This window comes from Streptomyces sp. NPDC046215 (genome assembly GCF_040646215.1).
GTDB classification, from domain to species: Bacteria; Actinomycetota; Actinomycetes; order Streptomycetales; family Streptomycetaceae; genus Streptomyces; species Streptomyces stramineus.
Window position 1 is genome coordinate 1 of the sequence record NZ_JBEYZW010000021.1, and the last position, 56675, is coordinate 56675.

Annotated in this window: 51 protein-coding genes; 23 read left to right on the forward strand and 28 right to left on the reverse strand. The window is 70.9% G+C overall.

Features of this window, described 5'->3' with window-relative positions; all coding sequences use genetic code 11:
* Positions 1-127 precede the first annotated feature (127 nt).
* Positions 128-1339 carry an NADP-dependent malic enzyme gene (locus ABZ951_RS12035; RefSeq protein ID WP_344091830.1) on the reverse strand — a complete coding sequence of 404 codons (1212 nt, stop codon included), beginning with the start codon at positions 1337-1339 and terminating at the stop codon, positions 128-130.
* Between the two features lie 480 nt (positions 1340-1819).
* Here ABZ951_RS12035 and ABZ951_RS12040 point away from each other — a divergent pair, with 480 nt between their 5' ends.
* From ABZ951_RS12040 to ABZ951_RS12055, 4 genes are all read left to right on the forward strand, one after another.
* Complete coding sequence (locus ABZ951_RS12040; protein WP_344091832.1) at positions 1820-2782, forward strand: ABC transporter substrate-binding protein; 963 nt, start codon at positions 1820-1822, stop codon at positions 2780-2782.
* 443 nt (positions 2783-3225) lie between these two features.
* Positions 3226-4101, forward strand: coding sequence for an amino acid ABC transporter permease (locus ABZ951_RS12045; protein WP_344091860.1), 876 nt, complete (start codon positions 3226-3228; stop codon positions 4099-4101).
* The gene (locus ABZ951_RS12050) at positions 4098-4859 is read left to right on the forward strand and encodes an amino acid ABC transporter ATP-binding protein (RefSeq protein ID WP_344091834.1); all 762 of its coding nucleotides are present in this window, start codon (positions 4098-4100) and stop codon (positions 4857-4859) included. The genes ABZ951_RS12045 and ABZ951_RS12050 overlap by 4 nt, the downstream gene beginning before the upstream one ends.
* 180 nt (positions 4860-5039) lie before the next feature.
* Positions 5040-5687 (forward strand): CGNR zinc finger domain-containing protein, encoded by a 648-nt coding sequence (locus tag ABZ951_RS12055; protein ID WP_344091836.1) that lies wholly within the window; start codon positions 5040-5042, stop codon positions 5685-5687.
* On the opposite strand, the gene sodX is transcribed toward ABZ951_RS12055, so the two are convergent.
* Positions 5573-5989: a nickel-type superoxide dismutase maturation protease gene (gene sodX, locus ABZ951_RS12060; RefSeq protein WP_344091862.1), complete on the reverse strand. Its 417-nt coding sequence runs from the start codon at positions 5987-5989 to the stop codon at positions 5573-5575. The two genes, ABZ951_RS12055 and sodX, sit on opposite strands and share 115 nt — an antisense overlap.
* A 197-nt stretch (positions 5990-6186) precedes the next feature.
* Here sodX and sodN point away from each other — a divergent pair, with 197 nt between their 5' ends.
* On the forward strand, positions 6187-6582 hold the full coding sequence (gene sodN / locus ABZ951_RS12065; RefSeq protein ID WP_344091838.1) for a superoxide dismutase, Ni: 396 nt from the start codon (positions 6187-6189) through the stop codon (positions 6580-6582).
* Positions 6583-6695: 113 nt separating this feature from the next.
* Here the strand turns inward: sodN and ABZ951_RS12070 are convergent, their stop codons facing one another.
* The 4 genes from ABZ951_RS12070 to ABZ951_RS12085 all read right to left on the reverse strand — a co-directional run bounded on the left by ABZ951_RS12070 (position 6696) and on the right by ABZ951_RS12085 (position 10232).
* A complete protein-coding gene (locus ABZ951_RS12070) occupies positions 6696-7940 on the reverse strand; it encodes a TerD family protein (protein WP_344091840.1) in 1245 nt (414 codons plus the stop codon).
* Positions 7941-7997: 57 nt separating this feature from the next.
* Entirely contained in the window at positions 7998-8261 is a 264-nt protein-coding gene (locus ABZ951_RS12075) for a lasso peptide biosynthesis PqqD family chaperone (protein ID WP_344091843.1), read from the reverse strand.
* A 136-nt stretch (positions 8262-8397) separates the two neighbouring features.
* Positions 8398-9363, reverse strand: coding sequence for a helix-turn-helix transcriptional regulator (locus ABZ951_RS12080; RefSeq protein ID WP_344091846.1), 966 nt, complete (start codon positions 9361-9363; stop codon positions 8398-8400).
* The gene (locus tag ABZ951_RS12085; protein ID WP_344091849.1) at positions 9363-10232 is read right to left on the reverse strand and encodes a DUF4097 family beta strand repeat-containing protein; all 870 of its coding nucleotides are present in this window, start codon (positions 10230-10232) and stop codon (positions 9363-9365) included. The genes ABZ951_RS12080 and ABZ951_RS12085 overlap by 1 nt, the downstream gene beginning before the upstream one ends.
* A 122-nt stretch (positions 10233-10354) precedes the next feature.
* On the opposite strand from ABZ951_RS12085, the gene ABZ951_RS12090 reads away from it, so the two are divergent.
* A complete protein-coding gene (locus tag ABZ951_RS12090) occupies positions 10355-11209 on the forward strand; it encodes a hypothetical protein (protein WP_361279752.1) in 855 nt (284 codons plus the stop codon).
* A 168-nt stretch (positions 11210-11377) separates the two neighbouring features.
* On the opposite strand, the gene ABZ951_RS12095 is transcribed toward ABZ951_RS12090, so the two are convergent.
* The 5 genes from ABZ951_RS12095 to ABZ951_RS12115 all read right to left on the reverse strand — a co-directional run bounded on the left by ABZ951_RS12095 (position 11378) and on the right by ABZ951_RS12115 (position 18868).
* Positions 11378-11563 carry a DUF6104 family protein gene (locus tag ABZ951_RS12095; RefSeq protein WP_344098152.1) on the reverse strand — a complete coding sequence of 62 codons (186 nt, stop codon included), beginning with the start codon at positions 11561-11563 and terminating at the stop codon, positions 11378-11380.
* Between the two features lie 525 nt (positions 11564-12088).
* Positions 12089-15952, reverse strand: a complete 3864-nt coding sequence (locus ABZ951_RS12100; RefSeq protein WP_361279754.1) for a multifunctional oxoglutarate decarboxylase/oxoglutarate dehydrogenase thiamine pyrophosphate-binding subunit/dihydrolipoyllysine-residue succinyltransferase subunit — start codon at positions 15950-15952, stop codon at positions 12089-12091.
* A gap of 239 nt (positions 15953-16191) precedes the next feature.
* Complete coding sequence (locus ABZ951_RS12105) at positions 16192-17340, reverse strand: HAMP domain-containing sensor histidine kinase (RefSeq protein ID WP_344098161.1); 1149 nt, start codon at positions 17338-17340, stop codon at positions 16192-16194.
* Positions 17337-18074, reverse strand: coding sequence for a response regulator transcription factor (locus ABZ951_RS12110; protein ID WP_344098162.1), 738 nt, complete (start codon positions 18072-18074; stop codon positions 17337-17339). The genes ABZ951_RS12105 and ABZ951_RS12110 overlap by 4 nt, the downstream gene beginning before the upstream one ends.
* Before the next feature lie 98 nt (positions 18075-18172).
* A complete protein-coding gene (locus tag ABZ951_RS12115; protein ID WP_344098163.1) occupies positions 18173-18868 on the reverse strand; it encodes a spermidine synthase in 696 nt (231 codons plus the stop codon).
* A 193-nt stretch (positions 18869-19061) separates the two neighbouring features.
* Between ABZ951_RS12115 and ABZ951_RS12120 the strand changes: the two genes are divergently transcribed.
* From ABZ951_RS12120 to ABZ951_RS12140, 5 genes are all read left to right on the forward strand, one after another.
* Positions 19062-19958, forward strand: a complete 897-nt coding sequence (locus ABZ951_RS12120; RefSeq protein ID WP_361279757.1) for a rhomboid-like protein — start codon at positions 19062-19064, stop codon at positions 19956-19958.
* 173 nt (positions 19959-20131) lie between these two features.
* Positions 20132-20965, forward strand: a complete 834-nt coding sequence (locus ABZ951_RS12125; protein WP_344089730.1) for a pentapeptide repeat-containing protein — start codon at positions 20132-20134, stop codon at positions 20963-20965.
* A 227-nt stretch (positions 20966-21192) separates the two neighbouring features.
* Positions 21193-23589, forward strand: coding sequence for an endopeptidase La (gene lon / locus ABZ951_RS12130; RefSeq protein ID WP_344089731.1), 2397 nt, complete (start codon positions 21193-21195; stop codon positions 23587-23589).
* Between the two features lie 186 nt (positions 23590-23775).
* The gene (locus tag ABZ951_RS12135) at positions 23776-24372 is read left to right on the forward strand and encodes a Uma2 family endonuclease (RefSeq protein ID WP_344089732.1); all 597 of its coding nucleotides are present in this window, start codon (positions 23776-23778) and stop codon (positions 24370-24372) included.
* A gap of 256 nt (positions 24373-24628) precedes the next feature.
* The gene (locus ABZ951_RS12140) at positions 24629-27373 is read left to right on the forward strand and encodes a M4 family metallopeptidase (protein ID WP_344089733.1); all 2745 of its coding nucleotides are present in this window, start codon (positions 24629-24631) and stop codon (positions 27371-27373) included.
* Positions 27374-27444: 71 nt separating this feature from the next.
* Here the strand turns inward: ABZ951_RS12140 and ABZ951_RS12145 are convergent, their stop codons facing one another.
* Positions 27445-28332 carry a lysozyme gene (locus ABZ951_RS12145; RefSeq protein ID WP_344089734.1) on the reverse strand — a complete coding sequence of 296 codons (888 nt, stop codon included), beginning with the start codon at positions 28330-28332 and terminating at the stop codon, positions 27445-27447.
* 266 nt (positions 28333-28598) lie between these two features.
* Between ABZ951_RS12145 and ABZ951_RS12150 the strand changes: the two genes are divergently transcribed.
* Positions 28599-29072, forward strand: coding sequence for a MarR family transcriptional regulator (locus ABZ951_RS12150; protein WP_344089736.1), 474 nt, complete (start codon positions 28599-28601; stop codon positions 29070-29072).
* Between the two features lie 166 nt (positions 29073-29238).
* Here the strand turns inward: ABZ951_RS12150 and ABZ951_RS12155 are convergent, their stop codons facing one another.
* Positions 29239-30012, reverse strand: coding sequence for a protein phosphatase 2C domain-containing protein (locus ABZ951_RS12155; protein ID WP_344089737.1), 774 nt, complete (start codon positions 30010-30012; stop codon positions 29239-29241).
* A 300-nt stretch (positions 30013-30312) separates the two neighbouring features.
* On the opposite strand from ABZ951_RS12155, the gene ABZ951_RS12160 reads away from it, so the two are divergent.
* The 5 genes from ABZ951_RS12160 to ABZ951_RS12180 are packed head-to-tail and all read left to right on the forward strand — an operon-like array spanning position 30313 to position 35692.
* Positions 30313-32838 (forward strand): nitrate- and nitrite sensing domain-containing protein, encoded by a 2526-nt coding sequence (locus ABZ951_RS12160; protein ID WP_361279760.1) that lies wholly within the window; start codon positions 30313-30315, stop codon positions 32836-32838.
* Positions 32835-33341 carry a roadblock/LC7 domain-containing protein gene (locus tag ABZ951_RS12165; protein ID WP_344089739.1) on the forward strand — a complete coding sequence of 169 codons (507 nt, stop codon included), beginning with the start codon at positions 32835-32837 and terminating at the stop codon, positions 33339-33341. Before ABZ951_RS12160 ends, ABZ951_RS12165 begins: the two co-directional genes overlap by 4 nt.
* Positions 33338-33742, forward strand: a complete 405-nt coding sequence (locus ABZ951_RS12170; protein ID WP_344089740.1) for a DUF742 domain-containing protein — start codon at positions 33338-33340, stop codon at positions 33740-33742. The genes ABZ951_RS12165 and ABZ951_RS12170 overlap by 4 nt, the downstream gene beginning before the upstream one ends.
* Before the next feature lie 16 nt (positions 33743-33758).
* Positions 33759-34370: an ATP/GTP-binding protein gene (locus ABZ951_RS12175; protein WP_344089803.1), complete on the forward strand. Its 612-nt coding sequence runs from the start codon at positions 33759-33761 to the stop codon at positions 34368-34370.
* 59 nt (positions 34371-34429) lie between these two features.
* Complete coding sequence (locus ABZ951_RS12180) at positions 34430-35692, forward strand: styrene monooxygenase/indole monooxygenase family protein (protein ID WP_344089741.1); 1263 nt, start codon at positions 34430-34432, stop codon at positions 35690-35692.
* Between the two features lie 55 nt (positions 35693-35747).
* On the opposite strand, the gene ABZ951_RS12185 is transcribed toward ABZ951_RS12180, so the two are convergent.
* From ABZ951_RS12185 to ABZ951_RS12205, 5 genes are all read right to left on the reverse strand, one after another.
* Entirely contained in the window at positions 35748-36902 is a 1155-nt protein-coding gene (locus ABZ951_RS12185) for an NlpC/P60 family protein (RefSeq protein WP_344089742.1), read from the reverse strand.
* 174 nt (positions 36903-37076) lie between these two features.
* The gene (locus tag ABZ951_RS12190; protein ID WP_344089743.1) at positions 37077-37346 is read right to left on the reverse strand and encodes a hypothetical protein; all 270 of its coding nucleotides are present in this window, start codon (positions 37344-37346) and stop codon (positions 37077-37079) included.
* A gap of 59 nt (positions 37347-37405) precedes the next feature.
* Positions 37406-38170, reverse strand: a complete 765-nt coding sequence (locus tag ABZ951_RS12195; RefSeq protein WP_344089744.1) for an AAA family ATPase — start codon at positions 38168-38170, stop codon at positions 37406-37408.
* A 75-nt stretch (positions 38171-38245) separates the two neighbouring features.
* Entirely contained in the window at positions 38246-38995 is a 750-nt protein-coding gene (locus tag ABZ951_RS12200; protein ID WP_344089745.1) for a helix-turn-helix domain-containing protein, read from the reverse strand.
* Positions 38996-39038: 43 nt separating this feature from the next.
* Positions 39039-39995 (reverse strand): diiron oxygenase, encoded by a 957-nt coding sequence (locus ABZ951_RS12205; RefSeq protein WP_344089746.1) that lies wholly within the window; start codon positions 39993-39995, stop codon positions 39039-39041.
* Positions 39996-40462: 467 nt separating this feature from the next.
* Between ABZ951_RS12205 and ABZ951_RS12210 the strand changes: the two genes are divergently transcribed.
* Positions 40463-41281 (forward strand): polysaccharide deacetylase family protein, encoded by an 819-nt coding sequence (locus ABZ951_RS12210; protein WP_344089747.1) that lies wholly within the window; start codon positions 40463-40465, stop codon positions 41279-41281.
* A 63-nt stretch (positions 41282-41344) separates the two neighbouring features.
* Here the strand turns inward: ABZ951_RS12210 and ABZ951_RS12215 are convergent, their stop codons facing one another.
* Together ABZ951_RS12215 and ABZ951_RS12220 are read right to left on the reverse strand one after the other, a co-directional pair.
* Positions 41345-42883: an amino acid permease gene (locus ABZ951_RS12215; RefSeq protein ID WP_344089748.1), complete on the reverse strand. Its 1539-nt coding sequence runs from the start codon at positions 42881-42883 to the stop codon at positions 41345-41347.
* 118 nt (positions 42884-43001) lie between these two features.
* Positions 43002-43949, reverse strand: coding sequence for a hypothetical protein (locus tag ABZ951_RS12220; RefSeq protein ID WP_344089749.1), 948 nt, complete (start codon positions 43947-43949; stop codon positions 43002-43004).
* Positions 43950-44256: 307 nt separating this feature from the next.
* On the opposite strand from ABZ951_RS12220, the gene ABZ951_RS12225 reads away from it, so the two are divergent.
* Complete coding sequence (locus tag ABZ951_RS12225) at positions 44257-44718, forward strand: hypothetical protein (RefSeq protein WP_344089750.1); 462 nt, start codon at positions 44257-44259, stop codon at positions 44716-44718.
* An 868-nt stretch (positions 44719-45586) separates the two neighbouring features.
* Positions 45587-46894 (forward strand): hypothetical protein, encoded by a 1308-nt coding sequence (locus tag ABZ951_RS12230; RefSeq protein WP_344089751.1) that lies wholly within the window; start codon positions 45587-45589, stop codon positions 46892-46894.
* Between the two features lie 477 nt (positions 46895-47371).
* Here ABZ951_RS12230 and ABZ951_RS12235 read toward each other — a convergent pair whose 3' ends face one another.
* Positions 47372-47926: a hypothetical protein gene (locus tag ABZ951_RS12235; protein ID WP_344089752.1), complete on the reverse strand. Its 555-nt coding sequence runs from the start codon at positions 47924-47926 to the stop codon at positions 47372-47374.
* A gap of 689 nt (positions 47927-48615) precedes the next feature.
* Between ABZ951_RS12235 and ABZ951_RS12240 the strand changes: the two genes are divergently transcribed.
* Entirely contained in the window at positions 48616-49842 is a 1227-nt protein-coding gene (locus tag ABZ951_RS12240; RefSeq protein WP_344089753.1) for an amidohydrolase family protein, read from the forward strand.
* A gap of 58 nt (positions 49843-49900) precedes the next feature.
* On the opposite strand, the gene ABZ951_RS12245 is transcribed toward ABZ951_RS12240, so the two are convergent.
* Positions 49901-50725 (reverse strand): SLATT domain-containing protein, encoded by an 825-nt coding sequence (locus ABZ951_RS12245; protein WP_344089754.1) that lies wholly within the window; start codon positions 50723-50725, stop codon positions 49901-49903.
* Between the two features lie 590 nt (positions 50726-51315).
* Between ABZ951_RS12245 and ABZ951_RS12250 the strand changes: the two genes are divergently transcribed.
* A complete protein-coding gene (locus ABZ951_RS12250) occupies positions 51316-52239 on the forward strand; it encodes an FkbM family methyltransferase (protein WP_344089755.1) in 924 nt (307 codons plus the stop codon).
* A gap of 471 nt (positions 52240-52710) precedes the next feature.
* Here ABZ951_RS12250 and ABZ951_RS12255 read toward each other — a convergent pair whose 3' ends face one another.
* The 4 genes from ABZ951_RS12255 to ABZ951_RS12270 form a co-directional block, all read right to left on the reverse strand.
* Positions 52711-53439 (reverse strand): GntR family transcriptional regulator, encoded by a 729-nt coding sequence (locus tag ABZ951_RS12255; RefSeq protein WP_344089756.1) that lies wholly within the window; start codon positions 53437-53439, stop codon positions 52711-52713.
* Between the two features lie 9 nt (positions 53440-53448).
* The gene (locus ABZ951_RS12260) at positions 53449-53682 is read right to left on the reverse strand and encodes a hypothetical protein (RefSeq protein WP_344089757.1); all 234 of its coding nucleotides are present in this window, start codon (positions 53680-53682) and stop codon (positions 53449-53451) included.
* Positions 53682-53843: a hypothetical protein gene (locus ABZ951_RS12265; protein ID WP_344089758.1), complete on the reverse strand. Its 162-nt coding sequence runs from the start codon at positions 53841-53843 to the stop codon at positions 53682-53684. The genes ABZ951_RS12260 and ABZ951_RS12265 overlap by 1 nt, the downstream gene beginning before the upstream one ends.
* 132 nt (positions 53844-53975) lie before the next feature.
* Positions 53976-54275, reverse strand: a complete 300-nt coding sequence (locus ABZ951_RS12270; protein ID WP_344089759.1) for a hypothetical protein — start codon at positions 54273-54275, stop codon at positions 53976-53978.
* A 59-nt stretch (positions 54276-54334) separates the two neighbouring features.
* On the opposite strand from ABZ951_RS12270, the gene ABZ951_RS12275 reads away from it, so the two are divergent.
* Positions 54335-55090: a GntR family transcriptional regulator gene (locus tag ABZ951_RS12275; RefSeq protein WP_344089760.1), complete on the forward strand. Its 756-nt coding sequence runs from the start codon at positions 54335-54337 to the stop codon at positions 55088-55090.
* Here the strand turns inward: ABZ951_RS12275 and ABZ951_RS12280 are convergent.
* On the reverse strand, positions 55083-55853 hold the full coding sequence (locus ABZ951_RS12280; protein ID WP_361279768.1) for a glycosyltransferase family 2 protein: 771 nt from the start codon (positions 55851-55853) through the stop codon (positions 55083-55085). The two genes, ABZ951_RS12275 and ABZ951_RS12280, sit on opposite strands and share 8 nt — an antisense overlap.
* A complete protein-coding gene (locus tag ABZ951_RS12285; protein WP_344089804.1) occupies positions 55847-56635 on the reverse strand; it encodes a GntR family transcriptional regulator in 789 nt (262 codons plus the stop codon). Before ABZ951_RS12285 ends, ABZ951_RS12280 begins: the two co-directional genes overlap by 7 nt.
* Between the last annotated feature and the right edge of the window lie 40 nt (positions 56636-56675).

Below are 56675 nucleotides of genomic sequence, written 5' to 3' on the forward strand. Positions count from 1 at the left end.
GCTCGGCCAGCTCGTGGACCGTGGGCGAGCGCCCGTGCCGCTGGGAGAGCTCGGCCGTCGGCGCGGGGTGGTCGCTCGCCCTGCGCCTCGCCGGCCTCGGCAACGCTCGCCGCCGTAGGCGGCAACGTCAGCGCCGTGCGACGCCCTCGGCCCGAGCCGCCGCCGCGACGGCGGCGGTCACCGCCGGGGCGACCCGCTCGTCGAACGGCGACGGGATCACGCACTCGGCGCTCAGCTCGTCGGCGACGACCGCCGCCAGCGCCTCGGCGGCCGCGAGCTTCATGCCCTCGGTGATCCGCGACGCCCGCACCTGCAAGGCACCCGCGAAGATGCCCGGGAAGGCGAGCACGTTGTTGATCTGGTTCGGGTAGTCGCTGCGCCCGGTGGCCACCACGGCCGCGTACTTGCGGGCGACGTCCGGGTGGATCTCCGGCGTGGGATTGGCCATCGCGAAGATCAGCGCGTTCTCCGCCATCGAGGCGACCGCCTCCTCCGGGACCGTGCCGCCGGACACGCCGATGAACACGTCCGCGCCCTTCAGCGCCGACTCCAACGAGCCGGAGAGCCCGGCCTTGTTGGTGTACCCGGCCAGGTCGCGCTTGACCGAGTTCAGGTCCTCGCGGTCCTGGGAGACGATGCCCTTGCGGTCGCAGACGGCCACGTCGCCGATGCCCGCTTCCACCAGGATCTTGGCGATGGCCACGCCGGCCGCGCCAGCGCCCGAGATCACCGCGCGCAGCCGGCCGAGCGGCCGCTCGGTGAGCGTCGCGGCGTTGCGCAGCGCGGCCAGGGTGACGACGGCGGTGCCGTGCTGGTCGTCGTGGAAGACGGGGATGTCCACGCGCTCCTGGAGCTTGCGCTCGACCTCGAAGCACCGCGGCGCCGAGATGTCCTCCAGGTTGATGCCGCCGAAGGAGGGCGCGAGCCGGGCGACGGTGTCGACGAGCTCGTCGACGTCCCGGCAGTCGAGCGCGAGCGGCACCGCGTCCACGCCGCCGAACTGCTTGAAGAGAATGGCCTTGCCCTCCATCACGGGCAAGGACGCCTCGGGACCGATGTCACCGAGGCCGAGGACGGCACTGCCGTCCGTCACGACCGCCACCACCTGGGACTTCCAGGTGTAGTCGTGAACGAGCTCGGGCTGCTCGGCGATGGCGCTGCAGACCTTCGCGACACCCGGTGTGTAGGCGAGGGACAGATCGTCCCGGTCGCGCACGGGCACGGTGGCCCGGATGGCCATTTTTCCGCCCCGGTGCAGCGCAAAGGCCGGATCGAAGAGCTCGTCCTGAGCCCCGTCCGCACCGCTGTCGCTGCGAGGATTCACGATCTCCGCTGCCACTATTCTGACCCCTTTGTCGAATTGCCGTCGAGGGTATCGCCCGAGGTCGCGGGCGTCGAACGTGCCGCATACACGCTCTGGGCCCCTGGGTACGGGGTGTGGCTGGTCTTTCTACCGGATCGGCACTACGGCCGACGAGTGAGTTCCCGGCCCGTGGGTCACGGCACCCGCACGATCACGCCAAAAGCGTGTCAACTGGTGCCGGAAGTCCATGGAGTGAGACAAGAGGTGCGTGATCTACGTCTCGCACCGAGGAGGAACGCCTAAGTCCGGTAGTACGAACCGACCTGGTACCGCACGGGGATCACCCGTTATCCGATTTTGACATAGCGGGCCCCCCGAACGGTGCAGTCCAGATGGCAAGATGCCCAAATCACACGAGGTCGCGGCGCCCGCCGATGTGTGCCCCCGGCCCGGTGCGAACCGCGTTCCAGCAGCGCGTTCCCTCGGCTATCCCCTCACCCGCAGGAGGAATCAGCAATGACCGCAAGCTCCACCCATCGCCCGGCTGCCGCCAGGAGTCATACGGCCGCCGCCGGTGCGATCGCGGTCGCCGGCGCCCTGCTGCTGACCGGCTGCGGCGACATGAGGGACAAGGCAGGCCCCGCGGACCAGGCGGTCAAGGGCTCGGAGGCCCCGCTCTTCGCCAAGCTGCCCAAGCGGATCCAGGACTCCAAGGTCATCAAGGTGGGCTCCGACATCGCCTACCCGCCCGTGGAATTCAAGAAGAACGGCAAGGTCGTCGGCATCGACCCCGATATCGCCGCCGCCCTGGGCAAGGAACTGGGGGTGCGGTTCGAGTTCAACAACGGCACCTTCGACAGCCTCCTGATCGGTCTGCGGTCAAAGCGTTACGACATGGCGATGTCCGCCATGACCGACACCAAGGACCGCCAGGAGGGCAAGGACTCCAAGACGGGCAAGAAGGTCACCGACGGTGTCGACTTCGTCGACTACTTCACCGCCGGCGTCTCGATCTACACGAAAAAGGGCGACACCAAGGGCATCTCGTCCTGGGCCGACCTCTGTGACAAGAAGGTCGGGGTGCAGCGCGGCACCGTCTCCGACGACATGGCCAAGGCCGAGTCGGAGAAGTGCGAGAAGGACGACAAGGGGTCGATCTCGATCGAGGCGTTCGACACCGACCTGGAGGCCCAGACCCGCCTGAAGGCCGGTGGCGTCGACGCCGTCTCCAGCGACTTCCCCGTCGCGGCCTACGCCGTCAAGACGTCGGGGGGCGGCAAGGACTTCGAGGCGGTCGGCGAGCAGGTCGAGGCCGCGCCGTACGGCATCGCCCTCTCCAAGGAAAACGCCCAGCTGCGGGACGCCCTCAAGGCGGCCCTCGAAGCGATCATCAAGAACGGTGCGTACGAGAAGGTCCTGCAGACCTGGGGCGTCGAGGCCGGCGCCGTCAAGGAAGCCAAGGTCAACGGCGGTTCCTGACCCCCTCTCCCTTCCCTCGTACGGCACGCTGAAAGGCCATACCCGTGACTGATTCCCCCGAAAAGCCGGAGCCCGACAAGTCGGAGCCGGACCCGTCAGAGTCCGAGAAGTCGGCTGCGGGAACCCCGCCGGAGCCGGCCGCCTCCGGCGAGAAGGCCGAGAAGGCCGCTCCCGGCGAGAAGCCCGAGAAGCCCGAGAAGGCTGAGCCTGCCGAGCAGCCCGAGGCTGAGCAGCCCGAGTCCGACAAGGCCGCGAAGAAGGACGAAACGGTCGAGAAGGCCGCGGTCGGCGAGTCCCCGGAGGACGCGAAGCCTGCCGCGAAGCCGGATCTCGCGAAGAAGGATCTCGCGAAGAAGGACGGCGAGCCCGCCCCCGAGGGCCCCCGCACCAAGGCCGCCTCCAAAGCCGCGACCGCGAGCGCCGTCGCCACCGAGCTCCGGGCCATCCCCGTCCGGCACTACGGCCGCTGGGTCTCCGCCGTCGTCGTCCTCGGCCTGCTGGCGCTGCTGCTCAACGCCTTTGCCACCGCGGACGTCAACTACAGCGCCATTCCGGACTACCTCTTCGACTCCACGGTCGTCGAGGGTCTCGGCAAGACGATCCTGATCTCGGTGCTGGCGATGCTGCTGGGCCTGGTGCTCGGCATCGTGCTGGCCGTGATGCGGCTGTCGAAGAACCCGGTGACCTCCTCGGTCTCCTGGCTCTACATCTGGTTCTTCCGCGGCACCCCGGTGTACGTCCAGCTGCTGCTGTGGTTCAACCTCGCGTTGATCTTCCCGTACATCAACCTCGGCCCGATCTACCGGGACGAGATGAGCGACTTCATGACCCCCTTCATGGCCGCGCTGCTGGGCCTGGGGCTCAACGAGGCCGCGTACATGTCGGAGATCGTCCGGGCCGGCATCCAGTCCGTCGACGAGGGCCAGACCGAGGCGTCGCACGCGCTGGGCATGAACCAGGGCAAGACGCTGCGCAGGGTCGTGCTGCCGCAGGCGATGCGCGTGATCGTCCCGCCGACCGGCAACGAGTTCATCAACATGCTGAAGACCTCGTCGCTGGCCGCGAGCGCGGCCCAGTACCTGGAGCTGTTGCGCTCCACGTCCGACATCGGCCAGACCACCGGCGCCACGGTGGAGATGCTCTTCCTGGCCGCCACCTGGTACCTGATCCTCACCAGCGTCTTCAGCGTCGGCCAGTTCTACCTGGAGCGGCACTACGCCCGTGGTTCGCTGCGCAGCCTGCCGCTCACCCCGTGGCAGAAGGTCAAGTCGAACCTGGCGGCCGTCGGTCACCGTTCCCCCGGAGGTATGAGCGCATGAACGCGATGGTGAAGGCCGAGGGCGTCCACAAGTCCTACGGCGCGGTCCAGGTCCTCAAGGGCATCGACCTCGAAGTCGCCCCGCGCGAGGTGTTCTGCCTCATCGGCCCCTCCGGCTCCGGCAAGTCCACCTTCCTGCGGTGCATCAACCACCTGGAGAAGATCAGCGCGGGCCGGCTGTCCGTCGACGGCGAGCTGGTGGGCTACCGCCAGAAGGGCGACAAGCTCTACGAGCTCAAGGACAGCGAGGTGGCCCTGAAGCGGCGGGACATCGGCATGGTGTTCCAGCGCTTCAACCTCTTCCCGCACATGTCGGCGCTGGCCAATGTGATGGAGGCGCCGATCCAGGTGAAGCGCGAGTCCAAGGCGGTCGCCCGCGAGCGGGCCATGAAGCTCCTGGACCGGGTGGGCCTCGCCGACAAGGCGGGCAACTACCCCTCCCAGCTCTCCGGCGGCCAGCAGCAGCGGGTGGCCATCGCCCGGGCCCTGGCCATGGAGCCGAAGCTGATGCTCTTCGACGAGCCGACCTCCGCGCTCGACCCGGAGCTGGTCGGTGACGTCCTGGACGTCATGCGGGGGCTGGCCGAGGACGGCATGACGATGGTCGTCGTCACGCACGAGATGGGCTTCGCCCGCGAGGTCGGCGACTCGGTGGTCTTCATGGACGACGGCGTCGTCGTGGAGTCCGGCCACCCGCGCGAGGTGCTGACCAACCCGCAGCACGACCGGACGAAGGCGTTCCTGTCCAAGGTGCTGTAGCCGCCGCAAGGCGGCCCGGACGGACGAGGCGGCGGCGCGGGGAGACCCGCACCGCCGCCTCGTCCGTCAAGGGGCGGGATCGCGGTCACCCGGTGTAATACCCTCTAATTCGGACCGGCCATTACTTGATCGACTACTCCGCGACACCGGCGTCCACAGATATCTGCGTAAGGACCAAAAGTGGAACTGGCCTACTACTCGGACTATGCCGTGCGGCTGGTCAACTCCGAGCAGCCCAGCCGGGGCGCCGACGCGCTCACCTCCGTCGAGGCCCTGCGCGAGCTCTTCGGCGCCGGCGCCCAGGCGGCCCGCCGGGCCGCGGACAGCGACGTCACCCGGCTGCGGTCGGTCCGGGCCAGGCTGCGCGCGGTCTTCGAGGCCGCCGACGAGGGCGACGAGGTGCGGGCCGTGGACCTGCTCAACGCGCTGCTGATGGAGTTCCCCGTCAGCCCGCAGATCTCCGGCCACGAGTTCCGCGACGACGACGGCCGCCCCAAATGGCACATGCACATCGCCGACCACGCGGCCAGCGCCAGTGCCTCGTACACCGCCACGGCCTGCATGGGCCTGGCCGTGCACCTCACCGAGTACGGCGTCGACCGCCTCGGCATCTGCCAGGCCGTGCCCTGCCGCAACGCCTACCTGGACACCTCGACCAACCGCTCCCGCCGCTACTGCTCCGACCGCTGCGCGACCCGCGCCAACGTCGCCGCCTACCGCGCCCGCAAGCGCCTGGAGAACCGCGACCCCGCCGCCGCGGCCGGCCCCACCCGCACCGGCCTGAGCGCCGAGACCAGCCAGGACAGCAGCGAGGCCGCCGAGCGCTGACCCGCCCCGGGCGGCCGGCGCAGCCGCACCCAGGCCCGGGCCACCACCAGCTCCTCGGGCACCGTCCCGAACTCCCGGCTGTCGTTCGCGACCAGGGGATTGTCACCCCGCACCCACCAGCCGCCCGCGCGCCGCTCCACGGCCCGCTTGACGATCAGCAGGTCCTGCCGGAACGGGTGGCGCAGCACCACCACGTCACCCGGGCGGACGGTCGCCCCGTACTGGACGACCAGCTGGTCGCCCGGGTTCAGCGTGGGCACCATCGACGGGTTGTAGACCTCGGCCAGTCCGATCCGCAGCAGTCCGCGGCGTTCGCGGTCCTGCTCCTGCCCGCGCTCGTCCACTCGCTCCTGCACCACGGCTCCTCCCGGTCCATTTCGCCACCGGTCCCAGACTGACACCGGACTTTTGTCCTAGGCCCCCCGGGGCACCCGAGAAAAGCCTTCCCACACCGAGTAATCTCGCACCTGAGAAGACGATCACGAGGAAGGACAGCTCTATGCTTTCCCGCCTGTTCGCCCCCAAGGTGCAGGTCAGTGCCCACTGCGACCTGCCGTGCGGCGTTTACGACCCGGCCCAGGCCCGTATCGAGGCCGAGTCGGTCAAGGCAGTCCAGGAGAAGTACCAGGCCAACGAGGACCCGGACTTCCGCACCCGCGCCCTCATCATCAAGGAGCAGCGCGCGGAGCTGGCCAAGCACCACGTCTCGGTGCTGTGGAGCGACTACTTCAAGCCTCCGCACTTCGAGAAGTACCCCCAGCTGCACCAGCTGGTGAATGACACCCTCAAGGCCCTGAGCACGGCCAAGGCGTCGAACGACCCGAAGACGGGCGAGAAGGCGCTGGAGCTCATCGCCGAGATCGACAAGATCTTCTGGGAGACGAAGAAGGCCTGATCCCGGATCAGGGTTTCCGTTCCGCGGGCGCTCGCGCTCCGCGGTGCGTCGGCTGTCGCGCCCGGCCCGTCCGGATCCCGTCCAGGGGTCCGGACGGGCCGGGCGTCCGCGCTTCAGGTGCGTTTGAACTCCGCCGGCCCCGCGTTCATCTCGATCGTGCCGTCGGGGTGCAGGACCGGGCGGCGTTCCGTCATGCGGCCGCTGTAGGTCTCGACGTGGCTGATGGCCGCGCCGTCCGGGCCCGTGAAGTCGACGAGGGCGATCGCCACCCAGTAGCGGGTCTTGGCGTTCTCGTACAGCGGGACCGTGACCGTGGAGCCGCGGGCGTCGCTGACCACGACCTTCGCGCCGAAGCTGCGGAACGAGCCGAAGCCGTTGCTGAGGGCGGAGTAGGCGCAGAGCAGGACGTAGCCCTGCTCGTCGGGGCGCACGATGCGGATGGACTCCCGGCCCGGTACCCGGGAGTCGCCGTCCAGCTTGATGTACGGCGGGGCCGTCAGCGAACCGAGGTTTTTGTAGTAGACGACTCCGGCGTTCCGCGCGGCCTCGGCCGACCGTGGGGCCGGGCCGTTCTTGACGACCGTGCCCGGCGGCCGGCTGCCGCGCCGGGCCTCCGACGCCGGTACGAACAGGGCGTACAGGTCGAGGTCGGCGCCGCGGTTGCGCCGGCTGTCGCTGCCGCCGTCCCATTCCAGGGCCGCCGTCACCACGAGCTCCCGGTCCTGCTTGTCCAGGCTGATCGACGCCCGGCCGCCCTTGTCGAGACTCACGCTGCCGAGCGGGGGCTTGGTGAGGTTCGCCGGAACCGGGGCCGGAATCGGGGCAGGGGCCGGGGCCGGGGCGTCGTCGACCTGGACGCCGAAGTCGGTGGCCACGCCCGCGAGGCCGGACGCGTAGCCCTGGCCGACGGCCCGGATCTTCCATGCGGGGCCCCGGCGGTAGATCTCCATCAGGACGGCGGCGCGTTCGCCTCCGGTCATCGGCGGCACCGGGAACAGGACGGGCGCTCCGGAACCCTGCACGGCCCGGACGGACAGGTCTCGCACGCCGCCGAACGTCCGTGTCGCGTCGGACGGGTCGCAACCGGCCACCAGGACCACACGGTGCACGGACGGGGGGAGGGCCGCCGGCTCCACGACGATCCGCTCGGGTTCCCCGGCGCCGGCGGGCAGGTGGCGGACCGCGCCCGCCTCGCCGGCCGGCTGGTTGAAGAACACCATGTCGGCGTCGGACCGCACCTTGCCGTCCGCGCCGATCAGCAGGGCGCTGAGGTCCAGGTGCTCGCCGGTGCCGTGCAGTTCGGCCGTGATCGGCCCGTCGGATATCGGGGCGTTCGCGCCCTTCGCCAGTTCCGTCATGACCCCTTCTCCCCTGTGGTGTCGTTGCGCGCCACCTTCGCACAGGGGAGGGGCGGTTCAGGAGGGCACCACCAGGCGGGCCTCGGTCAGGGTGGTGATGAGCGTCGTGACGTCGCCGTTCGCCCGCTCCGGGGCCAGGTCCGGGTGGCGGGCGGTGAGGGCGGCCGCCACCTGCGGGGGAGTGGCGCCGTCGAGCAGGGCCCGGAGGATGCGGGCGGCGGTGCCGTTGAGCTGCCAGTAGCGGCCGGAGGTCTCGTCCAGCAGCACCATTCCCTCGTCGGTGGCCGTCGCGGAGACGTCCTTGCGCAGGGCCAGGGTCACGGTGCTCCTCCGGTCGTCGTGCCGCTCCCGGGCCCGGGAGGGACCGTTCCGCGTGCGGCCCGGCACCCCCGGGATCCCCAGCTCTCCGTGCCTCACGCCCGGAGGGCGGCTCCTCCACCCGAAAGGGTGGGCCCGCTCATTTCTCCGGCCGCAGGAGGGCCGTGATGCGCGCGACGGTCTCGCTCAGGTGCCGGTGGGCCTCGGCCGCCTGAGCCGCCGTCACCCCGTGGTCCCGGGCGGTGTCGCGGATGTCGTCGCGGAAGCGGTCCAGGAGGCGGTCCAGGTCGCGGGCGGGGTTCTCGGACAGGGGGTCGGGCGGGGTGCCCCACGCCGGGGCGGGGGGCCGCGCGCCGGGCTCGCCCGGGGCGTCCGCGCGCTCCACCGTGACCTCGGGCCCGGTACCGGCCGCGCGCCCGCCGAGCGAGCCGAGCTCCTTCGCCAGCGCGCTCAACCCCTCGGCGATGCCCTTCGACCAGTCGCCCTGCCGGGTGTGGCCCTGCACCTGCTCCTGCACGCGCTCGGCGATGCGCAGGAACTCCTCGCGGGCGTCCTCGTGGGCCGTGCGCGCCTGGCGCCGGGCCTGCTGGGCGTCCTGCTTGGCGCGGCGGCTCTCCTCCTTCGCGCGGCGCGCCTGCTCCTTCCACTGCTCCTTGGCGCGCTTGAACTCCTCCTTCACCCCCTCGAAGGAGTCGCCCGTCTCGCCCCCGGTGGCTGCCCGGGCCCGGAGCGCCGCCTCGCGCATCTCGCGCCGCAGGGCGCCCGCGGTGCCGCGGACGTCCTCGCGGATGTCGGCCGCGAGGGCGGCGACGGACTCCCGGATCTCCAGCTCCAGCTCGGCCAGCTCGCCCTGGCGGTCGGCGAGCTCGGCGCGGCCCGCGCCGGTGAGGGAGTAGACCTTGCGGCCGCCCTCGGTGGCGTGGGTGACGAGCCCCTCCGCTTCCAGCTTGGCCAGGCGCGGGTAGACGGTGCCGGCGGAGGGCGCGTACAGGCCCTGGAAGCGCTCCTCCAGCAGCCGGATGATCTCGTAGCCGTGGCGGGGTGCCTCGTCGAGCAGCTTCAGCAGGTACAGGCGCAGCCGGCCGTGGGCGAAGACGGGGGGCATCAGAGAACCTTTCCCCGGGCGGGGGCGGCGGCGCCGGCCCAGTCCTCGGTGTCGGGCCGGCGCAGGAGGGCGAGCGCGCCGGAGACGGTGGTGATCTTAAGGCTGCCGAGGCCGGCGCCGAGCCGGCCGGTGATCTTCCTGGCGCCGAACGGGGTGCTGACCGACAGCTCCTCGAAGGCGCAGGAGACCGGGCCGCCGGTGGTGGACGCGTCCACCGACACATCGGCGGTGGCGGGCAGCCGGACGGCGATCTCGCCGGAGACGGTGGCGAGCGAGAGGGCGGGGGCCCCGACGGCGGGGGAGAGGTCGAGCGCCATGTCTCCGGTGACCGAGTCGGCCTCGACGCGGGCGCCGGCGCTCTCGACGAGCGTGAGGTCGCCGGAGACGGAGGTGAAGCGCAGGGTGCCGCCGAGCCCCTGGGCCTCCAGCCGCCCGGAGACGGTCTCGGCGCGGACGGCGCCGGTCAGCCCCGCGAGGGTGGTGTCACCGACGACGCCGCGGACGTCGGTGCGGCCCGAGACGCCCGAGACGACGGCGCTCGCGTCGACGACGCCGACCTCCACGCGGGTGGCTGCCGGGACGGTGAGGGTGACGGTGGCGCTGCGATTCCACTTGCCGCGGGGCCACTTCAGGAAGCCGCTCCACGTCAGGTCCTCGTAGGTGACCGTGAGGGTGCCCGACGCGTGGGTGACGACCAGCGGCGGGCCGTCGATCGCGGAGACCTCCAGCCGGGCCGGCCCGCTGTCGGTGCCCACGACGTTGACCGTGCCGCCCACGATCCGTACGGAGAGCGCCGTGACCGGCTCTTCGAAGGTGATTTTCCGCGGCTCGGACAGTGACCAGTGCGAGGGAGCGGGCTGGACCGGCATGCCGGTTCCTCCTTGGCGGTCCGGGGTACGAGCGAGACGCAACCTATCGCGTCTCTTCATCAAACACGATATATCGCGTCCGGGGGAAGTCAAGCGCGCGCGGCGTGGCATAGCGTGGACGTATGTCCGCAACTGATCACAGCCGTGCGGCGGCGGTCCTGCTGCTCTGCCGGGCCGAGCCCGACCGCGTACGCCCCTCCGCGCAGCTCCTGAACGAACCCCTCCTCCTGGTCCCGGCCGGCGAGGAGTGGAGCGCGCTGATCCCCGGAGAGGACTCCTGGCGCTCCGAGGGCACCCACCTCTCCGAGGCCGCTGCCGGGTGGGCACACGCCCTGGCCGTCGGCGAGCAGTGGCCCGTCGTGGGGCTGTGGTGGGACGAGGGCGGCGCGGGCTTCGTGGTGGCGGCGGGCTTCCGCCGGACGGTCGGCTACGCGTGGCTTCTGGACGGCACCCCCGTCGGGGAGGAAGCGGCCATGGACGCCCTGCGCGCCCGGCTCGGCCTCGACCCGGTGCTCGACGGCGACGCCCTCGACGGGCTCACCCGCCCGGACTCCGACGCCGGGGCCGCCGCCCGGGTGCGCGGGCTCATCGCGGTGCTGACCCGGGCCGGACTGACGCTCCCCGCGGGCCTCGCCCCGGGCACGGGCGCGGCCGGGCTGCGCGCCGCGGCCGGGGCCCTGCCCTCGGTCGAGGCCGTCGACTGGCCGGGCTGGCGCGAGGCCGTCCGCGCCGGGCTGGACGCCGCCGAGCGCGGCACGCTCGGCCCGTGGACGCGCGGCCCCCGGGCCCGCGCCCGGGGCGCGGCCGAGATCGCGGCGGGCCTGGCCCTCACGGCGTGGGCCCGCAGGTCGGGCCGCGGCGGCTGGACGGCGGTGGGGGCGCTGCTCCTGGCGGACGGCGCGCTGGCGCTGGCGTACGACAGGTGGCGCGACCGGGGCGCCGGCGCGGGCCCCGGCCACGGATCGCCGGCAGGCTAGGAACCCGGCTCGGGGCTCCGGCCGCCGCTACGCCTTCGCGGCGCTCGACGCGGCTGAGCTGACGCAGTCCCCGGCGTGGCCGCCGGGGGTCGGTGGGCGCCCGGTGCCGTCCCCGGCCCGGGCCGTCACGGCCGCGCCGCCGAGCATCCCCCGTCGCAGGCACCCCGCCTAGAGGTCCTCGTCGTCCTCGTCGTCCAGGCGGGCCAGCCACGTCGCCAGCCGCTCGACCGGGACCTCGAAGTCCGGGTTCAGGTCGACGAACTCGCGCAGGCGCTCGGCCACCCAGCCCAGGGAGACCTCCTCTTCGCCTCGCCGGTTCTCCAGCTCCTCGATGCCGCGGTCGGTGAAGTACAACGTGCTCTCCGTCAGGTGAAAGGGCGGGGAAGGCCGGGCGGGCAGCCGCGGGCCACGGGGCATACCCGTCCAGGATAGGCGGGGCCTTGGCCACGGCCTCGCGCACCCGCCCGGCCCGGGGCCCGCCTCGCCCCCGCCGGGGCGGCCGGCGCCGACAACGCCGAGTGCCCGTGGCTCAGCGGCCGTTCTGCCCTCGTGCCCGTCCGCGTCAGCCCGTACGGCCGGTCCGGCCGTACCGCCTCCGCAACGGCGAGTTCCGCGCCTGCCGCCCTGGCCGGACGGCCCCGTGGCTCAGCGGCCGTTCGGCTCCTCGTGCCCGTCCGCGTCAGCCCGCAGGGCCGGTCCGGCCGTACCGCCTCCGCAGCGGCGAGTTCCGCGCCTGCCGCCCTGGCCGGACCGGCCCGCAGCCGCCGGAGGCGACCTCACGAGCGGCCCCGCCGGCGCCACCCCGCGACCCACGGAAAACGGCCGGGCCCCCACCGTTCGTCACGGTGGGGGCCCGGCCCTTACTCAGGTGTCGCGATCTCAGACGTCGAAGACCTCGGAGACCAGGGCCTGCTGCTCCGCCTGGTGGCGCTTGGCCGAGCCGACCGCCGGGGAGGAGGAGTGCGGCCGGGAGACCCGGCGCAGCCGCTCCTGTGCCGGGATGTCGGCGCCGACGGCCAGGTCCAGGTGGTCGATCAGGTTGAGCGCGATGAACGGCCACGCACCCTGGTTCGCCGGCTCCTCCTGGGCCCACACGAACTTCTCCGCGCCCGAGTACTTGGCGAACTCGGCCTGGAGCTCGGCACCCGGCAGCGGGTACAGCCGCTCGATACGGACGATGGCCGTGTCGTTCGCCCCGCGCTTCTCCCGCTCGGCGATCAGGTCGTAGTAGACCTTGCCGGAGCAGAAGACGACCTTGCGGACGTCCGCGGTGTTGACGGTGTCGTCACCGATGACCGGACGGAACTGGCCGCTGGTGAACTCCTCCGCCTTCGACGCCGCGGCCTTCAGACGCAGCATCGACTTCGGGGTGAAGACGATCAGCGGCTTGTGGTGCGGGTTGTGGACCTGCCAGCGCAGCAGGTGGAAGTAGTTCGACGGCAGCGTCGGCATGGCCACCGTCATGTTGTTCTGCGCGCAGAGCTGCAGGAACCGCTCGATACGGGCCGAGGAGTGGTCCGGGCCCTGGCCCTCGTAGCCGTGCGGCAGCAGCAGCGTGACGCCGGAGGTCTGGCCCCACTTCTGCTCGGAGGAGGAGATGAACTCGTCGGTGATCGACTGGGCGCCGTTGACGAAGTCACCGAACTGGGCCTCCCACAGCACCAGCGTGTCCGGGCGGGCCAGCGAGTAGCCGTACTCGAAGCCCATCGCCGCGTATTCGCTGAGCAGCGAGTCGTAGACGTTGAAGCGGGCCTGGTCCTCGGACAGGTACAGCAGCGGGGTGTAGTCGTCGCCGGTGGCCCGGTCGACGAGCACCGCGTGCCGCTGGCCGAAGGTGCCGCGGCGGGAGTCCTGGCCGGCGAGCCGGACCGGGGTGCCCTCCATCAGCAGCGAGCCGAAGGCGAGGGTCTCGCCCATGGCCCAGTCGATGGTGCCGTCCTCGACGCTGGCCGCGCGGCGCTGCAGCTGCGGCAGCAGACGCGGGTGCACGGTGACGGAGTCGGGGAGGTTGACCTGCGACTCGGCGATCCGCTTGACGACCTCCTGGGAGATCGCGGTGTTCACCGGCACCGGGAACTCGGCCTGCGGGGCCGGGACCTCGGTCGGCACCGGGGCCGTGGCGGCGTCCCGGACCTCGGTGAAGACCTTCTCCAGCTGCCCCTGGTAGTCCTGCAGGGCCTGCTCGGCCTCTTCCAGGGTGATGTCGCCACGGCCGATGAGGGACTCGGTGTAGAGCTTGCGCACCGAGCGCTTGCGGTCGATGAGGTCGTACATCAGCGGCTGCGTGAAGGACGGGTTGTCCATCTCGTTGTGGCCGCGGCGGCGGTAGCAGATCAGGTCGATGACGACGTCCTTGTTGAACGCCTGGCGGAACTCGAAGGCCAGCCGCGCGACGCGGACCACGGCCTCCGGGTCGTCACCGTTCACATGGAAGATCGGCGCCTCGATCATCCGGGCGACGTCGGTGCAGTACATCGACGAGCGCGAGGACTCCGGCGGCGCGGTGAAGCCGACCTGGTTGTTGATGACGATGTGCACGGTGCCGCCGGTGCGGTAGCCCCGCAGCTGCGACATGTTCAGCGTCTCCGCGACGACGCCCTGGCCCGCGAAGGCCGCGTCGCCGTGCAGCTGGACGGGGAGGACGGTGAAGTCCGTGCCCGCCTTGCCGATGATGTCCTGCTTGGCGCGGGCGATGCCCTCGACGACCGGGTCGACCGTCTCCAGGTGCGAGGGGTTGGCGGCCAGCGAGACCTTGATCTGCTCGCCGTCCAGACCGGTGAAGGTGCCCTCGGCGCCCAGGTGGTACTTCACGTCGCCGGAGCCGTGCATCGACTTCGGGTCGAGGTTGCCCTCGAACTCGCGGAAGATCTGCGCGTAGGACTTGCCGACGATGTTGGCCAGGACGTTGAGACGGCCGCGGTGGGCCATGCCGATGACGACCTCGTCCAGGCGGGCCTCGGCGGCCGCGTCCAGCACCGCGTCCAGCAGCGGGATGGAGGACTCGCCGCCCTCCAGCGAGAAGCGCTTCTGGCCGACGTACTTCGTCTGCAGGAAGGTCTCGAACGCCTCCGCGGCGTTCAGCCGGCGCAGGATGCGCAGCTGCTCCTCGCGCTCCGGCTTGGAGTGGCCGCGCTCGACCCGGTCCTGGATCCACTTGCGCTGCTTGGGGTCCTGGATGTGCATGAACTCGATGCCGGTGGTGCGGCAGTAGGAGTCGCGCAGCACGCCCAGGATGTCGCGCAGCTTCATCATGGTCTTGCCGGCGAAGCCGCCGACCGCGAACTCGCGCTCAAGGTCCCACAGGGTGAGGCCGTGCTCGGTGATGTCGAGGTCGGGGTGCTTGCGCTGGCGGTACTCCAGCGGGTCGGTGTCGGCCATGACGTGGCCGCGGACCCGGTAGGAGTGGATCAGCTCGAAGACCCGGGCGGCCTTGGTGACGTCGTCGTCGTGGGAGACGTCGATGTCCCGCAGCCAGCGGATCGGCTCGTACGGGATCCGCAGCGCCTCGAAGATCTCGTCGAAGAAGCCGTTCTCGCCGAGCAGCAGCTGGTTCATGATCCGCAGGAACTCGCCGGAGGCGGCGCCCTGGATCACGCGGTGGTCGTACGTCGAGGTCAGGGTCATGACCTTGGAGATGCCCAGCTTGTTCAGGGCGTCCTGCGAGGTGCCCTGGAACTCGGCCGGGTAGTCCATGGCGCCGACGCCCAGGATGAGGCCCTGGCCGGGCATCAGGCGCGGCACGGAGTGCACGGTGCCGATGCCGCCGGGGTTCGTCAGCGAGGCGGTGACCCCGGTGAAGTCGTCCATCGTCAGCTTGCCGACGCGGGCGCGGCGGACGATGTCCTCGTAGGCCTGCCAGAACTCGAAGAAGTTGAGCGTCTCGGCCTTCTTGATGGCCGCGACCACGAGCTGGCGGTCACCGTTCGGCTTGACCAGGTCGATGGCCAGGCCGAGGTTGACGTGGGCCGGCTTGACGAGGGTCGGCTTGCCGTCCTTCTCCGCGAAGGAGTAGTTCATGGACGGCATCAGCTTCAGCGCCTGCACCATGGCGAAGCCGATGAGGTGCGTGAAGGAGACCTTGCCACCGCGAGCGCGCTTGAGGTGGTTGTTGATGACGATGCGGTTGTCGAACAGCAGCTTCACCGGGACGGCGCGGACGGACGTGGCCGTCGGCAGCTCCAGCGAGGCGTTCATGTTCTTGGCGACCGCGGCGGACGGACCGCGCAGCGTCACGTACTCGGGGCCTTCGGGCGCGGCGGCGGGCTCGGCCGCCTTCGCGGCGGCCGCCGGCTTGGCCGGCGCGGCCTGCTGTGCGGCAGGAGCCTTGGCGGCGGGGGCCGCAGCCTTGGCCTGCTGCGCGGCGGGCGCCTCGGCAGCGGGGGCCGGAGCCGCCTGCTGGGCGGCGGGCGCAGCCGCCGCGGGCGCGGCGGCCGGGGCCGCCTGCTGCGGGGCCGGCGCGCCCGGCGCACCGGCGGCGGCGCCACCGGTCACCGGCGCGGCAGCGCCCGGCTTGGCCTGCGGCGCGGGCACGGGCGAACCCGGCGGCGCGGCCGCGGTGGTACCCGGCTTGTAGTCGGCGAAGAAGTCCCACCAGGCTCGGTCGACCGAGTTCGGGTCCTGGAGGTACTGCTGGTAGATCTCGTCGACGAGCCACTCATTGGAGCCGAAGACGTCCGCAGGGCTCTTGCCCTGCCCGTCTTGGCCGGTCGAGATGCTCGAGGTGTTGGGGGACTCTGGCGACACGGCGGCAACCGCCCTCTTCCGCTTCACAAGGTGATGGACAGCGGAAATAAAGGCTACGCCTGTCTGCACGGTTGATGCAGGCCACCCGGGCCAGTCGTCGCGCAAGTCACATTCATCGACGGGTTTCGTGGCATGACTTGGCGGGAAACACACGAGGTTTTGTCCGTCCCAGGCACTTCTGGGTTCGCCGAAGCGTGCCCACGCTCCCTCGAATGTGTGCTTCCGCCACCGACCCTACGTCAACTTGGATCACGAGGGCCTCCCGGAAGGGTGACCTGTATGCGGCACCCCTGGGGGGATTCGGCCACCCCGATGCTGCCGCCGTGCAGATCCACCGCCCAGCGCGCGATCGCCAGGCCCAGCCCCGTGCCGCCGTCGCTGCCCGGACCCTGCTGGCCTGAGCCCCCGCGGTTGAACCGCTCGAAGACCCGGTGGCGCTCCCCCTCCGGGATGCCCGGGCCCTCGTCCAGCACCTCCAGGGCCAGCGACTGCGCACCCTCGCCCCGGCGGGCCCGCACCGTCACCCGGCCGTGCGGGGGGCTGTGCTTGACCGCGTTGTCCACCAGATTCGCCACCACCTGGTGCAGCCGCTCCGCGTCCGCGTGCGCGGTCAGCTCCGGCGGCGATACGTCCAGATGCAGATGGACGTCTTTGCGGCGGTGCGGAGAGGAACCCGAGCCGTTGGCCATGCTCGCCTCCTTCAGCACCCCCGCCAGATACGGCCAGACCTCGAAGCGCCGGGCATGCAGCGGTACGACCCCGTTGTCCAGCCGGGACAGATCCAGCAACTGCTCCACCAGCCGGCCCAGCCGTTCGGTCTGCTTCAGCGCGGTGCGCATCGTCTCCGGATCCGCCGCCGAGACGCCGTCGACCACGTTCTCCAGCACCGCCCGCAGCCCCGCGATGGGCGTCCGCAGCTCGTGGGAGACATTGGCCACCAGCTCCTTGCGGTGGGTGTCCACCGCCTCCAGGTCGGCCGCCATCCGGTTGAAGGCGTCGGCCAGGTCCCCGAACTCGTCGCGCCGCCCGTCCCCCACCCGCCGGGTGTAGTCGCCCTGCGCCATCGCCCGGGTGACCTCGGTCATCTCGTCCAGGGGAGCGGTCAGACCGTGCGCCACGAACTGCGTTATCAGCAACGAGGCGATGATCGAGAAGACCGTGATCACCCGCAGCTCCGTCGCCGAGTGGATCGCGACGAACACCAGGAAGGTCGTTATCACCACCGAGCCGATGACCAGCGCGCCCAGCGCCGCCTTCACCGACCGGTAGGGGTCCAGCGGCCGCAGCGCCTCCCAGACGCGCCCGCCCAGCCCCGCCGGCGAGGGACGCTCCCGCCCGCCCTCGCCGCCCGGCCCGCCCCCAGCCGTCCTGGACGTACGGCCGGTCATACCGCCGGGGTCTCCAGGGCGTAGCCCACTCCGTGGACCGTACGGATCCGCTCCGCCCCGATCTTCCGGCGCAGCGCCTTGATGTGGCTGTCCACCGTCCGGGTGCCGGAGGCGTCGGCCCAGTCCCACACCTCGGCGAGCAGCTGCTCCCGGGAGAGGACCGCGCGCGGGGTGTTCGCCAGGCAGACCAGCAGGTCGAACTCGGTCGGCGTCAGATGCACGTCCGCGCCCCGGACCCGCACCCGCCGCTGGGCGTGGTCGATCTCCAGCTCGCCCAGGCGCAGGATGCCGGTGCGCGGGGTGTGCGCGGCGAGCGCCGCCCGCTCCACCCGGCGCAGCAGGACGTGCACGCGCGCCGCCAGCTCCCGCATCGAGAACGGCTTGGTCATGTAGTCGTCCGCCCCCACGCCGAGCCCGACCAGCATGTCGGTCTCGTCGTCACGGGCGGTGAGCATCAGGACCGGCACCGGCCGCTGCGCCTGCACCCGGCGGCACACCTCCAGGCCGTCGAAGCCCGGCAGCATCACGTCCAGGACCAGCAGGTCCGGCTGCCACGCCTCGGCGGTGTCGACGGCGGCGGGGCCGTCCCCCGCGGTCCGCACCTGGAACCCCTCGGCCCGCAGCCGGGCCGCGATGGCGTCGACGATGGTCCGGTCGTCCTCGACGACGAGCACCCGGCGCTGCGCCCCGGGGGAGGCCGAGGCGCCGTTCGGGCTGATGTGTGTCTGCTCCATGCGCCCCGCCCCTAGCGTCTTCGCGTCTTCCCGTCGCGTGCGTTTCTTTCAGTCCTGCGGCTGTGGCAAGCAGAGTACGGGCAGGTGGCAGGGGACGGCTACGCGGCACGGAGCGCGAGGTGGACTACGTCCGGGACGCCCCGGGCAACGGCGATCTCTTCGGTTCTTACCCCTTCGAACCCGGCATTTCGCAGGGCCGTGTCGAAGTCCTCCGACGGCCGGGCGGACCAGACGGCGAGCACGCCGCCGGGCGCGAGCAGCTCCCGGCACGCGGCGAGGCCGGCGGGGGAGTAGAGGCCGCCGTTGTCCTCGGTGACGGTCCAGCCGGGCCCGTTGTCGATGTCCAGGCACAGCGCGTCGAACACCGCGCCGGGGGGAGGGGTGCGGACGAGGGCGACCAGGTCGGCGTGGACGACCTCCGTGCGCGGGTCGGCGAGCGCCGCCCGGGAGACGGCGGCCAGCGGGCCCGTCCGGTGCCAGTCGATGACGGCCCGCTCGCGCTCGACGACGGTGATCCGGCCCCAGCGGGGCTGCTCCGCGGCCCGGGCCAGGGAGAAACCGACGCCGAGGCCGCCGATCAGGACCGCCGGATCCCGGCGCCCGGCGGGCAGGGCCGCCAGGGCGGCGTCCACGAGCAGCCGCTCGGAGCGGCCGTCGGAGGTGTCCATCAGGAAGCAGCCGTTGGCGATGATCTCGAGGACCGCCCCCCGGCGGCGCAGCACCACCTCACCGTGCGGGCCGTCCCGCCGCTCCACGGTGACGGGGGGTTCGTACCGGACATCGTGCGCAGTCATGACGGGCCTCCGGAGGGTGGTGGTACGCGGCGGACGCATCGCTTGCATGTTCGGTTGAGCGTCGTGACGGGAGTCACGGGGCGGGCTTGATTTGCCGGGCTCCTGTGGACCTTAATGTTGCGAGTGAGGGCGGGCGAGGACGTTTCGGCCGCCCGGAGCCGACGGAACCCGCCGGGAAAGGGGCCTTGGCCGAGTGAGCGTGGTGGATCCCGCCGACGAGAGCGCCGAACCCGCGGACACCGCCCCGGGCCGGGAGCCCGGCCGAGCTCCCGGCCGGCTGCCACGGCTGCTGAGGATCCACCGGATCCTGCCCACCCCGCGCGCGACGCCCTTCGCGTTCGGCTACGGGCTGATCCTCCTCGCCACCGCCGTCTACACCGAACTCGGCGACGAGGCCACCGTCCACCAGCTCCTGCGCGACTCCAGCACCGACGCGGCCCACCTCGCCGACCGGCCCCTCGTCGTCCTCATCGCCAGCGCCCTGTGGGTCGCCGGCGGCCTCTATTCCGCCTACGGCATCCTCTTCGCCCTCGTCGTCAGTGCCCTGGAGCGGCGGGTCGGCGGCGCCCGGGCGGCCGGGGTCTTCCTCCTCGGCCACGTCCTGGCCACCCTCGCCACCGAGCTGCCGGTGGCGGGCGCCGTCGCCGCCGGGCGGCTGCCGGAGGCGTCGCTGCACCGCCTCGACTACGGCATCAGCTTCGGCGTGATGGCCTGCACGGGCGCGCTCGGCGGGCTGCTGCCCCGCCGGTCCGGCGCGGCCGTGCTGGGCCTCGCCGCGCTGATGTGCGCCCAGGACCTCGTCGAGTTCGCCGACCCCCTCGCCAGCTGGGGCCACCCGATCGCCCTGCTCACCGGCATGGCCTGCCGCCCGCTCCTGCGCGACGGGCGGCAGGAGCCCGCCGCCGCGGCCCCGCCGGCCGTGCCACTGGTGCCCGGGCAGCGCGGCCCGTCCCGGCCACCGCCGCAGGCCGTCGGCGCGGAGCTCCCCGGTCAGGCTCCCGGTGCGGCCGGGGCGGCGCCGCGGGCGCCGGGCCCCGACGGGGACGGGCGGGAGCGCCGCGGCGCTGTGGACGTCCTCCCGGCGCGCTGACGGCGCGTGGCCCCCGCGCCGTACGCCCCCGCGGGCCGGGCCGGCGCGGGCAGCCACCCGGCGGGACGGGGACCGGCCGGACCCTGGGACAATGGATGGTCGTACCGGCCCCGCACGAAGCGGCGCCCCTCCCTCCTAGTCCCTCCAGTCCCTCCCGCAGGAGCTCACGCAAGGTGTCCCAGAAGCGCGAAACCCCGTCACCCGACGTCGCCGAGCTCGACCTGATCTCCGACTGCGGCAGCTGTTTCGGGTTGTGCTGCGTCGCCCTGCCCTTCGCGGCCTCGGCGGACTTCGCGGTGAACAAGGACGCCGGGAAGCCCTGCTCCAACCTCCAGTCGGACTTCCGCTGCGGCATCCACACCCAGCTGCGGCCGCGCGGCTTCTCCGGCTGCACCGTCTTCGACTGCTTCGGCGCGGGCCAAAAGGTCTCCCAGGTCACCTTCGGCGGGCAGAGCTGGCGGGAGGCCCCCGGCACGGCCCGGCAGATGTTCGACGTCTTCCCCGTCATGCGGCAGCTCCACGAGTTGCTGTGGTACCTGGCCGAGGCGCTCTCGCTGCCCGCCGCCCGGCCCGTCCACGCTGACCTCCGCCGCGCCCTGGAGAAGACCGAGCGGCTGACCGGCGGCAGCGCCGAGGAGCTCGCGGCGCTGGACGTGGCCGCGCACCGCGGCGAGGTGAACACCCTGCTGCTGCGGACGAGCGAACTCGTCCGCGCCAAGGTCCCCGGCCGCAAGAAGGAGCGCCGCGGCGCCGACCTCATGGGGAAGAACCTCAAGGGCGCGGACCTCAAGGGCGCCAACCTCCGCGGCGCCTACCTGATCGCCGCGAACCTGCGGGGCGCCGACCTGCGCTCGGCCGACCTCATCGGTGCCGACCTCCGCGACGCGGACCTGCGCGGCGCCGATCTGACCGACAGCATCTTCCTCACCCAGGCCCAGCTCAACGCCGCCAAGGGCGACGCGGCGACGAAGCTGCCGCGAGCGCTCGCGCGTCCCGCGCACTGGTAGCACCCTCCCGGCGCGGGCGGTTGAGGGCGGTGCCCGGAGCGCCCCGGCGCCCGCCCCGGCCGGACGGCGTACACCTGCCCTCCCGCTCAGCCACTCGGACGCGCCGCCGTGTCGGTCAGTCCGGCCGCGCGGCCGTGATCGCTCTGGGCGAACAAGAGTCGGGGAACATCACCGCTTCCCCAAGCATTGAGTCGACATAGCTCAACTTGCCTGCCGAAGGGGAGATCATGGCTTCGTCGTCCACACCGCTCACCCTGCCCGTCCTGCCGCTCGACGACGAGGTGGTGCTGCCGGGCATGGTCGTGCCGCTGGACCTGTCCGACGCCGAAGTGCGCGCCGCCGTCGAGGCCGCGCAGGCCGCCGCCACCGGAGACAACAAGCCGCGGGTGCTCCTTGTGCCCCGCGTCGAGGGCACTTACGCGGGCACCGGCACGCTCGGCACCGTCGAGCAGGTCGGCCGGCTGTCCGACGGCGACCCCGGAGCCCTCATCCGCGGCGTCGGCCGCGTGCGGATCGGCGCAGGCACCACGGGGCCCGGCGCCGCCCTGTGGGTCGAGGGCACGCGGGTCCCCGAGGCCGTCCCGGACCCGCTGCCCGGCTCGGTCACCGAGCTGATGAAGGAGTACAAGGCCCTCGCCACCAGCTGGCTGCGCAAGCGCGGCGCCTGGCAGGTCGTGGACCGCATCCAGCAGATCGACGACGTCGCCCAGCTCGCCGACAACTCCGGCTACTCGCCCTTCCTCACCGTCGCCCAGCGCGTCGAGCTCCTGGAGACCGCCGACCCGGTGGCCCGGCTGAAGCTCGCCGCCGGCTGGCTCGGCGACCACCTCGCCGAGCAGGACGTCGCCGAGTCCATCGCCAAGGACGTCCAGGAGGGCGTCGACAAGCAGCAGCGCGAGTTCCTGCTGCGCCGCCAGCTGGAGGCCGTCCGCAAGGAGCTCGCCGAGCTCAACGGCGACCCCGGCGACGAGTCCGACGACTACCGGGCCCGCGTCGAGGCCGCCGACCTGCCGGAAAAGGTCCGGGAAGCGGCCCTCAAGGAGGTCGACAAGCTGGAGCGCGCCTCCGACCAGAGCCCCGAGGGCAGCTGGATCCGCACCTGGCTCGACACCGTCCTGGAGCTCCCCTGGAACGCGCGCACCGAGGACGCGTACGACATCGCCGGCGCCAAGGCGGTCCTCGACGCCGACCACGCGGGCCTGGCGGACGTCAAGGAGCGCATCACCGAGTACCTGGCGGTGCGCAAGCGGCGCGCCGACCGGGGGCTGGGCGTGGTCGGCGGCCGGCGCGGCGGCGCGGTCCTGGCGCTCGTCGGCCCCCCGGGCGTCGGGAAGACCTCGCTCGGTGAGAGCGTCGCCCGCGCGATGGGCCGGAAGTTCGTCCGCGTCGCCCTCGGCGGCGTCCGCGACGAGGCGGAGATCCGCGGCCACCGGCGCACCTACGTCGGCGCGCTGCCCGGCCGGATCGTCCGCGCGGTGAAGGAAGCCGGCTCCATGAACCCGGTCGTGCTGCTGGACGAGATCGACAAGGTCGGCTCGGACTACCGCGGCGACCCGGCCGCCGCCCTCCTCGAAGTCCTGGACCCGGCGCAGAACCACACCTTCCGGGACCACTACCTGGAGGTCGAACTCGACCTGTCCGACGTGGTCTTCCTGGCGACGGCCAACGTCCTGGAGTCGATCCCGGAGGCGCTCCTGGACCGCATGGAGCTGGTCCGGCTCGACGGCTACACCGAGGACGAGAAGATCACCATCGCCCGTGACCACCTGCTGCCCCGGCAGCTGGAGCGCTCGGGCCTGGAGCCGGGCGAGGTCACCCTGGAGGACGGCGCCCTGCGCAAGCTCGCGGGCGAGTACACCCGGGAGGCCGGGGTGCGCACCCTGGAGCGGTCGATCGCCCGGCTCCTGCGCAAGGTCGCCGCGGGGAACGAGCTCGGCGAGCGGGAGCTGCCGGTGACCCTGGGCCCGGCCGACCTGCGCGCCCTGATCGGCCGCCCGCACCACACCCCCGAGTCCGCCCAGGACCCGGCGGAACGCCGCACCTCGGTGCCGGGTGTGGCGACGGGCCTCGCGGTCACCGGGGCGGGCGGCGACGTGCTCTTCGTCGAGGCGTCCCTGGCCGATGCGGAGACGGGCGGAGCGGGCCTGACCCTGACCGGCCAGCTCGGCGACGTCATGAAGGAGTCCGCGCAGATCGCCCTGTCCTTCCTCCGCTCGCACGGCGCCGAACTGGAGCTGCCCGTGGGCGACTTGAAGGAGCGCGGCGTGCACCTGCACGTCCCGGCGGGCGCCGTGCCCAAGGACGGCCCGAGCGCGGGCGTCACGATGACCACGGCCCTGGCGTCGCTGCTGTCCGGCCGCCGGGTCCGCCCGGACGTCGCGATGACGGGCGAGGTCTCCCTGACCGGCCGCGTGCTGCCCGTCGGCGGCGTCAAGCAGAAGCTGCTGGCGGCGCACCGGGCGGGCGTGACGACGGTCGTCATCCCCAAGCGCAACGAGCCGGACCTGGACGACGTGCCCGAGGAGATCCTCACGAAGCTGGACGTCCACCCGGTGTCGGACGTGCGCCAGGTGCTGTCCCTGGCCCTGGAGCCCGCGGAGGCGAGGGTGCCGGTGGCGGCGTGACCGATGGGCCCGGCCCGGCCGGATCCGGCCGGGCCGGGCCCCGTCCCGCGCGGCCGCGGAAAGCCGGCACGAGGGTACGCCCCACGGGGTGACGGTCAGTTGTGCCCACCGGGCGTGTCTGTTCCCCTTCTGTATCGTTTTTCTTCTCGGCTGCATGCGATTCGCGGCAGCGGGGAGGAGCGCAGAGTGACCATCGAGCTGACCGACAGGATCGAGCTGACCGAGATGGCCGACAGCGACGAGCTCAGCCTGGACATGCTGTTCGACTGGCTGGAGCGGATGCCCGTCCCCGAGGGCTACAAGGTAGAGATCGTCGAGGGGGCCATCTACATGTCGCCGCAACGGGACACCCACTGGGAAATCATCGCCGACATCTTCGAGCAGCTACGGGCCAAGTACCCGAGGCAGCGAATCAAGTCCGATGTCCGCATCGACTACCCCGGCCACCTGAACGGGCTCGCTTCGGATGTGGTGGTGCTCAAAGAAGGGGCGGTCAAGAACCACAAGGGGCGCTGGCAGTACGAGGATGTCGAGTTCATCGCCGAAGTGATCTCCAAGGACACGGCGCAGAACGACTACGGCCCCAAGAAGGACGCTTACGCGTTGGCAGGGGTACCCGTCTACCTGATCGTGGACCCTTACAAGGGCAAGTGTCTGCTCTTCACCGATCCCAAGGACGGCGGGTACCGCTGCGGCCCGGCCCTGAAGTTCGGCGACCCGATCGACCTCACCGGCACGGTCGTCGGCCTGACTCTGGCCACCGACGAGTTCCCCCGCGACTGAAACGCGACGGAAGAACCGGTGCGGGCGCCCCCGGCGCCCGGCGCGGCCGAAAGTCGCCCATGGGTACTCACGCCCCATTGATCTGTTGACGCCTCACCGATTGCATGGCCCCCGACAAGGATGATTCCGGCGTTCCGGCACCTACCGAGGGGGAACCTTGCGTAAGCCCAGAACACGTTCAGGAAGACCGGCCACGAAAAGTGGAATAGCAGGGGCGGCGGCGCTGCTTGGCGCCGCCGCCCTTGTCGTCTCCGCGGTGCCCGCCCAGGCCGCCACCGCGCCTCCCCCTGGCCCGGCCGAGGTGATCCCGGGGAAGGGCACCGCGACCCCGGCACTGGTCGACGGCATCCGGGAGGCCGTCAAGGCCACGGGGAGCGCCGCGGACGCCGCGCGGGGGCACCTCGCGGAGAAGGAGGGCCGCTACCGCATCGCCGCCCCCGCCCGCGACCTGAAGCCCGTGCGGACGGTGAACTCCGGCGCCGGGGAGACCGTCCGGCTCCAGCAGAAGCACCGCGGCGTGGACGTCCTGGGCGGCCAGTACGTCGTGCGGATGGAGAAGAAGGACGGCAAGCGGGTCGTCACCGGCACCTCCGGCAAATACTTCACCGCGCTCAAGACCGGCACCCGGGCCGAGGTCGGCGAGGAACTGGCGGTCCGCCGGGCCGTCGACGCCACCCTGCGGGACCTCGGTGGCGGCAAGCTCGACAAGGGCGACATCCCCGGGGCCAAGGGCGCCACCGCCGCGGCACGGGCGCTGACCGGCACCGCCCGCGGCCTCGTCGTCCTGCCCAAGGGCGCCGGGGTCCTCACCCAGCACGTCACCGTCCGGGGCACCGACCCCGCCACCGGCGGGCCCGTGCTGCGCGAGGTGTACATCGACGCCGAGGCCGGCTACCCGGTCCTCCAGTACAGCGGCCTCAAGACCTTCGGCAAGACTCCCCTGACCAAGGAGTCCGCCAAGGCCGCGGCCGGTGCGGCGGCGAAGGCGGCGGCCCGGGCCGCGGGGGACGTGAGCCCCGGCATCACCGGCTCCGGCGTCCGCTACGACGGCACGCAGGTCGAGCTCGGCCTGTACAAGGACACCGCCCGCAACGAGTACGTCATGAACGACCACGCCCGGATGTGGGGTTCCAGCAAGAACCTCCTGTCCACCTGGGACGCGCGCACCGTCGACGTCGGAGACGCCGCCGGCGGCCAGTGGCCGGCCGGCATCAAGGAGTTCGGCTCACCGACCCCGAACTTCGGCAAGGAGGCCACCGAGGCCGGCGCGGTCGACGCGCACTGGGCCGCGGGCAAGGTCTACGACTACTACCAGAAGGTCCACGGCCGGAACAGCCTGGACGGCCGGGGCATGACCGTCAACTCCCTCGTCGGCGTCACCCAGTTCGGCGGCTCGCTCGTCAACGCCTTCTGGGACGGCACCAAGATGATCTACGGCGGCGGCGACGAGGAGTACAAGACCCTCTCCGCCGACCTGGACGTCGTCGGCCACGAGATGACGCACGGCGTCGTCGAGAATTCCGCCAACCTCGTCTACGCCGGCCAGTCCGGCGCCCTGAACGAGGCCGTCGCCGACTACCTGGGCAACGCCATCGACGTGGACGCGTCCGGCAAGCCCATGGACGACCCGGCCGCGGGCCTGCTCGGCGAGGACCTCTGCCGGACGAAGGCCCCGCGCGCCTGCGCCTTCCGCGACCTCAACGACGGCGCGACGACCGCCAAGAACTTCCTGGGCGTCGGCTTCGGCGCCGACAACGGCGGCGTCCACCTCAACTCCACCATCTTCTCGGGCGCCCTGTGGGACATCCGCGAGGACATCGGCCGTACCCTCGCCGATCAGATCGTCTACAAGGCCCTGACGGAGTACATGACCCCGCTGGACGGCTTCACCGAGGGCCGCGCCGCGGTCCTCGCCGCCGCCAAGGCGCTCAAGGTCTCCGCCAAGGACATGAACGTCGTCAAGCGCTCCTTCAGCGCCCACGGCATCGTCCCGAACTGGGAGCAGGCCCTCGGCGTCGACACCGACCTGCTCTCCGGCCGGCTCAACACCGCCGATTCGCGCGTCGGCGCGGGCGGCGGCTGGTGGGCCGCCTCCCGCTCGAACGACGAGGGCTCCGAGCCGTACTCGGTCTGGGCCGGGCGCGCCGACGGCAAGGGCTCCCCGAAGCTGATCAGCCCCAACGACGGGCGCTTCCACGTCAACCCGGCCACGGACGGCAAGACCGTGGTGTGGGCGGCGTTCGGTGCCACCGGGGTCGACGTCCTCGCGCGGCCGCTCGCCGGCGGCCCGGCCAAGAAGCTCTACAGCACCGAGAACGGCGTCGGCGGGCTGCGGGTCGAGGGCGACCTCGTCGTCATCGAGGCGGGATCCGCCTTCGGTGGCCGCCACGTCGGCTACCTGCGCACCGGCGACAAGCAGCCGACCTGGGTGGACGGCGGCCGCGACGAGGTGCTGACCGGCCAGCCGTCGCTCAGCGGCGGCAGGATCGCCTACTCCAAGCTCTACCCCGAGGGCGACACCTACCGCTACGCAGTCGAGGTCCTGGACACCAAGAGCGGCAGGACGACGGTGATGGGCCAGCTCGGCAGCCCGGCGGCCGTCGGGCAGACGGGCATCAACGCCACCCATGTCTTCTGGCTGGTGGACGAGACCGACGACCAGGGGCAAATGGCCGTGCGGCGGGCGAACCTCGACGGCACGGGCGCGGTGGACCTGAGCAAGGAGAAGGGCGAGGGCGCGCTGCACCCGTACGACCTCACGGCCTCGGAGACGGCGGTGACGGTCGCCTCGCAGGCGCCGGACACGGAGTACCGCAACGAGACGATGTCCAAGCTGTGGCAGTTCGCGGCGGACGGCTCGTCCCGGGCACGGGTCTCCTGCAACCGCGGTGAGCAGGCGGCGCCCGCGGCCGCCGGCGGCAAGCAGGTGATCTGGATCGACGGCACGACCGGCTACACCGACCTGGTGACCCGCACCCGCCCGGCGGGCAGCTGCGGCTGACCGGCCCGCGCACGTGACCGGGCCCCCGGCGCCGATGTGCCGGGGGCCCGGAGCCTTTCCGCCGGTGGCCGTCAGCCGTTGGCGAGGGCTTGGAGGCGGTCGTAGGCGCCGTTGAAGCGGTTGTGGTCGCCGACCGTCGGACCGGTGTCGGTGTACTGCCAGACGGTGTGGAAGCCCCAGCTGCCCGGCAGCTCCCCCACGGACGCCCCGTACCGCGGGATCCACAGCGGGTTGACGGCCCCGAAGCCGCGGTAGTTGCCCGTGCACTGCTTCCACCAGGTGGTCGACGTGTAGATCAGCGCGTCGCGCCCGGTGCGCGCCCGGTAGGTGCGGAAGAAGTCCCCGATCCAGTCGACGAGCGCGCTCGCGCTCTTGCCGTAGCAGACCGGCCCGTAGGGGTTGTACTCCATGTCGAGCACGCCCGGCAGCGTCCGGCCGTCGCGGGACCAGCCGCCGCCGTGGTCGGCGAAGTAGTTCGCCTGCGCGGTGCCGCTGGAGTTGTCCGGCAGCGCGAAGTGGTACGCGCCGCGGATCATGCCGACGGCGTACGAGCCGTTGTACTGCTGCGTGAAGTAGGGGTTGGTGTAGCTGGTGCCCTCCGTGGCCTTGACGTACGCGAAGCGGTTGCCGCTGTTCCACAGCGTCGTCCAGGGGACGTTGCCGTTGTGGCTGCTGACGTCCACGCCCTCGACGGACGCGGCGAGCGGCGGGGGCTGCGGCAGGCCCGTGGGGGAGGGCTGACGCTCGTGGGCGCGGATCGTGGAGCCCAGCCAGTCCCGCTCGGGGTGGGTGGGCCGCTTGCTCCTGTCCGTGGTGCCCGCGGCGTCCGCGGCACCGGGCAGGGCGATCAGCAGGGCCAGGGAGGCGAGTAAGGAGAGCAGGATGTGCAGGACGGCGGAACGGCGTCCGGCGGCAGTGGGGTGCCGGCGGTGAGCCGCTCCGGGTCTGAGCGCGTGCATGGGTGCTCCGGAGGGCTTGTGGGGGGAGACCGGGGGAAGACTGGGGAGAGCTGGGGGGAAGGGGGATTCGGGGGAAGCCGGTCGCTGAGCGGACATGGCGTCATTGTTGTGACCATGTCATACCCCGATCCGTGGCCGGGGACGCGCCGGGAATAAGGGGGAGCGGTGCCGCCCTTGGGCTGTTCCTGCGAAATACTGGCGGAGCCGCTGTGAAGAACCGCGGCCGCAGACCATTTCGCAGCCGGAACGCCGGAGAGGGCCCTGACGTGCACCAGACGACGACCCCGCCCCCCGAGGACGGCAATGGTGTGGACGAGGCGTACCTCTCCCTGGAGCGCGAACTGGCCGTCTTCCTGCGCCGGGCCCGCGCCTCCTCCGGCGAGATGGCCCGCGCGGTCCACCCCGAGCTGGAGGCCGCCGCCTACGGCCTCCTCGTCCGCCTGGAGAGCGCCGGGCAGCAGCGCGCCACCGACCTCGCCGCGTACTTCGGCGTCGGCAAGGCCACCATGAGCCGCCAGCTGCGCGCCCTGTGCGAGCTCGGCCTGATCACCCGCGAGCCGGACCCGGCCGACGGCCGCGCCTCCCTGGTGCGGATCACGGACGAGGGCCGGGCCCGTTTCACCCGCGTCCGCGACGCCCGCCGGGACCAGTACGTCCGGAAACTGGCCGGCTGGGACCGCGGCGAGATCGCGGAGCTGGCGCGGCTGCTGCGACAGCTGAATGTGAGCGCGGAGGGGTAGGGCGTGCCCCAGGAGGTGCCCCCGTACCGGCTGATTTCAGCCCGTCCGGGGGCACCTCCCAGCGTTAGCTGGGGGAGCTTGAGGACGCGCTCGCAGGGCGCCCGCCGCCGCAGGCGGCACAGACGGCCCGCAGCCGAACGACCGCGCAAAGCCCGAGCCGCAGGCGTCACAGCTCCGCGTAGACGGCCGCCGCGTCATCCCGCGCCTTGCCCCGGCGGTGGGCCCGGCCGTCCGGGTCGGACCGTTCCGCGTCGCGGACGCGGTCGATGAGGGACTGCGGGCCCTCCTTCGCCAGGATCGCGAAGCACGCCGCCCAGTCGCCCTCGCGGAAGACCTCCACCCAGCGGCCCGCGCCGTCCGTGAGCGCCGCGAGCGCCCTGACCTCCGTGCGGGGGAGCGTGCCCGTGACCGCGAGGGCGGCCACGGCCGGGTCCGCGGCGGCCGTGAAGAAGCCCCCCTCCGCGTTGCGGTGGGCGTCCGTCACCGGGCCCAGCGCGGCGAGCCGGTCGATGCGGTCGTCCAGCACCGCCGTCACCGTGCCGTCCGGCGCCTCGACGAGCAGGGCGGAGTCGGAGAGCACCAGGTACTCCACCCGCTCCTCGTCCCAGCGCGCCAGGACGGCCGTGGCCTGCGGGGTGCGGCGGTGGGTCAGGTCGCAGGTGGCGCGATGCGCCCCGGCGGTACGGGAGACCGCCTCCGCGAGGCACCGGGTGAGCGGCATCTCGCGCCCGGAGACCGCCAGTTCGAGCAGCGCCCCGCCGAGCCGGGCGGTGAACCACGGGACGCCGTGCGCGCAGCCGGTGTCCCCCGAGGGCGGCGGGGTCACTCCGTCCAGGAGGACGAGCGCGCCACCCCGGCCCGAGGCTGGCAGGGCCACGGACGCGAAGTCCTCGTTCGGGTGGTGGGGGTCCCCCGGCTGGGTGGCGAGTTCGATGCGCATGGGGTCAGTGTGCCGGATGTCGGAAATCTTCGAGGACGAGCGCGCATCCTGTCGGCACCCTCGGCGTTCTTGAAGTGACGTGCTGACCTGGCCCGTATGCGACGAGTACACCAAGCCAATCGTCAACCACAAGTCGATGTTCACTCCTTCGAGTGGCTGGGTGGTTGAAGGGCACCCGCCCCTCAGAGGTGCTGAAAGGGTCAAATCAGTACCAGGGGTGGGACAGGCGAGAGAAGATTGTGAGCACCGGTGCGGAAGAAGCGGCTTCGGGGCGGCGAGCGTGAGCGGCAGTCCACGGCGGTGCGGGAGCGAACCGCCCGCGTACGTAACCGGCTGACCGCCTCCGTCGCGGTCACCGCCCTCACCGTCCTCGGGGCGAGCGCCTTCGGGCTCGCGGACGCGACCCGGGAGCTCCTCGACGCCCGGCGCACCGCCTCCCTCGCCAGGGGCGACGACCCGGCCCTCACCCTCGCCCACGCCCTCGCGGACGAGCGGGACGCCATGACCCCCCACGCGGCCGGCGGCCGGCCCACCGGAGGCGGCGCCTCCGAGGACCAACGCGCCCGTGTCGACCGGCAGATCGCCGCCTACCGCCACCAGGCGCCCCCTGCCGTGGGCCACCTCCTCGACGCCTTCCCCGAGACCCGCCGCGAGGCCCTCACCGGCACCGGCGACGCCCTCAGTGTCTTCACCGCCTACACCCGCACCGTCCATGCCCTGCACCAGGCGGCCGACACCGTCGCCGAGCGCCGGCCCGGCGACGGCGCCTCCGCCGCCCTGCCGCCCCTCGGGCGCGCGGTCGAGGAGGCGTCCGCCACCCGCGCCCTGCTCCTCGGCGCCCTCGCCGCGCACGGCGAGGCACCCGCCCTGACCGCCGCCGCCCAGGAGAGCGCCGTCCGGGAGCGGGCCGCGCTCGCCGACTTCGCCCGTCTGGCGTCGCCCAAGTCCCGTGACGCCTACGTCCGTACGGTCAGCGGACCCGACGTCGACACCGCCGAGGGCCACCTCGCGCACCTCACCCGGCCCCAGGTCACCGCGAAGGACCTCGCCGACCAGTCCGCCAAGCCCGTCCGCTCCGCGCTCACCGCCCGCCTCGTCCTCATGCGCGGCGTCGAAACCACCCTCGACGCCACCGAGATGCGGCGGATGCAGGAGCTGCGCGACAGCGAGCTCACCGCGCTGGGGCTGCGCGGCGGGGCCGCGGCCCTGTGCTTCCTGCTCGCCCTCGGCGTCGGCATCCGCTCCGCCCGCTCCATCACCCTGCCGCTCTCCGCGCTGCGGCTCGGCGCCCGCCGGGTCTGCGCCGACCCCGCCGCGGAGGAGCCGATCGCCTTCAAGGGCCGCGACGACGAATTCGCCGAGACCGTACGGTCGGTGAACGTCCTGCACGAGACGGCCGTCCGCCAGCAGGAGCGCATCACCGCCCTGGAGAGCGAGCGCACCCGCCTCATCGCCGCCCGGCAGCTCGTCGCCGAGGAGCGGGACGTCCTGCTGGCCCGGCACCGGGAGGCGGCGGAGGAGGCCGCCCGGCCGGCGGAGCGCCCGGAGAGCGACCCCGCGCACGGCATGTTCGTCGGCCTCTCGCTGCGCACCCTCGGGCTCGTCGAGCGGCAGTTGGCCGTGATCGAGGGCATGGAGGCCCACGAGGCCGACCCCGAGCGCCTGGACACCCTCTTCAAGCTCGACCACCTCGCCACCCGCATGCGCCGCAACAGCGAGAACCTCCTGGTGCTCGCGGGTGCCGAGAGCGGCACCGGCCGCGCCGGCCCCGCCCCGCTGCTGGACGTCCTGCGGGCCTCGGTCGGGGAGATCGAGCGGTATCAGCGGGTGCGCATCCAGTCCCTGCCGCAGCACGCCCGCCTCGCCGGGTGCGCCTCGGAGGACGTCAGCCACCTGGTGGCCGAGCTCCTGGAGAACGCCACGGCCTTCTCCCCGCCGGACGCCCAGGTCCAGGTCTCCGGCTGGTACCTGGAGAGCGGCGAGATCGTCCTCTGCGTCCAGGACGAGGGCATCGGCATGGCCCCCGAGCGGCTCGCGGAGCTCAACGCCCTGCTCGCCGACCCCGACCCGCAGGGCCCGCCGCCGTCCGTGGCCGAGCGCGCCGGACGGGCCGAGCTCGCCCACCGGCCCGGCCACGCGGGCCACCCCGAGCAGCACGGCGACGCCCCCCTGGGCCTCGGCCTGTACGTGGTCGCGCGGCTCGCCGCCCGCCACGGGGTCCGCGTCCAGCTGCGGGAGCAGACGACCGGCGGCGTCGCGGCCGTCGCCGTCCTGCCCGTGACCGTCCTGGCGGCCGGCCCCCCGGCCGTCACCGGCCTCGGCGACACCCCGCCGGCCCCCGGCCCCCTCACCGGCCTCCCCGGCTCCGTCGCCGAGCCCGGCCCCCACGCCCTCCCGGGCCGCCCGCGCCGCCCCGCCGGGCTGCACGCCTCACCCCCGTCCCTGGCCGCCCCCGTCCACCCGGCCGATCCCCCGGCCGGGGCGGTCGAGAGCGCGATACGGGTCACCGGGCTCCCGGCCGCACGGGGCGCCTCCACGGGCCGCCACGCCCGCCCGCCGGCGCCCGGACCCGCCCCCCGCGCCGCCGACGTCACCGGCAACGGCCTGCCCAGGCGCACCCCCAGGGCCGTGCCGCAGCGGACCGAACCCCCCAGGGTGCGCAAGGGCGTCGACGCGGAGGCCCTGCGGCGCAAGCTGGCCGGGTTCCAGCAGGGCGCGGCCGACGGACGGCGTGACGCCGCGGCCGAGCTGGCGGGACGCACCACTGATCGGAACCAAGCGGGGACGCCGGCCGAGGGCGGCTCTGTCGAGGAGGCACGCGGTTGACTGCATTTTCCCGGGGGGCGACCCCCGTCACCCCCGTCGGCTACGGGCTGAGCACCGAAGCCCGCAATCTGCACTGGCTGCTGGACGGCCTCGTCGACGAGGTGCCCGGCGTACGGTCCGTCGCCGTCGTCTCCTCCGACGGCCTGCTGCTGCTCTCCTCCGACCCCGAGCGGGCCGCCTTCCACGGCGGCCCGCGGCCCGAGGGGCCGCGCGGCTCCACCGGCGACCTCGCCACGATCGTCGCCGGCCTGGGCAGCCTCACCACCGGCGCCGCCGGCCTGATGGACGGCGGGGTCGTCAAGCAGACGATCGTCGCCATGGACGAAGGCAGCCTCTTCGTGATGACCATCAGCGACGGCTCCCTGCTGGGCGTCCACGCCGCCCCGGACTGCGACATGAGCGTCGTCGCCTACCACATGGCGCTCTTCGTCGGCCGGGCCGGCCACGTCCTGACGCCCGAACTCCGCAGGGAGCTGCGGAAATCGGCGGAGGCGGTCGAATGAGCCGAGCCGCGCTGTTCCGCAAGCCGGCGCGGGTCCGCCCGTACTCGCTCACCGGCGGGCGCCCCCGCCGGTGCCGGGTCCTGCTGGTGGAAACCTTCGTGGCGGCGCTCGACACCCCCGGCACCCCCCTCGACGCGCCCCGCGACCGCCCGGCCCCGGCCGGCGGCGGGCTGACCCCGCGCGTCCTGCCCGAGGCCCGCGCCATCGTGGAGCTGTGCCGCCGGCTGCGCTCGGTCGCCGAGATCGCCGCGCTGCTGAAGATGCCGCTGGGCGTCGTCCGGGTCCTGCTGCTCGAACTGGCCGACCAGGGCAGCGTCCGCGTCTTCGACACCGGCCACGGCACCGGCCGGCCCGACCGCGCGCTGCTGGAAAGGGTGCTGGGTGGACTCCACAGGCTCTGACCTCGATACCGAGACCCTGCTGGCCGACGGCGGACCGGACCCGGACGATGCGGCCCGCGGCTGGCAGACGGACCGCACCCGCGCCCCCCACGCCACGAAGATCGTCGTGGCGGGCGGCTTCGGCGTCGGCAAGACGACCTTCGTCGGCTCCGTCTCCGAGATCACCCCCCTGCGGACCGAAGCGGTCATGACGACCGCCGGGGAGGACGTCGACGACGCCACCGCCACCCCGGAGAAGTCCACGACCACCGTCGCCATGGACTTCGGGCGCATCACCCTCGACGCCGACCTGGTGCTCTACCTCTTCGGCACCCCCGGCCAGCAGCGCTTCTGGTTCATGTGGGACGACCTGGTGCGCGGGGCGATCGGCGCGGTCGTCATGGTCGACACCCGGCGGCTGGAGGAGTGCTTCCCGGCGCTCGACTACTTCGAGAGCGCCGGCCTGCCCTACATCGTCGCCGTCAACCACTTCGAGGGCACCGAACGCTACGACACGGAGGAGGTGCGCGAGGCGCTGTCCCTGCCCCGGCAGGTGCCGATGGTCACCATGGACGCCCGGCAGCGCATCGCGGTCGTCGACACCCTGCTCATCCTCGTCGGACGGGCCCTCGACGCCACCCCCGGATGACCGCCGGGCCCGCCCCTACGCCGAACCCGCTTCAGCCCGCGTGAGAAGGGATCGGACGCGTGCGACGGATCCTCATCGTCGGAGCCGGCCAGTCGGGCCTGCAACTCGCCCTCGGCCTCCAGGCCCACGGCTACGACGTCACCCTGATGTCCAACCGCACCGCCGAGGAGATGCGTTCCGGCCGGGTGATGTCCACCCAGTGCCTCTTCCCCACCGCGCTGCGCCACGAGCGTGAGCTGGGCCTGGACTTCTGGGCGGGCCAGGCCCCGCCCATCGGGGGCGTGGGCGTCTCGGTGGCCGGGCCCGGCCCGGACGGGGCCCACCGGCGGGCCGTCGACTGGGTCGGCCGCCTCGCACACCCCGCCGAGTCCGTCGACCAGCGGCTGAAGACGGCCGGGTGGCTCGACACCTTCGCCGAGCGCGGCGGCCGCCTCGTCATCCACGCCGCCACCGTCTCCGACCTGGACTTCCTCGCCGGCCGCTACGACCTGGCACTGGTGGCCTCCGGCAAGGGCGAGCTGGCCGCCCTGTTCGGCCGGGACGCCACCCGCTCCCCGTACACCGCCCCGCAGCGAGCCCTGGCCGCCGCCTACGTCCACGGGCTGGCCCCCCGGCCCGAGCACGCGGACCTCACCGCCGTGACCTGCAACTTCCTGCCCGGCGTCGGTGAGCTCCTGGTCGTCCCCACCCTCACCCTCACCGGCCGCGCCGACATCCTCTGCTGGGAAGCGATCCCCGGCGGCCCGCTCGACGTCTTCCAGGGGCCCATGAGCCCCGGCGAACACCTGACGGCCACCCTTGAGCTGATGGAGCGCTTCACCCCGTGGGAGTACGCGCGGGCCACGGAGGTCGAGCTGACCGACGCCCACGCCACCTTCAGCGGCTGCCACACCCCGACCGTCCGCCACCCCGTGGGGCACCTGCCCTCGGGCGGGGCCGTCCTGGGCGTGGCGGACGCCGTCGTCGCGGACGACCCGCTCACCGGGCAGGGCGCCAACGCGGCCGCCAAATGCGCGGCCTCCTACCTGGCCTCCATCCTCGACCACGGCGAACGGCCGTTCGATATCGGGTGGATGCAGGAGACCTTCGACCGCCACTGGTCCACGGCCCGGCACGCCACCGCGTGGTCCAACGCGATGCTCGCGCCACCGCCCGCCCACGTCCTGGACCTCCTGGGCGCGGCCGGGCGCCTCCAGCCGGTCGCGGACCGCTTGGCCGGCGGCTTCGACGACCCCGCGGACTTCGACAGCTACTTCTACGACGCGGCACGGACGGCCGCCTACGTGGCGCGGGTGGCGGAAGAGGCCAAGAGCCCGGTGTGAACCGGACAGGGGGCGTGGGCCGCGGGCCTTCGCCCCCTGTCCGATGGCCGGGCCGCTACCCCGGCGCTTCCGCCGAGCCGTAGCCGGTGTCCGAGCCGGACAGGGCCCAGCCGGGCAGGCTCGGCGGCACGTAATGACGCAGCGAGGCCTTGCCCGCGTCCGGGCGCACCGCCCCCAGCAGCGGGTTCGCGGCGATCGGCGAGACCTTCACCGACGCGCCCGGGCGGGGCGCCTGTATGACGAGGCCGTTGCCGATGTACAGCGCCACATGCGTCGCCCGCTGGAAGTAGACCACCAGGTCACCGGGGCGCAGCTCGTTCAGCGAGACCTTCGGCAGCGTCCGCCACTGCTCCTGGCTCGTACGGGGGATGGCATCACCGGCGTGCGCCCACGCCTGGGACGTCAGCCCCGAGCAGTCGAAGGAGTTCGGCCCCGCCGCCCCCCACACATACGGCTTGCCGACCTGCTTGAACGCGTACTCCAGCGCCTTGCCGCCCTCCTCCGACGGCGCCTTCGCCCCGCCCAGGCGGCCCGAGGCGAGCAGGGCGCGCTGGGCCTCGCTTATGTCCCGCTGCTCCAGCCTGCGGATCTCGGCCAGCTGCTCACCGGTCAGGGAGGCCAGCATCTTCTCGACGCCGGCGAGGCTCTCGCGCACCTCGTCGCGCTGCTTCTTCTGCCGCGCCGCGAGGGTCTGCTGCTCGTGGAGGGCGGCCCGCGCCTCGGCGGCGAGCTCGGCCGCGCGCCGCGCGTCACCCGTGAGCCGGGCCACCGTGGCGGCCCGCTGCCCGGCCGCCCGGTCGATCTGGTGCCCGCGGTCGAGGACCTGCTCGGGGTTCTCGCTCAGCAGGAACGTCATGTACGGGGAGAGGGTGCCGTGGCTGCCCTGGTACTGCTCCCGGGCGAGCCGCCCGGCGGCGTCGCGGCTGTCGGTGAGGGCGATCCGGGCGTCGGCGAGGCGGTCGTTGAGCCTGCCGGCCTTTGCGCGCTGTTTCTTCAGTCTCTCCTCGGTCGCGTTGTACGTCTCCGTGGCCTCCTCGGCCTTGCGGTAGAGCGACTGGAGCCGGGAGAGCAGGGCACTGACGGACTGGTCGGGCGGGCTGGGCCGGGCGGCGGGTGCCGCCGACGCCAGGGGCGCCTGCAGTACGAGCGACGCGGCCGCGCCGGCGACCAGCGCCGCCGTGCAGACCGAGCGCACGAACCGTCCTGACACGGGCTCACCTCCGGATCGGGGCGTGATCGTTTGCCCACGGAAGATCGTGCCACGGTGGCCCGCCGTGCGGCGGTCGTGTGGGCGAATCCGCCTAACCCGGTCACTCCCGGGTGGTCCGCGGCCACCCGCACGGCCGGGCCGCGCCCGGAAACCGGCCCGCGGTCCGTGCGCCCCCTATGCCCCCGGGCGCGACCATGGCCACTTGAGGCCGCCGCCCGGCCTGCCCTCGGGGTCGTACTCGTACCTCCAGCCCTTCGGCAGCCCCAGCCGCCGCGTCGCGCCCGCCTGGACCCGCCGGTACACCAGGACCGTGGGGGCCTCGCCGTCCTCGCCGGGCACCGGGACCTCGTAGGTCTTCGGCGGCTGGCCGGTGGCACCGAGGAGTACCGGCAGTACGCGCCCGTCCAGGGGCCCGCCCACAAAGGGCGTATCTTCGCTTCTCACCCCACCAGTCTCCGTCAGCCCGGCGCCCCGGCCCGCCTCCGTACGGCCGCCTGAGCGGATCAGCCCCGCTCGTCCGGCGGTATCAGGTGCCGCAGATACGCCTCCGGGTCGCTCATATACCGCCGCCAGTGGTCCACGAGCAGCAGCTCGCTCCACGCGACCGGCGTGATGCCGTGCTCGCCGACCTCCAGGATGCGCGCCCCGGGCGTCGAGGCGAGGACGGGCGAGTGCGTCGCGCAGATCACCTGCGCCCCGGAACGGCCCAGCCGGTGCATCAGCGCCATCAGCCGCAGACAGGACGCGAAGGACAGGGCGGCCTCCGGCTCGTCCATCACGTACAGGCCGGGCTCCTTGAACATCGCCTCGAAGACGGTGAGGAAGCCCTCGCCGTGGCTCATCTCCGAGGTGTTCTCCTCCCAGTAGCCCGGCAGCCCCCACACCGTCTCCATCAGGCCGAACGCCGTCTCGGCCCGCAGGAAATAGCCCTTCTTGCGCCGCCGGGGGCCCGTCGCCATGCGGGAGCCGGCCGAGGTGAGGTCCAGCCGCAGGGCGCTGCCGAGCGGCGAGGGCTCACGGTCGTTCCCGTACTTCCGGCCGGCGCGGCCGCCGCGCCCGTCCAGCCCGAAGGCTTCCGCCACCGCCTCGACCACCGTGGACTTCCCCGAGCCGTTCTCCCCCACGAGGAAGGTGACGGGGGCGTCGAAGGTGATGCCGTCGCCGAGGAGTTCCTTCACACAGGGCACGGACCAGGGCCAGGCGCCCGGCCCCCCGCCCTCGGCGAGACCGGGCGACTCCTGCGGTACGTAAGCGCGGCGAACGAGCATGGCAACGAGCCTAGGACGGGGGTCTGACAATCCGCCTCCGGCCCGGTGGGCACCCCGGGGCGGTGGGCGCGGGCGTCAGAGCAGGTGCCCCGCCTCCGCCACCACCGGCGTCACCCGGCGCGCCAGCCGCCCCACCGGCCCGTCCGCGGGCTCCAGGGCGAGCGCCGCCCGCGTCACCCGGGCCGTCTGCTCGTCGCCCGCCGCCGTCACGGTGAGCAGGGCCACGAAGTGCTCCACCAGCCAGTCGCGCAGCTCCGTCACCGGCGGCTGCTTCCCCTCGTCCAGCCAGATCAGCGAGGCGGCCTCGACGGCCGTGATCCACGTGCGGACCGTCATCCGCAGCCGGGGCCCCGGCTCCGGCACGCCCAGATGGGTCAGGACCTGCACGGCCGCCGCCCGCCGCACCCCGTCCACGATCGCGCCCGTGCGGGAGGTCTCGGCGACGCTGCCGCCCCGCAGCAGCGCGCTGAACCCGGCGTCGTGCTCGTCGACGAAGGCCAGGTAGCGGTCGAGCGCGGCGGCCAGCCGGCCGCTCAGGGGGCCGGTCGGGGGCTCCGCGAAGCACAGTTCGAGATCGTCGGCCGCGCTGCGCAGCGCGGCCTCGTAGAGCTGGGGCTTGCCACCGGGGAAGTAGCGGTACACGAGCGGCCTCGACACCTGGGCGGCGGCCGCCACGTCGTCCAGCGAGACCTCCTCCGGCGGGCGGTGCGCGAAGAGGACGAGCGCGGCCGCGATCAGCTGGGTGCGGCGCTCCTCCACGCCGAGCCTGCGGTAGGCGGGGCGGGGCGGAGTCGGTGCTGCCGGGGCGGTTCCGCTGCCGTTCATGCACCGCAGCGTAACCGCCGCCCGCGACGGGGAAACGGCCGATTCAGGCGAGGAGTCCGGAGCTCCGCCAGAGCCGGCGGCCCACGCCCCGCATGACGCCTATCTCGTCCAGGAAGTCGGTGAGCCGCTTGGCGCCCGTCTGCATCACCTCGCGCCGGTGGCCGCTCGCCCTCACCTGGGTGACGGCCTCCCGCCGGTCGAGGCCCACGTTCGTATAGACGGCGGGGTTGACGAAGGCGAGCGAGAAGACCCGTGCCGCCTCGCCGGAACTCAGCCGGGTCAGCCCCGCCTCCCAGCGCGGCGCCGTCACCATCTGGCGGCGCAGCTCCTCGCGGGCGTAGCGCACGTGGCGGGCCTCCTCCACGACGTGGATGCGGGTGACGCCGCGGATGAGCGTCTGCACCCGCTCGTCGGGGAACGTCAGCCGCTGCATGTAGTCCAGGATCTCCTCGCCGAGGAGGGTGCAGGCGAACGAACCGGGCGTGGTGGAGATCGTCTTGAGGATCCGGGCGAGGTTGTGGTGCGTGGCGGAGACCGGGTACGTGGGGCTGCCGGACTTCTCCACCATGCGGGCGAACATCTTCGAGTGCCGGCACTCGTCAGCGATCTCGGTGAGGGCGTAGCGGACGTGCGCGCTGGTCACGGGCTTGTCGTAGATGTGCCGCACCAGCAGCTGCATCAGGATGATCTCGAACCAGATGCCGAGGGAGGCGAGCGAGGCGGCCTCGTGCCGGGAGAGTTCGAGGCGCTGCTCCTGCGACATCCGCCGCCACAGCGGAGTGTCGTAGAGGGAGAGCAGCTCCGGCGGCCAGAACCACTTGCCCTCTTCCAGGGGCGCGTCCCAGTCCAGTGCGGCGTCCGGGTCGAAGGAGTGCTTGGCGGAGGACTCCAGCAGGCGCTCGGCGACCTTCTCGCGGTCCTTGAGCGGACCGAGCGCGTCCCGGAGCGAGGGGTGCGCGGTGTCGGTGGTGCCGGCGGTCCCGGCGGTCTCGGGGGTCATGGCTGAGGACACCTCGTCTGTGGGTTACCCGCGGTCACCGTCTTATGAGACTACCTGTCAGCAAGCCAGTCAATCCCTTGGCGGCACCTGTCGGCCGGTGCGCGTTGCCGTCAACGGGCCGTGAGCGCAAGGGCCGTGGGGGTGCACCTCGTGGGCCAGGGGTGACCGGACGGTTTGACGCACAAAGATTCGCCCGGGGGAAGGGCGCGGAAAAAGGCGGAGATCGGAGCGGTGATGGCCGGGGGTGGCGGGGCCGCCGAGACAACTGAAGCCCCATCAGAACCCTGTCGCCGCAAGAACCTTTCCTCCCGGCCCCACGCGCGTTAACACAGCGCGGAGAGCCCCGCGGCTCCTTGGAACCTTCTTTTCGGCGCGAACGTCTTGGGGTGCACCTACGCGTACGCGCATGAGCGCCGACGCATAGCTACGCGGGCTTCGGAGAACACCCTACGAGGGAGGGGAAGTTCATGGCGCGACTCACCGCCCGGAGGCGACACCTCGTGATGGCGACGGTATCGGTTCTGGCGCTCGCCGCGACGATACCGGGCTGCGTGGCCATGGCCACCGAGGACACGGGGGCACCCGGCCGGATCCAGGGCACCGGCAAGAGCGACGGCAAACCCGGCGGCACCCCCGGCACGGCGTCCCCCGGCGCCGGCCGCACCACCGCGCCGGCCCGGGTGTCCGCCGAGATCTCGCACGGCAGCGAGAGCAAGGGCAAGGTCGTCAACATCACCATCGACGACGGGCCCGAGCCGGTCTGGACGGAGAAGGTGCTCGGCCTGCTGAAGCGGTACGACGTCAAGGCCACCTTCTGCATCGTCGGCACCCGGGCGAAGGAGTACCCCGCACTCGTCAAGAAGGTCGTCGCCGCCGGGCACCGCCTCTGCAACCACTCCGTCGACCACAACACCGCCATGGACCAGCGCTCCGAGGAGTACCAGAAGGAGCAGGTCCTCGACGCCCTGAAGATGATCCGGGACGCCGCGGGCAAGGACGTCGAGGTCCGCTACTACCGGGCGCCCGGCGGCGCCTTCACCCCCTACAGCCGGGAGGTCGCGGCCTCCCACGGCATGCGCCCGCTCGGCTGGAGCGTCGACACCCACGACTGGCAGAACCCCGGCTCCGCCCGCATCGTCGAGACGGTCAAGCGCGACCTGCGCGAGGGCCCCACGGTCCTCTTCCACGACGGGGGCGGCAACCGCAGCCAGACCGTCACGGCCCTGGAGGAGCTCCTGCCCTGGCTCAAGGACCAGGGCTACGCGTTCGCCTTCCCGGAGATCTGACCCCGCTCCGCCTCCCCGCCGCGACCCGGCGGCGGGGACGGCGGCCACGGCTGCCGGGCGCGGCTACCAGCGGAAGGCGTCGGTCGCCTGCGGCGGGGCGACCGGCTCCCGGAGCGCGGCGGCGTTGCGCGGATGCCCCGGCCGGAGGAACCACCGCCGGGCCGACACCAGCCACCAGGTACCCGCGAAGCCGAGGACGGCGGCCACGGCGATGGGCGCGTAGTTGAAGGTGTCCACGGTGACCGGACCGGACTGCGGCAGCATGAACAGCACCGTGATCACCGCCACCCAGGAGATGGCCACGATCCCGACGGGCCGCGACCACCGCCCCAGGTGCCAGGGCCCGCGCTCGAACGCGTCCCCCTTGCGCACCCGCAGCAGGGTCGGCGCGGCGTAGGCCAGATACGAGCCGATGGTGGCGATGGAGGTGACGGCCGCGTACGCCGTGGAGTTGATCAGGAACGGCAGTCCCAGCACGAAGGCGCCCCCGGCGGCGAGCCACACGGCGTTCGTGGGCGTCCGCGTCTGCGGGTTGATCCGGTGCCAGACGCGGGAGAAGGGCAGGGCCCCGTCCCGGGAGAACGCGTAGATCATCCGGGAGTTCGCGGTGACGGAGGCCATCCCGCAGAAGAGCTGCGCCGCGATGACCACGAGCAGCAGCAGCTTCCCGGCCGAGGCCCCCAGGGCGTCCATGAAGATCTGCGCCGGCGGCACCGCGGTCGCCGTGCCGACCGAACCGGCGTAGTCCTGGATCGCGTACGTCAGCCCCGCCAGCAGGACGAACCCGGCGATCCACGACACCCAGATCGACCGCACGATGCCGCGCGGCCCGGCGACGGCGGCGTCGTTGGTCTCCTCGGTCATATGGGCCGAGGCGTCGTAGCCGGTGAAGGTGTACTGGGCGACGAGCAGCGACAGCAGGCCGACGTAGAGCCCCGAGCCCCAGCCCGTGTCGTTCACGAAGTGGGTGAAGACGAACGACGTCGACCGGTGGTGGTCCGGCACCAGCACCAGCGCGCCGACGATCAGCACCACGCCGATCAGGTGCCACCACACGCTCACCGAGTTCAAGAACGCCACCAGCCGCACCCCGAAGGTGTTCAGCACGGCGTGCAGCAGGAGCACCACGCCGAACAGCGCGATCGTGTGCCCGGGCGTGGCCGCGAAGCCGAACTGCAGGTCCAGGTAGGCGTTGAGGAACGTCGCGGCCCCGAAGTCGATGCCCGCGGTCACCGCGACCTGCCCGAGGACGTTGAACCAGCCGGTGAACCACGCCCACGCCGCCCGCGACCGCTCCGGCGCCATCTGGTGCGCCCAGAAGTACAGCCCCGCGGACGTCGGGTACGACGAGCACACCTCCGCCATCGACAGCCCGACGACCAGCGTCATCGCGCCGACGGCGATCCACCCCCAGGTGAGCATCGCCGGGCCGCCGGTGCGCATCCCGAAGCCGTACATCGTCATGCAGCCGGAGAGCACGGAAATGATCGTGAACGACACGGCGAAATTGGCGAAACCGGACATCCGGCGGGCCAGGACCTGGGTGTAGCCGAGCTGCTGGAGGCGCTCCTCGTCGGAGACCCCTGGGGCGTCGAGTGGCACGCGATTCTCTTTCTCGTGACGAATTCTCGTGACGAATTCTCGGAATTCGTGTGGCGAATCCTCGTGGCGAACGGTCAAGGAACGTGCGGTGCGGTACGCAGCGGAACGCGGGTCGTGCCTAGGTGCGGCGGGGGGAGGCGCGGACGGCGCGCAGAGCCCACTCCCGGTGGCGCAGGAAGAGCTCCCGGGCGTCGCCGCAGTAGGACCAGGGCACGTCCGAGGCGTACGGGCCGATGGCCCGGAACACCTCGTACGCCTCGGCGTGCCGTCCCGCGAACGCCAGGGCGTGCGCAAGGTAGTTGGCGTCGTCCATGAACTGGGCGTGGGGGATCGGAGCCCGGTGCCGCCACCAGTGCTCCAGCACGTGGTCGAGGTGCGGGCAGTCGATCCAGGGGTGGATGGTCAGGCCGTAGCTGCCGGCCTCGGTCTCCATCCGGTGCCGGTGCGTCTCCGCGAGCGCCACCAGCGGCAGCGTGGCGAGCGGCAGCCCCTTGGGCGCCGTGTCGGCCCGCTCCTGCGCCCAGTGGAACATCTCGGCACCGGAGCCGTGGTTGCGGCTGAAGAAATAGGTGAGCACCTCGTGATGGGCCTCGCGGTTGTACGGGTCCCGCGCCTCGACCTCGGCCCAGACCTGCCGCAGCACGTCACGGCCGGGGGCGTGGACCCGGATGAGGGCGAGCATCACCACCCAGGGCGAGGGGTCGGCGGGCTCGGCCTCGGCGGCGGCGAGACAGCCGGCCCAGGCCCCCTCCATCTCCGCCCGCCCCTCGGCCACCCCGCTGATCATCGACCGCACCGCCCGCACGTGGGCCAGCAGCGCCAGCGCGTCCGCCGACCGGGGCTCGGCACGGGCCCAGGTGTCGGCGAACCGCAGCGGCGCCCCGGCCCGGGCCAGCACCTGCAACCGGAAGATCCGCCGGTCCCAGTCCTGCCCGGTGACGGCCAGCAGGTCCCGGGGCCCTTCCCACCGCCCCATCGCGGCGTCCTCCAGCACGGACCGCAACGGCAGGTCGTCCCGGGCCGGGTGCCGGTCCAGCCGCTCCCCACCACCGCGCCGGAACCTCATAGGACCCCGCCCCTGAATTGATTAATCGTCAATTAGTCGTTGTTCAGGTGCACTTGAGATCGGGGGCAACCACACCCGCCCCACGAGGCGGCACCATACCCCGCAACGACCGGCCGTGGTGGCGTAACGGGTGGGGCGGGACGGGGGAGGGGTGCCGCCCGGGCCGCCGCGTTTCAGGTCAAAGAGTGATGCGAACACGTCACGGCGGTGAGGGGTGCCTCCTCGCGGCACGGCGTGGTGCCAGAGTCCGGGTGCGGTGCCCACCCGGGCACGGGCGCAGGAACTACCTGACGCAAGGAGTTCTCCCGTGGGGAAGAAAGTCACCACCCTGCTCGCGACGACCGCTCTCACCGCGATGGCCCTCGCCGGCCAGGCGAGCGCGGCCCCCTCCCACCCCGGCGCCCCGCCGACCGCTACGACGGCGAAGCCGGGCACGCAGGAGACCCGCACGTACCACGCCCCCTTCACCCTCGGCCACAACCAGTCGGTGAGCTCCGACACGGCCCGCCTCGTCATGCAGTCGGACGGCAACCTGGTCATCTACGACGAGTTCAACCGGGCCCGCTGGGCGTCCAACACGGTCGGCCAGGGCTGGACGGCCCGCTTCCAGACGGACGGCAATTTCGTCGTCTACACCCGCTCCGACCGCCCGGCCTGGAACTCCAGAACCGCCGGCCACCCGGGCTCACGCCTGGTCGTCCAGGACGACGGCAACGTCGTGATCTACGACGGCAGCCGCGCGGTCTGGGCGTCGGGGACCAATCACTGAGGGGGATGGGGGACTGAGCCGCGGACGCGGCCGTACAGCCGTACATACGCGAAGACCCCGCCGTCAGCGAACTCGCTGACGGCGGGGTCTTCGAACACTTCTCGCGAAGTGCCCCCGGCAGGATTCGAACCTGCGCACACGGCTCCGGAGGGGGTGTGTTGATCCGCGTCCTGATGCCTTTGGCCTGCCCAGAGTCCTCCCGGTGGTGCCCAGATGCGCGACTGTGTCGGGCCTGTGGCGGAGAGCCGAGACTGACGGCTGAGGTGGCCTCGCCCGCCAGGCCTAGCTCGACGGGCAATCCTGGTCTGGTAGTAGCTGGCGGAGGGCCTGCGGACTACCGCCGGTTCTGCACGGCGGTCATGAGCAGTATCACTGACGTCAACAAAAGAACCGTGTCGCTGCTGTTCGACGATACGGAGCTCGTTGCCAGGGCCGACCAGGCTTGGAGCCACTCCAAGAGTTGAGGCCATGAGGTACTGGATGACGGGTTCACTCGATCTCCTAACGGATGGCTGCAACTGGGCGTCGCCGGCCTGATCAGAGTGGTATGTAGGAGGGGTGTTGCGGCAGTAAGCACACGTTGCCATGGGCTGCAACAGCAGCCATCCGTGAGGGGGACAGTTTGTCGCGGTACGCGTTGCAGCCGGTCAGTGCAGACTTGCCGCTGGAGTCGAGGGAGTTGGCCGAGGCTCTCCGGAAGGTCTTTGAAGGCTTAGGGCTGTCGGTACGGCGGTACGCCCTTCGTCGTTACTGTGACGCAGGCTCCGTTTCCCGATACTTCAACGGAAGCCGGGTGCCCCCATGGGAGTTTGTGCAAGGCCTCCTGGAGGACTTGGCGGAGGCTCGCCAGCAGCCTGTCCAGGCAGAGGTGCTTAGCCACATCAAGAGCCTGCATAGAGCAGCGTTGCGGGTCAGCAACGCAACCCTCTATGAAGTTCAGATCTTGCAGGATCAGCTTGAAGACGCCGACAGGGCCCATCAGCAGGCCGAGGTGCGGGAACAAGCATTGCTCGAAGCGTTGCAGGCTCGCCAACATCGGATTGCAGAGCTTGAAACGGAACGGAAGCAGCTTGAAATCTCCTGGACGACCGAAAGGATGGAGTTCGCGCAAATTTCGGGGGAGCTTCAAGAAAACCTCTCCAAGCAATCGGGCGAAGTTGATCGTCTGCGTCGTGAAGTGGAGCGGCTGGAAGAGCAACTCAGAGTTGCGCATCAAATGAGCATCGAGGCGGCGGAGAAGTGCCAGCGACTTGAGCGAATGCTTGAAAGTGTCGAAGACTCTACGGGTACGATTTCCTTTGGTGAGAGTGAGGGGGATCGTTCGGCGATGCAGCAGGAGATGAAAAAGGCGCAGAGCCTCATTGGGGTATTGCAAGCGGAGATCGTTGAGCTCAAAAAAAATGGAAATTTTGATCTGCGATGGCGTGAGTCAGATTCGCGGGGCGCTGCTGGAGTTGATGTGTCGAGGGTGGCGAGGGTGTCCCTTGACGGGAAAACCCCTAAGGAAATAGCCGCGATGGTGATTAGATCCTCCGACAGTGAGGACGGCCTCCTGAGGCACAATATTTTGAAGCGAATGTCCATCGATTGTGGAATCGATGAAATGTGTAAGACAATCGATCTGCTCTTGAGGGCAGGATTTGTTGATAGCGTATTTCAGTTCCTTCATCGCGCGCCTAGTAATCTTACGGTCGTTGACGTTTACGACCTTGCTAGGAGAGTGAGTGAGAGGAATGAGGCTAGCGGGCGTCTAGCTTGGCGGACAATGGATGATGCTTTGATTGCAGCGTTCGCCTGGAAGTGCAGCGCGGATGGTGTCTTTGAGATGTTGAAATTGATGGATTTTGCGCAGGATCGCGCCAGGGCTGAGGCGCTGCTATCAAATCTGGCTAGGCAGCAGAAAGTGGAGAGATTTGAAGTTCTCGCCAGGGTTCTTCCTAAATTGAAGGAGCCTCAGGCGGAGATCGTTCTTGCTGAAATTCGGAATCTGAGCCTTGAGAGAATTCCGCATGTCCTCAAATTTCTACGCCAGGAGGGTGTAGGTGATTTGATTGATCTCGTTATGGACGATTTTGTTCTCTATCGGTCTGATCGATTGGATGAGCTGACTGTGTTGTTGCGGACTCTTGGTATGGATCGCGATCTCCGCTCGCTCGAGGAGCGTTCTTCCAAGTAGATTTCGGGTGATTTTACGAAGTCCAGATAACGGCCAGTTGACCCGACCGGGATGCGACTGCGGCGCCTCGTTCGGCGAAACAACGGCGGTGACCTGCGGTGGAGCCGGGTATCGCCAGAGTGTTTGCCCGTGGCGGCCCGCAGTGTCTCCGTGAACCGCGGTCTTGGTAACGCCGGACAGAGAGCCGGCCCACAGCGGCCCCCTTCTCTGTGGACAGTGCGCTCAAAAGATGGCGACAGGAAGAGGGCGGGGTGCGGCTTCGGCCCATGGACTCCCCGGTCTGGGTCCGTGCCTGACCACCGAGCCGCACACTGCTCCGCAACTCAGGCGGGCTTTGGACCTAACCGCGATGTACACGCATCTCTCCAGGTCCTTGCCCGACGCGAGACATGGGCCGGGAGGCGGGCCGAGGATGGCCGAAAGCCTGGACCGAGGTCCCACACGGTGGTCGTCCGTGAGCTGGCAGAAGGCCAGCCTCTAGCCATCCTGTCGCATAGGTGGCAAGAGAAGATCTCGATCAGGATGCTGCCCGCCGGTGACCCGGCCGCTAACCCCGAGGTCCGTTCGGGCTGCGTCGTGGAAGGCGTTGATCGCGCGGAACACCGCCCGGTTGCGCTCCCGCCACTCCTCCAGACCTCCTGTGATCCTGCCGTGCGCCTGCCAGTCGACTTCTAGGGTCATCGCATTGAGATCGTGAGCTGCCTCGACGACCTCGTCGCCGCCTAGCAGCATGATTCGCTCGAAGGCCCGGCCGCGGAGGTGTCCCGCCTCCGCTATCTCCGCTTTGATCTCCGCCTCGTCTCGCCGGCGCTCACGGAGGCCCTCACGGTGCTCGTAGAGCTCGACGGCGAGGAAGATGCTCGTCCTGATCCGCTCGACGTAGCTTGCGTAGGCTTCAAGCTTCTTGTCGTCCCACCGGGTCAAGAGCTGGTCCCGTTTGCGGCGTCGCTCCGCCAGGGCGTTCGTCAGGTGTGTGGTCAGCCCGCCGAGTATCACCGCGGCGACTGTCACGAGCTGTTCGACCGGCCCCACCGGGGTCCCCCAGACTCCTAAAGATGTCTAGAGGATCTTAGGAGTGCGCCCTGGTCGGGTGGTCGTCTCCTTTCGGCCATCGTGGTCACGGCCTACGGTGGGCGCCCAACTGGCGTCGAAGTTGTCGTCCGAATCGTCGGATGGTCAACTCTTGGAGGAGCCGCGGCGCCACGTAGGCACCTACAAAGACCGTGGCTGCGACGGAGAAGGTCGGCCAAGTCCCCAATAGCGCTTGGCTGATCAGCACGCCGCCGACCAGCAGTAGCCCTCCGATGGTGATTGCTAGCTTCTGCTCCTCGCCCAGCATCAGTCACCCCCGGGGATCGCGGAACAACGAGGTTAGGAGCCCCCTGGCCTTGCTGGTGGGGCCCTTCTGGGGGATGTCTTGATCGTGGCGCCGGCTGCTCAGCCGACCATGCGTGTCTAGGTGTTCGTCAGCCAACTGAGTGCGAACGGACGAGCTCCTTTGGGGCTGGCGGGTTCTGGAGTTCGGCGTCACGGGCAGCGACTGGATCGCTGGTCCTGCCGGGCTCGGCATCCTGTGGGCGGCTTGGTCTTTCAGCGACCCGTGCGGTGCTGCGGCCGACGGCGTGGTGCCTGCTCCCTTGCTGGTGTTGGAGCCCACGAGTAGCTTCGAACTGACGGGGCGTCAGATATCGCCCAATGCAGTCGCTGTGAAGGGGGACGCCATGGGTCCGAACACGCCTGACGTGAAGGAACTCCCCAGGATCATCAGCGTGGACGATCACGTGATCGAGCCGGCCCACCTCTTCGAAGCGTGGCTCCCCTCGAAGTACCGCGACCGGGGGCCCAAGCCCTTCACCGCGGGGATCGGGGACCTGAAGTACGTCGGAGGCAAGTACCGCTTCACCACTGATCCGGACGGCCAGGTCACCGACTGGTGGGAGTACGAGGGGCTGATCTACCCGTACAAGCGCATCATCGCCGCCGTGGGGTTCTCCCGGGACGAGATGACCCTCGACGGCATCACCCGTGAGCAGATGCGCCGCGGCTGCTGGGACCCGAAGGCCCGGTTGGAGGACATGGACCTCAACCACGTCGAGGCGTCTCTCTGTTTCCCGACCTTCCCCCGCTTCTGCGGGCAGACCTTCGCCGAGGCGCAGGACAAGGAGGTCGCGCTCGCGTGCGTCCGCGCCTACAACGACTGGATGGTCGAGGAGTGGTGCGGTGACAGTGGTGGTCGGCTCATCCCGCTGTGCTTGATCCCGCTGTGGGACGTCGATCTTGCCGTCGCCGAGATCAGGCGCAACGCCGCCCGCGGCGTACGCGCGGTGACCTTCAGCGAGATCCCGACGTACCTCGGCCTGCCGTCCATCCACTCCGGCTATTGGGATCCGTTCTTCGCCGCCTGCGAGGAGACCGGGACCGTGGTCAACATGCACATCGGGTCGTCGTCCCAGATGCCGGCGGCCTCGCCGGACGCGCCGCCGGCTGTGCAGGCGACCCTGAGCTTCAACAATGCGATGTCATCGCTGGCGGACTTCCTCTTCAGCGGCGTCCTCGTCCGCTTTCCCCGGCTCACCCTGGCCTACAGCGAGGGGCAGATGGGCTGGATCCCCTACGCCCTGGAGCGCGCCGACGACGTCTGGCGGGAGCATCGCGCCTGGGGCGGTGTCCGTGACCTGGTTCCCGAGCCCCCGTCGACGTACTACTACCGGCAGATCTTCTGCTGCTTTTTCCGCGACAGGCACGGGATCGAGTCCATCGAGACGGTGGGTGTCGACAACGCCACGTTCGAGACCGATTACCCGCATGTCGATTCGACGTGGCCGCATACGAAGCAGGTGGCGGCCGAGCACGTGGCAGATCTTCCCGACGAGGTCGTGTACAAGGTTCTTCGAGGGAATGCCATTCGCATGCTGGGCCTGTCAATTGATGTCGATCGAACACCCTGAAGGCAGTTAACGACTGTAGTCTCGGGGAACCCATCCATCGGGGGTCAAGTCTATAGCTTTAGACAACTTCTGCGCTCCCTTCGTGTGGCTGGTCAAGCTGCTGCTCGCGCTTGCGCTGCTCGACTCTTAGGAGTTCGATCTCCTTGGCGAGCTTGGCAAGCCTAGTGTGCTCGTCATCGTCGTCGTAGGGGTAAATGCCCAACTCAAACGCTGTAGCGTGACGTTCGATGTCGTCTGCGGTCTGCTGAAGGTAGAACGCCCGCTCACGCCACTTGTAGTAACCGGTGAAACCTGCCGCAACACCCACGGCGAACGTGATTCCCATGGCCCAATACTTGATCGGGGTTGGCGTGTCGGCGAGGGCGGTGACGGCGGTTCCACCCAGTGACCCAACGATGATGACGGTTTGGGCGAAGTTGTGCTTCCTTCTGTACTTCCTTCCGTCTTTTCGTAGACCTTCGAGCTCCGCTGGGATTGAGTCCTTGTAAGAGTATTGGCGATCTGGGACTGGAAGACCGAGACGCGCGGCGTCCAAGAGGCGCAGCTCTTCCGCTGCTTCAAGTTCGATCTTCAGCTCGCGTGCCGTTTTTTTGTAGAGGTGCATTGCGTTGGTCTCTACGGAACGGACCACCCAGAAGGTCCCAAGGGCGAGTGCGAAGATGGGGATGGCGATCTTATTTGCGAGGGCGAGTGTGGACCATCCGACGGCTACGTTTGCGACGATGAGAGCGAAGAGTAAAGCTGCTGCAATAGCCCCGGATGACCAGCGTGTGATCGTCTGGAGAGTCCTAATTCGAAAGGCTACTCTGAGTTCGGCTATGCGCTTCTTGTGCGCAATAAGGGCCTCTACTCTGGCTGTTGTTTCCTGTGAAGCGACCTCCATCGTCCGTATCCTTTCTCTTTGTGGGGGGTGAGTCACTGCGGGTGGCTGAGGCGTAGGGGACTGCCAGCGGCCTGCCGATGCATCCGCAGCCGCGCCACCTGACCGGGCGCCGGGATCCTCTTCGCGCTGGACGGAGCGATTGCTTCGCTGGGCCGCCATGACAAGGAAGGCTCCACCGGTGACACCGGCGAGCATGATCAGCGAGCCAACCCCGACGGCAGCGAGGATCGGTATAGCGGAGTCCAAGACGTTCCCCGTTGATTCGTGTTTGCGCTGCACAACTTCGTTGGCCGGACTGCGCGGCGATCTTAGCAACGCATGTAAGGCATCCGGTAGTTGATGCTCATGCATGATGAGGCTTGGAGGTCGGAGGTTCAGCACGCTTCAGGGTTCGCGCCACGTACGCTTCGACTTCCACCTCCCTGGTGTCAGCTGGCCGTTCGCGTCCGCCGCGCGCCGCCAGGCCGTTGGAGCCAGCCTGCCTGAAACGGCCGCATCGAAGATCCGGAAGGCTGGACGCAACTGGAAGACTGTCTACTTAATCGTGTGGGGGCAGGGTTTACGCGAGAGCCAGCGGAGGACGCGATCACATGAAGGACTGCAATGCGGAGGCTCTGGCCTCTCTGTGTCGTTGGTACGTGCGCCACGGGCCCGGCACGCTCGGGAAGGCGCCGCTGGCCGCGCGGTACCTGAACCCCTATCTACGGGACCACCCCCGCCTCCGCGTCGTTCAGTCCCGTTCCGGGCCCAGGTTCGCGGTCGACACCCAGGACCTCATTCAGCGCTATATCTACATGTTCGGGGCCTGGGAACCGCACATGACCCACTGGCTCAGCCGGCGGCTGCGACCTGGCGACACCTTCGTCGATGTCGGCGCCAACATCGGGTACTTCAGCGTGCTCGCCTCACAGCTCGTGGGCGAAACCGGCGGCGTCGTGGCCATCGAGGCTTCCCCGCTGTTTCACAAGAGACTCGGGGCCCAGGCCCGGCTCAACGGCTGCGGGAACGTGCGAGCCGTCAATGCCGCGGTATCGGACACTCGGAAATCACTGACCTTCACCCTCGCCAGCTCCCGCAACATGGGGGCGAACAGCATCGTCCCGTACGACGGGCCGGCGGAATCCAGCTTCGAGATGGAGGCTCGTCCGCTACCGGAGATGCTGACCGACGCGGAGATCGCCGGCGCCCGGGTAATCAAGGTAGACGTGGAAGGCGCGGAAGGTGGCGTCGTCCGCGGCATGACTCCGATGCTCGGCCGGCTCAGGCCGGATGCGGAGATCACCGTCGAGGTGACCCCGGAACGGATGGCGATGCTGGGCGACTCCGCTGACGAACTGCTCGCCACCATGCGGGAGCACGGCTTCCACGTGTACCGACTCGCCAACGACTACGCCCCGGAGAGCTATCCGGCGGCGCTGCGTCGGGCCCCCGCGGTCCCGGTGCGCTGGCGCGGCCCCGTCACCGGCGAGAGTGACCTCATCTTCTCCCGGGTGGACGCCGAGACGCTCCCCTGAACACACCACGGCCCGGCTCCTGGGAGCCGGGCCGTGGGCTGGGGGTGCTACTCCCCAGGATGTTGGAGCGCGTCCGGTGTCGCCGCCGACCCCGGATCCAGGGCCGGCGGAGGCACCGCACCCTCAAGTCCCGACTCTTCGGGTCCCGATGCAGGCAGGCGAGCGCCACGGCTTTCCGCGACCCGTAGGACGTCGCTCAGCGAATAGGCCGCTTGCCGAAGCGCGGGCCAGAGGCGCCGGCAGCACGCGGAGGGGTCGGCGAGCAGCTCCTCGACGTCCGCCAGGACCTCGGCCCGGTGATCATCTGGGCCGCTTCGATACTGTCGGCGTATCGAGACATCACGCCCTGGCCGTCCGCCGAGCTCAGGAAGCACGGCTTGCCCTCAGGCGCTTCCCACGGCAGGAGTCGCGGATCGCGATCCTCGCTGATCGCTCCCGGCTGGAGAGCTTCGCCGTCCGGGTTGGCAGTCATCAGGCTGTCTCCAAAGGCTCGACGTGCGTGCTGGTCGCGAAGACGGCTTCCGCACGGTCGCCGGGAAGTACCAGATAGGCCCCTTCCACGACTCGCCCATTGGCATCGACCGACGTTCGTTCCATCGCCAGGACGGGGGCCGTGCTGCGGAGGACCTCCCTCTCCTTGCCGCTGGGCAGGCGCGAGGTGACCCGCTCGACCGTGGAGGCCACCTGCACCCCGGCGGCGGCGAGGAGCTCACGGACGTCGTCACCCCATGGCGATGGGCCCGTCTCAAGGTCACCGAGTCTCGCCACCTGGAACGGGACGTACAGGCGAGCCAGACTCTGCGCCGAGGTCCCGAGGTAGCTGACGTACACGTACTCGGCGAGCAGGGAGCCGCGGCGAACCCGGAGGAACGACGACAAGGCGTCAGTCGCTTTCACCTTGTTGAGCGTGACGCTGACTTCCAGCGACGGGTTCGGCGACGCCTGCCGGTCCGAGGTGTGCCGCCTGCTGTCGTAGACGCTGCGCTCGCGGCGCTGGCGGATGAAGTTTCCTCGGCCATGAACCTTCTCGATCCTCCCTTCGGCCTGGAGCACATCGAGCGCGAGCCTCATCGTGGGCACGCTGACCCTGTACTGAGCGGCGAGTCTTGCCTCCGGGGGAAGCTGCTCGCCGGCTGCGAATCCCCCGGTTTGGATGCGTCGCCGCAGGTCATCAGCGAGGGCTTGATAGCGGGTGGCCATAGTGCCTCTTCACCGCCTCTCGACGGCCCGCACAGCGGACAGCCGGGTCGCCGAGTGAATGGTCAGACTCTGCCCCGTACGGAAGCGCAGGCCCCTCACCGTGTCCGAGACGTCGACCACGTCGACTACTTCGAACCCCCGCCCGCCGAGGTCGATGACGTCTCCCGTCCGGACCGTCTCCCAGTCGACCTGAACGCGGACGTAGCGGTGCGTCTTGCTGGAAGTGGTGATGTCCTTGAGCATCAGCGAGCCTCCACCAGGCTCCAGGGCCGGCTGACCACACGGGGTCGCCAGCGAGGCTCCATCCGCAGCCGGGCGCGTTCGTCGCCGGGCACCACGTACAGACGGACGAGGGCAGCCTCCTCGGCATCGAGGAATTCCGCGCACCAACGCGGGTGGCTCAAGGGCGAGGTCGTCTCCTCGGCGATCTGGGGGCCCGTCGGCGTACACCGACGAGGTTGTTCCGCAGGGGGAACGAATGGCCGCCTAGCCCAGGCGGCGATTCGGCGGATAAGGTCCAGCACGTGATCAGCTCCTCACAGCTGATGGCCGTGCCCCCGGTCAGCGCTGACTGTCGCGGGGGTTTCCTTGTCGATGGCGGCCCAGGCGATGCAGCCGCGCCGGCCGTTGACGAGCCCGAACGAGTCGGCCGTCTCCAGCACTTCTAAGAGCTCTTGCCACGCCTCTGCCGAGACGCGGGCCGGGACCTTCGTCTCGACACAGATGTGGCTTTTCTGGTGCCAAACGCACGGAGTGAACCCAGCTGCCGTGAGGCGTGCGGCCAAGTGGTCGGCGCGATTTCTGCATGCGGCCACAAGGTGTTCCTCCGTCGCCACGGGATCACAGTGCGTGAAGCTAGTTAACTAGAATAGGGCTAGTGGACTAGATTTTCCATATGCGTGAGCAGCCGCCTTACCTCCGCGCCGCTGACCTGCTCAGACAGCGCATCGCGAACGAAGAGTGGGTACCGGGCGACCGGCTGCCGTCGCGTGCCCAACTCGCGGAGGAATGCGGCGGCGTGGGCGAAAACGTCATTCGCCGAGCCCAGGAACTCCTCATCTCGCAGGGCGTCCTGGAGGGGCGGGCCGGCTCCGGAACGTTCGTCGCCGAGCCTCGCCAGCGCCTGCGCATGGTTCGCTCACAGTCGCGTGAACAGCGCGGTGGGTCGCCCTTCGCCGCGGACATGTCGGCGCTCGCCAAGCGGGGAACCTGGGAGAGCAGCACGGAAGCGAAGCTTCCTGCGCCCGCGGACATCGCCGCTCGCCTCGGCATCTCCGAAGGGGATCTCTGCGTGCGGACGTCGTACGAGTTCCTCGCGGACGGCAAGCCCGTGCAGCTCTCGACCAGTTGGGAGCCGTACGGCATCACCGGTGGCACGCTGGTCGTTCTGCCCGAGGGCGGCCCTCACGCCGGCAAGGGCGTGGTCGACCGCATGGCGGAGATCGGCATCACGGTCACCCGCGCGGTGGAGCAGCCGGAGCCCGGACACGCGACGGCCGAGGAGGCAACCCTCCTCGGCGTGCAGCGAGGCGCGCTCGTCACGCGCATTCAGCGGACGTATTACAGCGACGACGGGCGGCCCGTCGAAACGGCGGACATCGTCGTGCCCGCCGCCTTCGGCGTCATCGTCTACGAGGTGCCGGTCAGCTAGCCGACGGGTAGTTCCAGCGGTAGTAGGCGAGCGCCTGCGCCCGCGCCTCCACGACGGCCATGCGCGCGTCGCGCTCCGCCGCGTCCGTGTGGGCCGCCTGGCCTGTCGCCTGGCCGGGCCACTTGCGGTAGAGGAGTCCCACGTCGCGGATGAACCACCCGCGGCTGACGGAGTCCAGCGCGAGCAGGAGGCCGGTGTCCTCCGAGGCCGGCAGCGCCATCCAGCCTCCCAGGGCGAGGAGCAGGTCGCGTCGGACGCACAGCGTCGCCGGGTGCACCTGGGCGCGGTAGTTGTGTGCGCGCCAGTGTTCGAGCACGGCCCCGCGCTCGACCGGGCCGTCTTCCGGGTCCTGGTCGAAGCCCACGGTGGAGCCGTCAGGCAGCAGGTCCAGGACGCGGGACGTGGTCCAGCCGATGCTGGGGTCACGTTCCAGGACGGCGATGTCGCGGGCCAGGGCGCCCGGGGCGAGTTGGTCGTCGGCGTCCAGGATCTTGACGTACTCGCCGTCGGCGTGGGCCAGGGCAATGGTCCGGGCGACACCGGGGCCACCGCTGCGGCCCTGCCGGAAGGTCACCCGCTCGTCGCTGGGGACGTGAGGGGCGACTTCGTCCCCCTTGCCGTCCTCCTGGATGACCCAGTGCCACTCCCAGCCGTCGGGGAGCTCCTGGTCGCAGAGCGACTTGTAGGCGTCGTGCAGGTGGTGAGCGGACGGTGCGTGCACAGCCGTGATGATGATGATGCGCCGACGCACGGCACTCACCACCTTTCCAGGGGAGTGGTGAAGAGCATTTCCGTACGGTCGCCGGGCAGCGTGATGTCGGAGAGCTCCACAACGCGGTCATGGGTGTCGTACGAGGTCTTCCGGAGCAGGAGCACCGCGGTTCCCGGCGGCAATTCCAGCTCTTCCGCCTCTTCCGGTGTCGGAGGGCGGGCTGTGACGTGCTCTTCGATGCGGTCGAGCTCGATTCCGACGGTGAAGAGCTGGCTCTGAGTGCCCCCGGGCCAGGGCTCCTTGGAGTCGTCCAGGAGATCCGGGTTCTCCGCGACCAGGTCACGGACGAGGTAGGAGGTCACCAGGGCGAACGGCGCGCGCTCGGCGGCGTACCGCGTGCGGTACGTGCGCTCGACGAGGACCTCGCCCTCAGGGACGCCGAAGGCGTCCGCGATGGCCTTGTCGGCCTTGATCTCGCGGTAGGCGGCGTGGAAGACGAGATCGTTCACCTGTAGCCCGGTGTCGTGCTCGGTGGCGCCGGTCTTCGCCCTCAGCGGCTCGGGCTCGCGGGCGCGGCCCTTCTCCCACTGATGCCTCGTGTTCGTGCGCAGCACCGCGGTGCGGGCCTGGCGGACGAAGTTGCCGCGCCCGTGCTGCTTCTCGATCAAGCCTTCGTCGCGCAGAAGCCGGAGAGCCTCACGGATGGTGGGAACGCTCCGCCCGTACTTGTCCGCGAGCGCGGTCTCCGCCGGAAGCCGTTCGCCGGGCTTCAGTTGACCTGCACGGATGGACTCCCGGATGCCGTCCGCGATCCGTTCGTACGCCTTTGCCATCGTGCTCACCGTCCTCTTGCGCCGACCGTCCTCAGCATAC

Bases quoted from the DNA above. Each gene is read 5' to 3' on its own strand.
- ABZ951_RS12085 (WP_344091849.1), bottom strand. From the start codon at position 10,232: ATGCCGGTCCAGCCCGCTCCCTCGCACTGGTCACTGTCCGAGCCGCGG.
- ABZ951_RS12105 (WP_344098161.1), bottom strand. From the start codon at position 17,340: ATGACCGGCCGTACGTCCAGGACGGCTGGGGGCGGGCCGGGCGGCGAG.
- ABZ951_RS12250 (WP_344089755.1), top strand. From the start codon at position 51,316: ATGAAGGACTGCAATGCGGAGGCTCTGGCCTCTCTGTGTCGTTGGTAC.
- ABZ951_RS12245 (WP_344089754.1), bottom strand. From the start codon at position 50,725: ATGGAGGTCGCTTCACAGGAAACAACAGCCAGAGTAGAGGCCCTTATT.
- ABZ951_RS12090 (WP_361279752.1), top strand. From the start codon at position 10,355: ATGTCCGCAACTGATCACAGCCGTGCGGCGGCGGTCCTGCTGCTCTGC.
- sodN (WP_344091838.1), top strand. From the start codon at position 6,187: ATGCTTTCCCGCCTGTTCGCCCCCAAGGTGCAGGTCAGTGCCCACTGC.
- ABZ951_RS12255 (WP_344089756.1), bottom strand. From the start codon at position 53,439: ATGGCCACCCGCTATCAAGCCCTCGCTGATGACCTGCGGCGACGCATC.
- ABZ951_RS12155 (WP_344089737.1), bottom strand. From the start codon at position 30,012: ATGCGCATCGAACTCGCCACCCAGCCGGGGGACCCCCACCACCCGAAC.
- ABZ951_RS12240 (WP_344089753.1), top strand. From the start codon at position 48,616: ATGGGTCCGAACACGCCTGACGTGAAGGAACTCCCCAGGATCATCAGC.
- ABZ951_RS12220 (WP_344089749.1), bottom strand. From the start codon at position 43,949: ATGAGGTTCCGGCGCGGTGGTGGGGAGCGGCTGGACCGGCACCCGGCC.
- ABZ951_RS12040 (WP_344091832.1), top strand. From the start codon at position 1,820: ATGACCGCAAGCTCCACCCATCGCCCGGCTGCCGCCAGGAGTCATACG.
- ABZ951_RS12195 (WP_344089744.1), bottom strand. From the start codon at position 38,170: ATGCTCGTTCGCCGCGCTTACGTACCGCAGGAGTCGCCCGGTCTCGCC.
- ABZ951_RS12285 (WP_344089804.1), bottom strand. From the start codon at position 56,635: ATGGCAAAGGCGTACGAACGGATCGCGGACGGCATCCGGGAGTCCATC.
- ABZ951_RS12260 (WP_344089757.1), bottom strand. From the start codon at position 53,682: ATGCTCAAGGACATCACCACTTCCAGCAAGACGCACCGCTACGTCCGC.
- ABZ951_RS12050 (WP_344091834.1), top strand. From the start codon at position 4,098: ATGAACGCGATGGTGAAGGCCGAGGGCGTCCACAAGTCCTACGGCGCG.
- ABZ951_RS12115 (WP_344098163.1), bottom strand. From the start codon at position 18,868: ATGACTGCGCACGATGTCCGGTACGAACCCCCCGTCACCGTGGAGCGG.
- ABZ951_RS12145 (WP_344089734.1), bottom strand. From the start codon at position 28,332: ATGCACGCGCTCAGACCCGGAGCGGCTCACCGCCGGCACCCCACTGCC.
- ABZ951_RS12070 (WP_344091840.1), bottom strand. From the start codon at position 7,940: ATGACGGAACTGGCGAAGGGCGCGAACGCCCCGATATCCGACGGGCCG.
- ABZ951_RS12200 (WP_344089745.1), bottom strand. From the start codon at position 38,995: ATGAACGGCAGCGGAACCGCCCCGGCAGCACCGACTCCGCCCCGCCCC.
- ABZ951_RS12170 (WP_344089740.1), top strand. From the start codon at position 33,338: ATGAGCCGAGCCGCGCTGTTCCGCAAGCCGGCGCGGGTCCGCCCGTAC.
- ABZ951_RS12110 (WP_344098162.1), bottom strand. From the start codon at position 18,074: ATGGAGCAGACACACATCAGCCCGAACGGCGCCTCGGCCTCCCCCGGG.
- ABZ951_RS12210 (WP_344089747.1), top strand. From the start codon at position 40,463: ATGGCGCGACTCACCGCCCGGAGGCGACACCTCGTGATGGCGACGGTA.
- ABZ951_RS12080 (WP_344091846.1), bottom strand. From the start codon at position 9,363: ATGCCCCCCGTCTTCGCCCACGGCCGGCTGCGCCTGTACCTGCTGAAG.
- lon (WP_344089731.1), top strand. From the start codon at position 21,193: ATGGCTTCGTCGTCCACACCGCTCACCCTGCCCGTCCTGCCGCTCGAC.
- ABZ951_RS12275 (WP_344089760.1), top strand. From the start codon at position 54,335: ATGCGTGAGCAGCCGCCTTACCTCCGCGCCGCTGACCTGCTCAGACAG.
- ABZ951_RS12205 (WP_344089746.1), bottom strand. From the start codon at position 39,995: ATGACCCCCGAGACCGCCGGGACCGCCGGCACCACCGACACCGCGCAC.